The sequence below is a fragment of the Delftia sp. WY8 genome, assembly GCF_018437695.1.
In the GTDB taxonomy this organism is placed as follows: Bacteria; Pseudomonadota; Gammaproteobacteria; order Burkholderiales; family Burkholderiaceae_C; genus Comamonas; species Comamonas tsuruhatensis.
The window spans coordinates 5,885,152-5,940,375 of sequence record NZ_CP049795.1; the positions used below are offsets into that span (position 1 = coordinate 5,885,152).

Here is a 55,224-nt window from a genome sequence, read left to right on the forward strand (position 1 = left end):
TTCGTCACGCGCGCAGACCTCTCGAAAAAGCAGCTCAAGGAAGAGGTGGCGACCGTGCTTCCCGACTTGGCCGCCAAGGCTAGAGCAGAGAGAGAGCTTCAAGTGAAGATCGTTTCTGACAGCAATGATCCGTTCATAGATGAGCTTCCGAAGGCGCTTGAAGACTTTGATGAGTGGATAACTGTTGAAGACGAGGCTAAGCGAAAGCTGACCATCGCGCGGTTGCGCATCACTGAGCGACCTGGGAATCCTCTCGTAAGAACGCAAACGGTTAGCGATCTGGATTTTGCTACGAGACTGCTGATTCCGAAGAATGCCAGCGTTCTTTACGATACCACCACAACCAACTATGAGATCAGTTGGAGCATGAATGTCAGCGATTCTGCTGGCAAGGGATCAAAAGTCATATCTGGCAAGAAATCTGAGCAGAAAATTGAATGCTCCAACATCAGATATAAAAATGTGTTTGGCGGTGAAGGCGAAGTTGGGTTGATCCCAACGAGCATCCAAGGTGTCTGTAAAAGGAAGAGCGGCATAAACTTTGATGCCATCCGCTCTGAGGCTGTCAAGGAAATTGCGGGAGAAATCGTGCAGCTGCTGCGTAAGGACCAAAAGGTATCGGGTACTACGCGCGGTTAGTAGTCCTCAGTCCTATGTGATCTTTTCGTATTTCACAGCGTTATTGACAGGCCCAGCACCTTAAGTGCTGGGCCTTTTTATTGCCCGTTCTTTCCGGGCTGTCAGCCATCGCTGGCTGGGGTTTTCTGTTCTTGGCAACCCTGTTTGCCTCACCTGGTCGCCCGTCTACCGCGCTTTGGCAGGACTGGGCCGGGCAGGACTACCCGCGCAGAGCAGCGGCCCATGCCCGCTGGTGCTTGTGCCGGTCTGCCTGGCAGGTCGAGCAGACATCATCGGCGTGCAACTTGTGAAAGACCGGGGCTTGCCCGGTCGATGCCGTGGTGCCCGCCGAGTACTTCTCGGTAGGCGAATCTTAGCTCTAGGCTAATAACAAGGTCAATAGCCTAAAGCTAAATAATCTTCTCTGGCTATCGGAAGTAGCGACGATGCTCAACCATGGTTCCGATGATGGTTATCGCAGTTTCGTCTGAGCGCATGATTGGGTAGTCGTCGTTGAGTGGCACCAGCTCAAAGATCTCGTTGCCCAGCAGATCTACAGAGCGTAGACGGTACTTTTTGAACGTGGCCCCTTCACCTCCGTTGCGGGCAGCCACATATGAGCCTGGCTTGGGAGTGACCGCTGGATCGATTACGACACGGTCGCCTTCCTTGAAGTCTGGCTCCATAGAGTTGCCCTTCAGGGTGAGGGCAAAGGTTTCCTTGGAGTGTTTTCGGTCGGAAAAAAGCCACTCCTCAGCATCACCTGGCTGGAAGACGTTACATGTTTCGCGCCATCGGCCAGCCTGTATGTACGAAATCAGCGGGATTCGTTGCACTTCAGGCTCGGCTGGGGCCGTGTTTGGTGCTTCGTCGCCGCTCGTTTCCTCGTGGGTCAGGGGTTGGTCCATCCAGCCGTGTGGTTTTTTGGTGAGCGTTTCGATTTCCCGTGCTGTGGCGTTGCTCATCACGCGCGGTTTACCCGTCTTGGAGTTGGTCGAGGCATTGAGCCATTGACTGATCTGTGCGGGAGCTTTGCCGATGATCTCGGAGAGGTTCGCTTGGCTTCCTGCTTCTTTGATGAGGATGCTGAGCTTGTGCCGACGGGTGGCTTCAACTGGTTGCATAGGGCTAGTATTTAGCGGATGGCTAACATCGACAATGTGCAGGGGGCTAGCGCAAATGATTAGCTTCAGGCTAAAATTTGTTCATGAAGCTATCGGACTATCTCTCTGCGCAGGGCCGCGGCAGCAAGGCGCGGTTGGTTCGGGAAATTGGCGCCCACGCCTCGGACCTCTCTGATTGGCTCTGCGGGGCGCGTCCGATCCCGTTGCACCGCTGCACAGCCATTGAAGTTGCGACACAGGGCGTGGTCACCCGAAAGGATCTACGCCCTGATGACTGGCAGAGTCACTGGCCAGAACTGGCGCAGCACGCAACCCAGGTTGAGGAGGTGGCTCATGGCTGAACCCCTCAACCGTCCCGCGTTCATGGTGCTCTCTCGTGCCAATGGCGGTGTGCGCATGGAGCTGCGCAAGGGTCATCGCTCCGTGCGGCGCTCGTTCACTCCAGAAGAGGCGCAGTTGCTGATGTTCATGCTGGCGACCGCGCTGGCGGACTTTGATCAAGAACGCGCGCCAGATATCGCTAAACAGGCAGTTCTGTGCGAGATCGGCCGTTACGGCAAGAAGCAGCATGGCTGCCGTACCCCCGATTTGATGGAGAGGCAGTGATGCATGCCTACCTTTGGTTTTCCCTGGTGATCTGCGCTCTTTGTGTATGCGGTCGGGCTATCTGGCTGGCGCGCGGAGAGTTCCCTCGGCGCACGGCTGGCCAAGCTGTAGTGGATCTGATTTTTGATTTGGTGATGGCTGGCTGGGCTCTGGGTTTGCTGCTGCAAGGAGGTGCCCATGCTTGAAGAACTGCGCCGAGAACTGTTCCGATGCCAGGCGCGAGCGCTGTGGCTGCGCTCGCTGGCGGTGGCTGATCCGCTTCTCAGCGCGCGGCTGCAGGCAGAGTCCAGTCTTGCATTTCTTCGTGCAACGCAAGGCGAATGTCCTCTGGACTCATTGAGCGAACATCCCGAGGCAGCCAGTGATATTTCTGGATCCATTCCTCCAAGCTTGGGGAGGTCGCCAATGGCTGAGCCCATGTCCCCCGAAGAGCTCGCCGCAGCTTTGAAGACGGTCGGAAAATGGCGCGAGGGCCTGACATACAAACAATTCAGGACGCTTGAAAGCGCAGGCTTGATGTCGCTGCGGGCGTGGGGTCTGGGTTTGGCGGAGTTCGAAGCCATCGACCCTATTGATGGTGAGCTTGCCCCGCAGACGATGGATGACGCGTTCGCGCTTCTCCGGCGGTTGGTAGATCGCACTGACCTGAGCCCGATGGGGGTGGTGCATGCCTTTACAGCTGGCAGTCTGGCCGGCTCCATTCTGACTGCAGAGTTTCCTGCGTTGTTGGCACATCGAGTCGAGGGGCATGCCGCCTTCGCTGCAGGGCAGGAGGCAGCCCATGGCTGATCAAACCCTTCGTGTTGTGCTTGTTGGCCAGACAAGGCTGCTAGCCGACCTCGCGCTACTTGCTGAAGCGGCCAAAGGATCGCTTGAGGTCCGCGAGGCTCTTGTCTACTTTCTTCATGGAGCTGTCGAGACTGCGGGCGTCGATATCCAGTGTGGTTCCACAACCCTGGCAGGTGAGCTTCGGGTTGAGGCGAAGCTTCCCAATCGTCTCGCGTCGCTCGCGGCGGCACTTCGGGCAATTGATCGTGATGGCCTGTGAGTCCAAGAGTCCCATTTTGTCCGCCCTCCTTGGCGTAGTTGGTGGTGGTGTGAGAGCTTCCATCGTACCCAAGGCAGGGGCGGACACCTGTTTTCCCCCTCATGCCACCACTCTTGCAGAGATGCCCCGCAGCTGTGAAATCACTTCCGGCGGCGCACTCCCGGACTCCTGCATGCGCTGGCAGCACAGCTCGCTCCAGCGGGCCAGCGCGACTGCGCTGAAGCCGGCTCGGCCTTCGCCCTCCAAGACTTCGATCATCTGGCCCATGAACAGCTCCAGGGCCTGCGCCCATTGGGGGCTGCCGATGGTGTCTGCAGTGGGCGTTGCGGGTGTTGTGCTGTGGGTCATGTCGTTGGCTCGTAAGGGGTTGTGCTGATGAGTGCAACTTTCTCAGTTGGCATCGCCCCTGGCTATGTCGAAAGTGAGCCTCAAGCCGACATTGCCGCCGGCATGGACGTGCTCGACGCGGCTTATCTGATCGCGCAGACCAGCCAGGGCGGCATCAAGGCCCTGGCGGTGCGCATGGGCATCAACGCCGGCACGCTGCAGCACAAGCTCAACACCAACAACGACACCCACCACCTGACGCTGCGCGAATCCGTGCGGTTGCAGGTGGTGACGGGCAATGCAGCGGTGCTGCATGCAATGGCCAGCGAACTGGGCTTCGAGTGCCGGCGCACCCTGCCAGACCAGGCCGAGGGCGATCCGGTGGAGGCCTTCATGCATTTCCAGTCCGCCGTGGCCGAGGTCACGCGCGCCGCAGCTGATGCGCACCGGCAGCCGTCGCGCAATGCCGTGCGGCGCCTGGATCGTCAGGTGCAGGAACTCACGGTCATGGCGCAGTACCTGGCCCGCTCGGCACAGCAGCGCCTGGCTGCCACCCCTGGAGGTGGCAATGCGTATTGATATCAAGCCTGAGGGCGGTGATCGATACAAGCGTGCCCTTGCCGGCCTGGATGGTGGGCAGATTGCGCAGGCCACGGCCGAGGCCATCAACATGGGTGCGGGCCGGGTCAAGAATTCCATGCGCTCTGAAATGCAGAGCGTTTTTGACAGACCCACAGGCTACGTGCTGCAGTCCGTGCAGGTGGTCAAGAAGGCCACGGTCGGCGATCTCAATGCCCTGGTGGCGCCTACCTACATGGGTGGCAAGGGTGTGGACCCGCAGCAGATCCTCGCCGCGCAGGAGGACGGCGGGCGGCGCCGCGACAAGCGCAGCGAGAAGGCCCTGCGCACGGCAGGCATCCTGCCCATTGGCTACCAGACCGCGATCCCGGCCACTCCGTATCCGGGCAGTGATGACGGACGCGGGAACCTCAAAGGCTCGACCCTGGTACAGCTGATTGCCTACTTCCAGGCCTTCGGCGAGCAGGGCTACCGGGCCAACATGACCAAGGGGCGCATCCAGGCCTTGCACCAGCGCGGTGGCAAGGGCGCGCGCTTCATGGGGCCGGTGAAGGGCATCCGCTACATCGTGGCCTATGGCCGCCTGCGCGGCGGTGCACGGGCTACGGCACGCGGTGAGTACGACAGGCGTGCATCCAACCTGCCGCCCGGGATCTGGGCGGTGACCGGCACCGGCGGCGCGGATGTGCGGCCGGTGCTGATGTTCGTGCGCGGCGGCAACTACAAGCCCCGCATCAGCCTGGACGGGGTGCGCAAGCGCTCGGGCATCGATGAGCTGATTCCCCGCTGGGTCCGTGGCCGAGTCTACGACGCATTCAAGAAAGCCAGTCTGGGCTGACGGCCCGGCTGATATCAGGAGAGATAGACATGCAACACACCACCCATCAGGTGACCTCGCATGACACCAAGGCGGATTCGTTCTCCGCCATTGGCAATGCCACGCGGGTGCGCCTCAACGAGCGGCTGTACAGCAGCCTGGCCGAGGCCCACCGCCGGGGGCAGCCCGCCCTGAGCCGGCGCGAACTGCGGGACTTCCACAACGAGTGCACCGGCGAATGGTTGGAGATCTCCAGCGTGGCCAGCACGGTCAATGCGCTGGTGGCGGCCAAGCGCGTGGAAGAGGTGGCGGCGCGGGCCTGCTCCCTGCCGCCGCATCGCCTGGTCAAGCCTGTGCGCTGCCGCCTGCAGCAGGCGACGTTGACGGACTGAATTGATATCGAAGGTTGAGCAGGCATGAATCACTACCCCCACCACATCGGCGACTTCAACACCGCGACACGGCACTTGTCACGGCTGGAGCGTGCCATCTACCGTGACATGCGTGACATGTACTGTGACACCGAGGCAGCGTTGGACGGCTCCAGCTTCGATCTGCTGGCGCGGCGCCTGCTGTGCCGGTCGCCGGAAGAGATCGATGCCCTGCAGTTCGTGCTGGCCGAGTTTTTCACGCTGCTGCCCGATGGCCGATATCAGAACGACGAATGCGAGCAGATCGTGGCCCAGTTCCGCCAGCAGCAGGAGGGGCGAGAAGAGGTCAAGAGCAATGAGCACCTGAGGCAGAAGCGCAGCAGGGCTAGGCGAAGTGCTATCTTTTCTGCGCTTCGTGCTATCGGTGTCGTGCCCGCTGCCAAGGCCAAGGCGGCAGAGTTGATGGCCCTGTGCCGTCAGCATGGGATCGTCGTGACAGACACCAGTGTCACGCTCAATGGCACGGACTGGCTCGGTGGTGATACGGGTAATGTCACGCCGCGTCACGGTGATGTCACGGGTGGTGTCACGCCTCGTCACGGCGATGACACGGGTAACCAGAACCAGAACCAAAACCAATACATACCCCCCAACCCCCCTGCAGGGGGGGCGAACGGTGGATTGGCTATCGCCACGGCACTTGCAGGCAGCTTCCCGGAGCAGCGGCGCACCAGGTTGGTGGATGTGGCCGATGCCGTGGCCGATGCCATCGCCCGTGGCGACGTGACGGCCGAGGAACTGCTGGCTGCCGCTGAGCAGCAGCGTGGACTGCTGGCGGCGAAGGATGGCAAGGCCTGCCCCAGCCTGCTGCGCTGGGTGCGTGAGCAGCGTTGGAAAGACGTGGTGATGCTGGCATCTGCGGCAGGCGAGGGGCAGCAGCCCGACAACTGGGCGGACACGCGCAGCGGCGTCGAGGGTATGGCGGCCAGCCTGGGCATGCCAGGCTACGACGACTGGTGCGATGCGCGAGCGGGGCAGGGCCTGCGGCGAGCGTTCGCGGACTACGAGGCGGCAGTGCATGCGCTGCTGGCCGAGCGCCAGGGGGTGTCGGCATGACGGTGCGCACCCTCATCGGCGCGGGGGCGCCCCTCTCGATGTGCTCAAAAAATAGGCAGGGTCGCGGGTCCTTTTTGGCCCCCTTGGAAGCGGGTAATTCGAGCCGCGTGTGCGGACTGTTGCGCAACCTTCCTAAGGGGGTTAAGTGAAGGTCCTGCCTTACTTTAATGCTCCTATTTCGCAAGCAGAATTCGCTGCTTTGATCGGTGTCAGCGAGGCCCGCGTGAGCCAGCTGGTGAGCGAAGGCGTGATCGTCCGGGGCGATTCGGGCCACGAATGGCTGCTGGGATACTGCGAGCGCCTGCGTGACCAGGCGGCGGGCCGTGCATCGGCCGGTTTGGGCGGTCTGGACCTGGTCCAGGAGCGTGCGGCGCTGGCGCGCTCGCAGCGCGAGGCCCAGGACCTAAAAAACGCCGTCGCCCGTGGCGAATTCGCGCCCATCGGCGCCCTGGCGGACGTGCTGGGCCTGGCCAGCTCGGCCGTGGTGGACCGCATGGACCAGATCGAGGGCCAGCTGCGCAAGGCCTGCCCGGATCTGCCCGAGGATGCCCGTGTCACGGTGCTGCGCGTGCTGGCCGATGCCCGCAATGAATGGATTCGCGTCACGTCCAAGCTGATCGGCGAGCGCGTGGCGGCCATGGCCGAGGCGCCCGACGAGGATGAGCTGGACGAGGAGGCCGCATTTTGAGCGCACCCCTGTCGAGAGAGGCGATTTCAGCCATCCAGGCCGCCGCGCAGCTGGGCCTGTCCAGCCTGCGGGCCGACGCACCGCAAACACTGTCCGAATGGGCCGCCGACCACTTCCTGCTGGCCGGCGAATCCAGCCACCAGAAAGGCGGTTGGGTGGCCTGGCCGTTCCAGGTGGGCATTCTGGACTTCATGAGCGACGACCGCATCGAGGAGCTGGCCGTCAAGAAGTCCAAGCGCGTCGGCTACTCGAAGATGATCACCGCCTTCGTCTGCTACAACATCGCGCACCGTCGCCGCAAGCAGGCGCTGTGGCAGCCCACCGACGACGACCGTGACAGCTTCGTCAAGACCGAGATCGAGCCGCTGCTGGACAGCAAGGACGGCGTGCCATCGGTAATCGCTGCCCGCAAGCAGGGCAGCCGGGTCGAGGAGACCATCAAGTACAAGCCTTTCCGTGACAGCGTGCTGCACCTGTTGGGCGGCAAGGCGGCGCGGGCCTACCGCCGGATCACGGTGGCCGTGGCCATCCTGGACGAATGGACGGCGTTCGACCAGACCATCGGAGGCAGCAAGGACAAGTCCGCAGGCTCGCCCGGCACCTTGGCCAAGGGCCGGCTGGAAGGCGCTCCATACCCCAAGTTCATCGGCGGCAGCACGCCCGGCATCAAGGGCCTTTGCCACGTCAGCCGCGCCTGCGAGGATTCCGAGGACGAGGTCGATTACCTGATCGAGTGCCCGCGCTGCGAGGCCGAGCACCCGCTGACCTGGGGCGGCAAGGAGGCCATGCACGGCTTCAAGTGGGAGGCTGGCAAGCCTGAGACGGTGCGCCACATGTGCCCCCACTGCCGGGAGTCCATCAGCCAGGCTGAATATCTGCCCGGCGGCTGGCCGCTGACCGGCGCCTGGGTGTGCCGGCGTTCTGGCCGCCGCTTCGGTGCAGACCGCATCTGGCGCGGTGCCGATGGCACGCCCTGCAGGCCCCCGCGCACGCTGGGCGTGCACATCTGGGCCGCGTACAGCCCGCAGCGCACCTGGGCGTCCATCGTGGACGAGTTCGAGAAGGCCCACCGCGCCCTGCAGGAGGGTGATGCAGGCCCCATGACCTCGTTCACCAACGAGACGCTGGGCCAGGCCTGGGAACTGAAGGGGGAGGGCACTGACGACCATGTGCTGCAGGCCCGAGCCGAACCCTATGCCATCGGTACGGTGCCCGTCGGCGGCCTGGTGCTGACGGCTGGCGTGGACGTGCAGCGCACCTGGTGGCAGATCAACGTTTGGGCCTGGGCGCGCGGCATGGAAAGCTGGATCGTGGACCGCCACATCATCGAGGGCAACCCATCCAGCGAAGGCGACTGGGCGCCCGTGACGGCCTACCTGCAGCGCCGTTACCGCCAGGCCTGGCACGGCGGCAGCCTGGGCCTGAGCGCCATCAGCATCGATTCGTCCGACCAGACGCAGGCTGTCTACAACTATGTCCGCACGCACCAGCACATGCTGCCCAACCTGCGCGCCATCAAGGGCGACAACAACGACAACCGGCCCATCGTCGGGCCGGCCAGCATGCAGGACATGGACTGGCGCGGCCAGAAGATCAAGCAGGGCATCAAGCTCTGGCTGGTGGGCGTGGACAACGCGAAGGATCTGCTGCTGGGCCAGCTGGCGATCACGGACGCCGGACCGGGCTGCGTGCACTTCAGCGAGGACCTGCCGCGCGAGTTCTTCGAGCAGCTGACCGCAGAGCAGCGCATCCTGGCCAAGGTCCAGGGCCGCGAGGCCTACCGCTGGGTCAAGCGCCGCCAGCGCAATGAGGATCTGGACTGCCGCAACTACGCCATCCACGCGGCCATGGCCCAGGGCCTGCACAAGTACACCGATGCGCGCTGGTCGCAGGTCGAGCAGATGGTGCAGCCTGCGCGCGACCTTTTCAGCCCGCCTGAACTGCCACCCGCTGGCGCACTTCCGGCCACTGCGACTGCCACCGCTTCAGCACCGTCGCCTGCTCCTACCTCATCCCCTGCCCGTGCTCCGGACCCAGCGCCGCGCCGTGCAGCTCCCATTCGCCGAAACGGCGGCTTCTCCCGTTCCTGGTAGCCCTCATGACCTCCAAATCCAACACTACTCTGCCCCTCATGCAACCGGACGCGGCCAAGTCGCCCGCCACGCCAGAAGCGGATTTCGCACCAGACCTCGTGGACCGCATGTTCGACTATCTGGTCGAACTGTTACCCGAGCTGCGTGGCAGCCCCGCCATTGTTGAGCGTGTCCAGCAGCAGCTGCGCAGCGAGTTCGCCGGCCAGGATGCCTACATTCCCGCCCGGTCTTCCGTGGGCAAGGCAGAGGAACGCCGGCAGGTGCTGCGGCTGTGGAACGGGCGCAATGCCAAGGCTGTGGCGCGCACGCTGGGCATCAGTCGGGCAACGGTGTACCGGTACCTAGAAGCGAGTCGGCTGAATCCGTCTCAGGTTTCCGGGAAATGAGACAGTTGCCCCGGTAGCGTGCGGCGTATGAGCACGCTCCAAGACCTTCAGATGCGCCTCGCGCGCCTCAATGCTGCCATCCACAGTGGTGAGCGCACCATTACGACCGAGGATGGCGCCTCGGTCACCTATCGCAGCCTGGACGAGATGATGGGCGCGCGCCGGGATCTGCACACGCAGATTTCGGCCGTGGCCGGCACCGGCCAGCCACGCGCCCTGGTGGCGCGCTTTCGCTTCGCCGGCCTGCGGGACCGCTGACCATGCAGCGCCGTACCGTGGCCCGCAGGGCCTCCCCCACGCTGGTCGACCGTGTTGTCGGCTATTTCTCGCCCGCACAGGGCGTGCGCCGCCAAGTCGCCCGGGAAATGCTGGTGCGCGCCTACGAGGGCGCCAGCCGTGCCGATGGCTGGCGCGTCAAGCGCTCGGGGGCCAGCCCCACGGCAGACCACGCCGCCGATGCGCGCGAGCTGCGCATGCGTGCGCGCTCACTTGCGCAGAACGTGCCGAACATCGTGCGCGCCGTCAGCGCTGTGCTCGCCATGCGCGTGGGGCAGGGCATCGTGCCCGTGTGGGCCGACGAGGGCCTGGCCAAACGCTGGCGCGAATGGGTGCCCCATGCCGACTATGACGGCCTGCTGGACTTCTACGGCCTGCAGTACAAGGCCGAGCGCACGCGCGACGTGGATGGCGCCGTGCTCATCCGCAAGCACATCCAGCGCATGGGCTCCACGGTGCCGCTCAAGCTGCAGCTGTTGGAGATCGACTTTCTGGACGTGGAGCGCAACGGCGTTCTTGCCGGCGGGCGCGAGATCATCCGGGGCATCGAGTACGACAAGCGCGGCCAGCGCCTGGCCTACTACCTGTTCGACCGCCACCCCGGTGATTCCGGCATGTGGACCCTGGGCCGCAGCGGCACCAGCCAGCGTGTGCCGGCCGATGAAATCATCCACTTCTTCGACTCCGAGCGCCCCGGCCAGCAGGACGGCATCACGCGCCTGGCGCCCATCATCGCCAAGGTGCGCGACTTGCATACCTACGGTGATTCCGAGCTGCAGCGCAAGCAGCTGGAATCGCGCATGGGGGTGCTGGCCGAGATGGAAGGGGCCGGAGGCATGCCGCCGCCGTTGCCTGAAGAGGCTGGAGGGCAAAAGCCCGGCCTGATGGACCTGGGCGATCTTGCTGGCGGCGGCATCGTGGGCCTGCCGCCAGGCATGACCAATCCCACCTTCATCGAGCCGAAGGCCGTGCCGGGCTTTGGCGAATACATGAAAGGGGGTTGGAAGGAGGTGGCCGCAGGCTATCGCTGCCCCTACGAGCTGATGACGGGCGACCTGACGGAGGTGAATTTCAGCACCTCGCGCATGAGCATGAACCAGTTCCGGGCCGAGGTCGAATCCGAGCAGTGGCGCGTCACCGTGCCGCGACTGTGCGCGCCCATTGCGCGGTGGTTTGTGGCGGCCGTGGATCTGGTGGCCCCGGTGCCGGCAAACGTGGCTGCGCCGGATTGGAGCACGCCTCGCTGGGCCAGCCCGAACCCCGTGCAGGACGTGGCCAGCGACCTGAGCGCCGTCAAGGGCGGTATGCAGAGCATCAGCGAAGTCATCCGGCGCAGGGGCTATGACCCTGAGGCCGTTTTCAGCGAGCTGGAGGGCGACCTGGTGCAGCTGCGTGATCGCGGCATCTTGCCCCTGCTGGCTGCGCTGTGGGGCGCGCAGAACCCCATTGACTTAGTGGCCCAGATGGAGGGGCAGGGGCAGAAGTGAAATCGTCTCAGTTTTCCGGGATTTGAGACAGTCAAACCGGAAAACTGAGCGCCATGCCACAAGCCAACGCCCAATCTTCCGCGCCCCAGATCCACGATTTGCCGGTGCAGACGCGCGCCGCAAGCCTGGTCCCCGACACCTACAACGAGGCCGACAGCACGGTCGAGGTGGTCTGGACCACGGGCGCCAAGGTGCGCCGCTACGACTATTGGAACGACCGTCCCTACGACGAGGACCTGCAGATCAGCCCCGAAGCCGTGGACATGGCCCGTTTTGATGCCGGCACGGTCCAGGTGCTGGACGGCCACCGCAGCTACGGCGGCGTTGCCGCCATCCTTGGCATCGCTGTACGGGGCTGGATCGAAGGTGGCGAAGGCCGGGCCGTGATCCGGCTGAGCCAGCGCCCCGAGCTGGCCGGCATCGTGGCCGACATCCGCGCCGGGATCATCCGCGCCATCAGCTTCGGCTACAGCGTCCAGCGCTACGAAATCACCCGCGCCCAGGACCGCACGGACGGCATCAACGTCGATCTCTACCGCGCAGTCGCCTGGACCCCGCAGGAAATCTCTTTCGTCACAGTGCCTGCCGACCCCAACGCCGGCACGCGCAGCGCACCCACTTCCCAGGCCCCGTCCGGTGCAGCGCCCCAGGGCGGCATGCCGTGCGAGTTCTTTCAACGGGCAGCCGCCCAACCTACCACCCAGGAGCACCAACGTATGCCCCAAGCAAACCAAGCCGGTGAAGGCGGCCAGACCGCCAACACCACTCCGGCCGCGAACGTCGCGCAGAACCCGCAGAACCGTCAAGCCGAGGGTGGCCAGCAGCCCGCGCCCGTCGCAGTTTTCGACGGCCAGCGCGCCGCCGACATCGTTGCGCTGTGCCAGCGCCACAACCTGGCCGATCTGCAGGCCGACCTGCTGCGCAATCAGTCCACCATGGACCAGGCCCGCGCCGCCGTGCTGACGGCGCTGGACCAGCGCAGCCAGGCCAACGCCAGCGGACCCACAACCACCATCCGCACCGTGGGCGACGAGCACGAAACGCGCATGCGCGGCATCGAAAACGCGCTCATGCACCGCCTGGACCCTGGCGCGCAGCTGGACGACAACGGCCGCCAGTACCGCTCGCTGTCACTGGTGGAGATGGCGCGCGAGGTGGCCGAAGGCCTGGGCCAGAAGACACGCGGCATGAGCCGTGCCGAGATCGTCAACGTGGCGCTGCGCGTGCGCTCCGGCATGCTGGGCACGGGGGACTTTCCTGCGCTGCTGGGTGGCGTGGGCCAGCGCGTGCTGCGTGCGGCCTACGAGCAGGCGCCCAGCACCTACCAGTTGTGGGCGCGCCGCGCAGCCAACCTGCCTGACTTCCGAATCCGCCAGGTCATCGGCGTGGACGGCGATGTCGAGCTGAAGAAGCTCAACGAGCATGGCGAGTACACCTACGGCAACCTGTCCGAGGATGCCACGGGCTACCGCGCCTTCACGTTCGGCCGATCGCTCGCCATCACCCGCCAGATGATCGTCAATGACGACCTGGACGCGCTGACGCGCACCGGCACCCGCTTTGCCGATGCAGCACGCCGCCTGGAAAACCGCCTGGTTTATGACCAGATCCTGAAGAACCCGGCCATGTCGGATGGCGAGCCTCTGTTTGATGCCGCGCATCGCAACCTGCTGACCGGCGCAGGGTCCAAGTTCTCGCTGGAAGCGCTGTCCAGCCTGCGCACGCTGATGCGCAAGCAAAAGGGCCGTGACGAGGAGTCGCTGAACATCGCGCCGGCTTTCCTGCTGGTCCCCTCCGACCTGGAAACCCTGGCCTACCAGTTCACCAGCCCGAACTACCAGCCCACCAAGTCCGGCGACATCAACGAGTTCCGCACTGGCGGCCGCACCGCGCTGGAACCCATCGTGGAGCCGCTGCTGGATGACGTGTCCACCACCGCCTTCTACCTGGCGGCCCGCGGCGGCCAGATCGACACCGTCGAGTTCGCCTACGTGGACGGCTACGAGGGGCTGCGCACCGAGACCTTCTCCAGCGAAGACGTGGACGGCGTGAAGCTGCGCGCCAGCCTGGACTTTGCAGCCAAGAGCCTGGGCTGGCGTGGCCTGGCCAAGAGCAACGGCGCCTGAGCGCACCGCCATCCACACACACGTTTTCAGGAGATCAACCCATGAAAAACTATCAACAGCGCGGCCACGTCATCGAGGTCCTGGCAGCTGCCGCCGCAGTGGCTGCAGGCCAGCCCGTGGCCATCGGCGCCATTCTCGCCGTGGCCAATGGTCCGGCCCAGGTCGGCGAGCCCTACAACGCCGAGCGCGTGGGCGTCTTTGTCCTGCCCAAGGCGGCAGGCACTGCCTGGACGCAGGGCCAGCCCCTGCGCTGGGATGTCGAAACCGGCGCATTCGCAGTTGGAGGCGCGGCCACGGCCGGCGACGTGACGGGGGCGGCGTTCGCCTTCGAGGCGGCCGACAGCGCGGCCACGCAGGGCGCCGTCTGCCTGCCCGGCGTCATCGGCACGGTCGCGGCCTGAGCGGAGCAGGTCCGGGTATGACGTTCCTCCTCATCCCAGGCGCCGAGCGGGCAGGGCGCGTGCGCTCTGCCCAGCAGCGGCACCACGCCAATGCGGTGGCTGTCTGGCAGGGCGGCGAGCCCTTCGGCGTCATCCTGCGGCGCGGCCCGCGCGAGGCCTTGGGAATGGTGGGTGCCTACGTCCTGGCCTGTCGGCTGCCCGCTGACATGGTGCCTGGCATCGCCCAGGGCGAGCCCATCGAGATCGACCAGGTCAACTACCGGATCGCCGAGCCTCCCCAGCCCGACGAGTCCGGCTGGCTGCTGCTGCAGCTGGAGGTGGCCTGACATGGCGCAGCACATGCAGCAGCAGATCCTGGCCGCCTGGCGCGTGGATCTTGTTCTCGCGGCCACCCTGGCTGGAGACAGCGTCCGCGTCGAAGGTCGCAACGCATACCCGGTAAGTGCCCTGCCAGCCATTGATATCAGCGCGGCAGACGAAGGGATCGAGCCCCTCTCGGGCGGGCGCGGTGGCCTGGCCACGCTGCACCGGGAATTCCTGGTCGATGTCACCAGCATTGCCACAGGCGACCAGGCGCGCGAGCAGGCCATGGAGCTACATGCGCAGATCGAGGAGCGCATGGGGCCTGCTGCGGGCGGCGTGCTGGCCGGCCTGCTGATCGCGCCACCGCGTCTTCGGGGCATCCGTGGGCAGTGGGACGACGCCGCTACCCAACCCATCTACATCGTGCGCGGCATGTGGCTGTGCCGATACCTCACCGCCGAGGGCGCCCCGCGCGGCCCGGCATCCCATCCCTGAAAGGAAACGACCATGGCAGTCCAAAACGTTCGTACCTCGGCTGGCAGCAAGCTGCTGATTTGTGCCGCCCGGCCAGCATCCTACGATGCGGCCGGCTTCCAGGCCCTGGCCTTCAAAGAGATCGCAGAGATCACCGATCTGGCCGAACTGGGCCGGGAATACAACCAGGCCACGCATTCGCCGCTGGCAACCCGCCGCATCGTCAAGCGCAAAGGCAGCTTCAACGATGGCAGCCTGTCCGTGCCCATGGCCCGCGACATGAACGACGAGGGCCAGGTTCTGCTCAAGGCTGCATCGGTGTCCGACGACAGCTACAGCTACTGCATCCGCCTGCAGGACGGTTCGAGCCACTACTTCACGGCGCAGTGCATGAGCTTCAAGCTCAACGTGGGCAGCGTCGATTCCATCACGGCGCACACGGCACAGCTGGAAATCGACAACGACATCATCGAAGTCCCGGCCATCTCGTTCACCCTGGCCTACACGGCCGGCGCCAATGGCTCCATCGTCGGGGTCGCAAGCCAGACCGTGCTGCAGGGCGCCACGGGCAAGCCCGTGTTCGCTCAGGCTGCCGCCGGCTTCGACTTCGAGAAGTGGAGCGACAACAGCACGGAAAACCCGCGCTCCGATGCCAACGTGCTCGCCAACGTGGCAGTGCAGGCCAGCTTCATCCCCGAGTAATTCGCCGCCGCCTTGCCCGGCTGCGGCCGGGCGGCATGCCCCTCTGTCTTTCATTCATCGCCACCACCATGCTCAAGCTTTCCCAACTCCGCGTTGCCGACACCGCTGCCCTGCACCTGAAGGATGCCACCGGCGAACTCCTGTACTTCAAGGACCCCACCAAAGGCGCTGGTGCGGTGGAGCAGCCCGTGTTGATCCATGTGTACGGCCCCGGTTCGGAGCCCTACCGCAAGGCCCAGCTGGGCGCGCAGCGCCGCGTCATGGCGCTGGTCAAGAAGAACCGCCGCGCGCTGGAAGAGCGCACGCCCGAGGAGCGCACTGCCGACACCGCAGCGCTGCTGGCCGACATCACGCATTCCGTTGAAGGCCTGGACCTCGAAGGCCGCCCCGTGCGCGAGGGGATGCAGGCCCTGTACGCGGACCCTGCTGCCGGCTGGGTGGCTGACCAGGTCAACGCCTTTGCGGCGGACTGGGCAAATTTTTCCAAGAGTGCGCCGAAGGACTGAGCCTCTACGTGCGCACATGGGCGTGGCTCAACGCCCCGCTCAAGCCCCAGAACGGAAAAAAGACCCGGCAACAAGATGACGAACCCAGGATCACACGCATCGAGGAATTCGAGGCAGAAGGCCGTGAGCCTGACTTGCCTGACCCTGGACCGGCCGGCTATCTCCTCGAAGTGTTCTTCGACCTGGGTCCCTTCATCAAATCGGCCATGGGCAGCATGCCCATTGGCTATGAACAGTTGGTGGCTTGGCAGTCCATCCACGGCGTTCGGCTCAGCCCGTGGGAGGGTAAAACGCTGTGTGCACTTTCCCGCATTTGCATGGACGCCGTTGACGCAGCAAAGGACCCTGGCGCCCCACGGCCAGGCAGTGTTGATGAGTCGCCCGAGCAAGCCGAGGAGCGGCGCGAGCGTGTGTCCAGCGGTCTGGGCGACATGCTGCGCTCGTTCAGACGTGCACCGAAGTGACCTGCAGGGGGCGGCATGATCGGCTCCAGCAACATCAACTACCTGCGGTTCCTGATCACGGGTGACAGCTCGCAACTGCAGGCCGAGGTGGAGAAGTCCAAGCGCACCGTCACGGGCATGGTCGATGGCATGGCCGGCTCGCTGGGGCGCCTGGGCACGCTGCTCGGCGGCGTGTTTGCGGGCGTGTCCGTCACGGCGTTCGTCGGCAAGCTGGTGTCGGTGCAGCGCGAATTCGACGTGCTCAACAGCTCGCTGGTCACGTTCACGGGCAGTGCCCAGGCGGCTGGCCGGGAGATGGCCTGGATCAAGACCTTTGCCAAGGACACGCCCTATGGGCTGGCCCAGGCCACCGAGGCTTTCGTGAAGATGAAGGCCTTGGGCCTTGATCCCACCCAGGCCAAGCTCACCAGCTTCGGCAATACGGCCGCTGGCATGGGCAAGAGCCTCATGCAGATGATCGAGGCCGTGGCGGATGCGGCCACGGGCGAATTCGAGCGCCTGAAGGAATTCGGCATCAAGGCGTCCAAGCAGGGCGACATGGTGGCGTTCACCTTCCAGGGCGTCACGACCCGGGTGAAGAACTCGGCCAAGGACATCACCGACTACCTGGAGAACATCGGCAACACCGCCTTCGGCGGCGCCATGGAGCAGCGTGCCAAGACCCTGGACGGCGCCATTGCTGCCATGGGTGACTCCTGGGACGAACTATTCCGCACCATCAACGAGAGCGCGGGTTTTTCGGAGAAGGCTGCCGGGGGCGTGCGCCTGGTCACGGACGCCATCGATGGGCTCGGCAAGATGGTCGAGAACCACCAGGGCGTGGTGATGACCTTCCTGGGTGCTGCTGGCGGCGCGGCCGCAGCGGCGGGCCTGGTGGCCGTGGGCGGGGCCATCGGCGTGGTCAAGGGGGCCATCGTCACGCTGGCCGCCGTGCTGGCCGCGAATCCCGTGACGCTTGCGCTGCTGGGTGTTGGCGTGGTGGCTGGTGCCGGCGTGGCGGCGGTCAACATGTACGCCAAGACGGCTGCGGGCATCGAGGACGCGATTGCCACCTTGCGCGTCGAAAACGAGCGTTCCGAGGCGGCCATGGCGCGCGCCGTGGCGGGGGGCCGCACGGCTGGCGCGGACAACATCGCCAAGACCATCGAGGCACGCAAGGACCAGATTGCTAAGCTCCGTGCCGAGCTGGACATGCTCAACGCCAGCAGCAAGGGCGCTGGCGGCGGGCGTGGCTCCGTCAATCCGCCCACCGCTGCAGAGGCTGCCGCCAAGAAGGCCCAGGAAGATGCGGACGCTGAGCAGGCTCTGCTGGAGATCCGCCAGAAGCTCTACGGCGTCAACAAGGACTACCTGCCGCAGCTGCAAAAACTCAACGAGCTGCGCCAGGCCGGCCGCATCACAGAGACTGCCTATGTCGAGCTGGTCAGCAAGCTGGCCAAGGAAAATTACAAGGAAGATGAGTCGGCCAAGGCCCGTGCCAGCTCGGCCAAGCAGCTGCACACGGCCTATGGCAACCTGGTCGATTCCATCGAGGAAAAGATTGCCTCCCAGCGCCTGGAGATCTCCGGCGGGGAGAAGCTGGGCGAGGCCGACAAGCTGCGCATCAAGTACTCGCAGGACCTGCTAGGCTCGCTCAAGGGTCTCAATGCCGGCGAGCGCGCCAACATCGAAGCCAAGCTCAAGACCCTCAAGACGCTGGAGAAGGAAAACGAGGCCCGGCAGAAGGCCCTGAAGCTGGCCGAGGAGGAACGCAAGTACCGCCAGGAGTGGATGACCACACAGGGCAAGACAGTCGAGGAGCTGACGGCCAGCAACCAGGCGCTGCGCGATGAGATCGAGCTGATCGGCCTGAGCGCCGAGCAGCAGCGCGTGGTCATCGAGCAGCGACAGATGGCCATCATCCTGAGCAAGGAGCAGCAGCTGGCCGAGATGGAGCGCGCCGCCGCGCTCACCGGCACCATGACCATGGAGCACGCGCTGCTCCAGCAGGAAATCGAGCTGCTGCGCGAGCGTCTGGGCCTGACCTCGGTGAAGGCTTCGCGCGAAGCCTCAGCCGACGCGGCAAAGGCCAGCACCTCGGAGTGGCAGAAGGGTGTGGACCAGATCGGGCAGAGCCTGGCTGACCAGTTGATGCAGGGCGGCCAATCGTTCGGTCAATACCTGAAGAATCTGGCGCGCACGCTGGTGCTCAAACCGTTGATCCAGGCCACGGTCCAGATCGCTGGCGGTGCCCTGGGCAGTTTGTTTGGCGCCCCCGCTGCTGCTGGCCAGAGTGGTGGTGCAGGCATGGGCATGCTCAACAACCTCGGCGCGCTGGGTGCAGGTGCCCAGGCAATGTGGGGCTTCCTGCCGGGCGCCTCGGCTGCCAGCCTTGCTGGTGCCAATGCCGTTGGCATGGTTGGCGGTGATGCCCTCGGTGCCTTGATCGCAGGCAATGGCAGTTGGGCCGGTGTCGGCAGCAGCTTCGGCTCGCTGATGTCTGGCATTGGCGCTGCCATGCCCTGGATTGCGGGTGCCATCGCCATTTTCTCGCTGCTCAAGGGTGGCCTGTTTGGTTCGCGCGGTGCCAACCACGTTGGCGCGGCCTACAGCACCACGGGCGCGGGGAATGACAAGGCAGCCGAGATGCTGTTCGATCGTGCTGGCGGTGACTGGTATGACGATCTGACCAAGCGCCACAACGCCGATCTTGAGAAGCAACTGGGCACCACCGTTGATTCGCTGTCCGATGTCTATAAGCGTCTCGCGCGCTATGCCGGTGACAGTGCCAAGCAGATCGATATCGTCGCGGGCTTCGCATCCAATCCGAAGTACGGCGACGAGGATTCCTACGGCTATTTCAAGCTGATCGACAAGGTGACCGGCGAGGTCCTGAGCAGCTACACCAAGCGCGATGGCGCGCTTGGCACGGACCCCACCAAGGCCTATGCCCAGTTCATTGCCGACATGGGTGGATCGCTGATCGAGCAGCTGAAAAAGGCTGATATCCCCAGCTGGATGCGCAATGTCTTCGATGACATGGGCGAGGAGATCACGCTGGAGAGCTTCAACGCGGCCCTGCAGACTGTGGAGCTGACGGGTGCCGCCATCGAGGGCTGGACCCGCAACATCACCAACTTCGGCAAGCTGGGCGACGAAGCCATTGCCAAGCTTATCAAGAGCGCCGGCGGCATCCAGGACCTGATCACAGGCATGGATGCGTTCTACACCAGCTTCTACAGCGAGCGGGAGCGCATCGAGAACGCCGCCAAGGCCGTGGACAAGGCGCTGGCCGACCTCAAGATCGACATCGATCCCCGCATGGGTCAGGACGCCAAGGCCAAGTTCCGCAAGCTCATCGAGGACGCCATGGCGGCCGGTGATGTGGAGCTGCTGGCCAAGCTCATCCCGCTGGCCCAGGAATTCGGCGCCGTGGCCGATGCTGCAGGTCAGGTGCTGGACACGCTCAAGAACGATCGCCGGCAGCTGGAAGCCGAGTACCTGCGCGCCACGGGCCAGACCGACAAATACCGTGAGGCCCTGCGCAAACTGGCCACCGAGGGCATGAGCGAAGCTGAGCGCGCCGCCTGGGACTACAACCAGGCGCTGCGCGAAGAGATTGCGCGCCTGGACCAGCGCACGGACCTGGAGCGCAAGCTGCTGGAAGTGCAGGGCAACACGGCCGAGTTGCGCCGCCGCGAGCTGGCTGCACTTGACCCGGGCAATCGCGCCCTGCAGGAACGCATCTGGGCTATCGAGGACGAAAAAACTGCCCAGGCCACTGCATACGACCTGTTCCGCCGTGCGGTAGATCGTGACCGTGAAGCGCTGCAGCAGCGCGTTTCTGTGGTGCAGGAAACCATCAACGCCATTGCCTCTTCGGTGGACGTGCTCAAGAGCGCGGCCGAGGAACTTTACGGCACCGTTGATTCCACGGCGCAGCTCGCTGCCGCGCAGGGCATGGTCTACATCGAGCAGGCTCTGGATGGCGTGAGGTCGGGGCGCAAGCTCTCCGATTACTCCGACATTGGCGGGGCCGTTCAGGCGACCCGGGCCGGTCTCGCCTCCGGCGTCTATGCCACCGATTTCGAGCGCCGTCGTGATGCGCTGGTGTGGGCTGGCAAGTTCGCCGAGCTTGGAGATCTCGGGGAATCGCAGCTGAGCATTGAGGAGCGCTCCCTCAAGGCATTGCAGTCGCAAATTGAAAGCCTGGACGCCTTGACCAGACGCGCTGATGAACTGGTCAATGGCACCAGCATGCTCACAGGCACGGTGCAGGGCTACTTCGAGAAACTGTTGGCCACGCTCAACAAGACGGGCGGCGCAACTACCCCCGTCACCAAGCCCGGGACGGGTGGTGCAGTTCTTGGCCCTGGCGGAGGAGGGTCAAGCGAGGCTGAGGAATCCAAGTACTCGCGGCCTCGGGCTGATGGCTCTGGTGGGACCTGGTATGAGCCAGTCGTGGACCAGGGGGCGATTGGTAAGTTGGAAAGCTTGTTCGACAAGTACCACAGCTATGACGGCACGGGTGACCTGACCGGGCTGATGCGCGACATGAAAAAGGCTGGCGCAACGCTGTCCGACATGGAAGCGCTGTCGGGGCTGTATGCCCGGGACTGGGCGGAAGTCGAGCGTATCACCGGTATCAAGCTGCCTGCTTTCGCCAGCGGCGGCATGCACGCGGGCGGTCTGCGTCTGGTGGGCGAGCGCGGCTGGGAGGTCGAGGCCACAGGCCCGGCGCGCTACTGGAACCAGCAGCAGCTCGGCCAGGCCATGCGCGGGGGCGGTGAGAGCGCCGACAGCGCAGCGCTGATTGCCGCGCTGCTGGCCGAGGTCAGCGCCCTGCGCGGCGAGGTGGCGGGCCTGCGTGCGCCTGCCGAGGCCACAGCGCGCAACACGGCGCCAATGCCCGAGATGGCCGAACAGTTCGACCGTGTCACCAACGGCGGCAACGCCATGCGCGGGAAGGCAATCGCATGAACATCCTTGTGCCCAAGACCATCACGCCGGAAATGTTCATGGCCGGCACCACTATTCCCGAGGTCGATGTGACCGTTGGCGAAGTGGCCTGGGCCACTGGCGTGGATGCTGCCGTGGGCCTGCGCCGTGTGTGGAAGGGCTACACCTACGAATGCGTGAAGGCCGTGGCCGGTGCGCCTGCCAACACCTACGAGCCTGGCACGCCCAATGCCGCCACATTCTGGGAGCGTGACGAAGGCGCGCCCACCAACCGCATGGCGCCGTTCGACAAATATCTGTTCACCAAAGCGCGCCGGGCCACATCGCTGACCTATGTGCTGCGGCCTGGTTTTGTCAACGGACTGGCCTTGTACGGCCTGGAGGCCGACAAGCTGACGATCACGGTCAAGGCGGATGGCGTAGACCTGATGCCGCCTGTCAATGCGCAGCTTTGGGAGCAGGCATTTGGCGAGTGGGAATACCTCTTCGGCGACCTGCAGCGCGGCACCTACTTTGTGCTCAAGGACTTGCCCATCCATCCGGGCATCGAGATCTCCATCACCGTGGCGCGCAACAACGCCGGGGTGGATGCGGCCGTGGGGTTTATCAGCGTGGGCAACTGGAAGCAGCTCCTACTGCCTGGCCGCGAGCGCATGGGCGGCGCGCAGTACGGCGTAGAAGCCAGCACCCGCGACTACTCCTATGTCGATGACCGCAAGGACGGAACTTACACCGAAGTGCAGGGGCGGCTGGCCACCAACATCAATCTGAGTTGCGTGATCGACGCTGTACAGGCGCCTGCAGCCAAGACGCTGCTGGACCAGATCCTGGGCAAGGCCGTGGCCATCGAGGTCAGCGACCTGCCGCGCTACGGGCACCTGGCGACCGTGGGCAAGGTCACCGGCACCGTGCGCTCAACCGATTGGACTTCGGCCCAGGTGGACCTGCAAATCAAAGGCAACGTATGACCGACATCGTCAACATCCCAGACCTGCTGCCCATCTCGCAGTATCCCGCGCTTGGAAGCGCCAATTTCAATCAGGAGGCGTACAACTACGCCACCAGCGTCCCGCCCGCTGTGGCGCGCATGCGGGAGGTTGCCGTGGCCTGCAGAACCTGTGCCATAGCAGCTCGGGAGCAAGCTGATGCGGCGATGAGCTATCGCAATCAGGCGGCAAATTCCGCTGCAGCGGCCGAGGCTGCGAAAGCAATTTCGCAGGCTGCGGCCTCGTCGGCAGAGACGGCCAAGAATCAGGCGCAGAGCGCTGCGGCATCTGCTGCCTCCAGCGCGCAGGCTGTTGACCAGTACATGCTCGGTCCAAAAACAGTCCCGCCCATTACGGACAACCAGGGCGGGGCCATCAAGCTGGGCGCGATGTATATCAACGTGGGCAGCGATACTACTCTCAATAACCGTTGGTACTGGTGGGGTGGCAATGTCCTGAGGTGGGTGCCTGGCGTTGGGGATTTGCCCGCGACTTTCATGCCGAGGGGTGGTGGAGTTTTTACGGGGCATATTGAAGTGCCGTCGGGCGCGACGGGCAACCAAGCGCCGCGCGCAAGTGAAGTAGTGAGCCGAAAGATCACCTATGCCGGCATTGGCACAAACATGAACGCCCTACCGCTCATTAATGGAGCTTGGTCGGGGCGGGACTGGGTTAACGCTCCCTCTGCAGAATCTCCGTGGTGGTATGTCGAGCAAATCGTCCACGAGGAAAACTATGTCACACAGACAGCTTTGGGACTGACTGACGCCACGCCGAAATACTTCCGTATTCAGGTTGGTGGTGTCTGGCAGCAGTGGCGGCGCATGCTTGATGCAATCGACCTACGAGAAAAAGTCTTCGCATCGAGTACCGGGGCTGGGCCTGGTGATGCAAAGCTGTATTTCCTCGATCCGTCAAAGGGCTCCATTCATCAGCTGACAGTGCAGTACAACACGTACTTTACGGGTGCATTGCGTGGAATAGGCGATCAGTTAACACTGCGTCTGAAATTCTCGGGCGGAGCATGGCCAATAAGCTTCAACACTAATTTCCGATTCCCAGCAGGGACTGTATTTCCTACTTACGTAGCTGGGCAAACTTTGACACTGACCTTCGTTAATACAGAAGGTTCTTTTATTGACGCATTTATTGTGGGGGTCCACAACCCATGATGGCAAGATGGCTAATGTCTTCAGGTCGCGGATTTAATCTCGTTATCTCAGCCGATCTGTACCGCCCAAACCTGCGATCCATTGCAGATGCTGCTGGCTATGATGGTGTTTCGGAAGCGATTATCACCGTTGCAACTGGAGTTGTTATTGCTGGAGCAGCCACGGGCACTTGGCCCGCGGGGAGATTTGCGCTCGTTAATAACGGGATGATAGGTGGTGAACCAAATGGTGGAACTGCCTTAAACGTGACGTCCCAGATAAAGATAACGAACAACGGGACGATGGCCGGAGGTGGCGGATATGGTGGTAGCGGTGAGGGTGCTACTTATTATCAGGGCTCTGGAGGTGGGCCTACATTCAGCGCTGAAGGAGGGCAGGGTGGTGCAGGAGCAGGGTATTTTTGGAACGCGACGACCCAAAAATTAAATCTTGCATCGTATCAGGCAGGAACTAATGGTCAATACAAGATGTATGGCGGTGCGGTAAGTGGCGGGCAAAAGCCCGGATGGATACAGGCGGGTAATGGAGGCTCTGGTGGGGCTCTCGGGGAAATCGGAGGTGGCGGCTCCCCTCACATAGCAGGTGGAGACTGCACTCTGCAATCTACTTTCGGACGTTCGTCGGGTGGGGAGGCAGGGTGTTACGTGCTTGGTAATGCAAATGTGACATGGCTTGCAACCGGAACACGGTGGGGTCGAGTAGTCTAAACAAGGAGATTCGGATGGAATACAGGATAGACAGAGAAACAGGTGAATACCCGCTGAGTGTTTCTGAAATATGGCGCCGACACCCAAATACGATGATGGCCCATCATCTGGAGCGTTACGCACTCATCGAGTTGGCTGAAATGCCTGTATACGACGAGGCCACGCACAAGCCCGTCGAAATCGAGCCTGTCGAGATCAATGGCGTGTGGCGGCAGCAGTGGTCTGTTGTGCCGCTGAACGCGGAGGAGTTGGCCGATCTGCGGCGACAGGACGAAGAAGCTGCAGCCGCGCTGATCCCGAGGTCCTGCACGCGCCGTCAGGGCAGGCTTGCTCTTCTGGCGTTCGGCCTTGATGACGACGCTGAGGCCGCCATCGCTGCGATTACGGATCCCTTGCAAAAACGCGAGGCCCAGATTGAGTACGAGTCTGACACCTGGGAGCGGTCTAACCCGTTCCTGCAGCAGCTCTGGATACAGCTCGGAGGCACGCCGGAATCGCTCGATGAGGCCTTCACGCTCGCCGCAACGCTCTAGGAGGGCCAATGCAAGACGATTTCGGAAATGCAATTAACCCCAACACGGCGCGCACCATCACCGCCCGGCTCGATGAGGGCGATGCGCGCATGACGCGCATTGAAGCAGACCTGCGCGCGAACACCGAGGCCACGGAAAAGGTACGTGTCAACACGGCTGAAATGGTGGAGTTTTTCGCTGCCGCGCAGGGCGCTTTCAAGGTCCTGAACTGGATCGGCAAGGTGGCAAAGCCCATCACATACATCGTGATGATGGCCAGTGCTGGCTTGGCTTTCTGGAAGGCGCTGACCATTGGCGGAGGTGGCCGATGAACGAGACTTTGCGCAATCGTCTTTTGGCCACGGCAGCGGGCTTGGCTGTCACTGCGGCTGGCGGTTATGTCGCCACTCAGGAGGTCGGGCCCAGCCCCGCTGTGACGCTGGCCCGCGAGATCGGGCTGCACTACGAAAGCAGCGCCCGACACATCGGCACGCCGTACATCGACAGGCTGGGCAAGGGGCAGCCGCTGACCGTCTGCGCGGGCGTCACCGGCCCCGAGGTGGTGGCAGGGCGCTACTACACGCCGGAGGACTGCGAGCGCCTAGAGCGTCCCAAGTACCGCGAGGCTGAGCGCCAGGCACAACGCGCCCTGCGTAACTGGGACAGCTACAACGTGTGGGTGCAGGCCAGCTTTATCGACATGGCCTACAACGTGCCCTCGGCGCTCGCCCCTGACACCACGGTCATGCGGCTGGCCAACGCCGGGCAGCTCAATGCGGCATGCCAGCAGATGCCGCGTTGGGTCTACGGCACTGTGAACGGCGTGCCCACGCGGCTGCCTGGCCTTGTTGATCGCCGCGATGCCACCCGCGAGCTGTGCGCGCAGTGGGGTAGGGATGGGCATTTCAGTGCTGGACTACTGGTGAGGGCTTCGCAATGATCAGCCCTCTCTCAACTCACTTGACCGCCGCCATTGCGGCCCTTGCCATAGGTGCTGGCGGCGCTTGGTGGACCCAGGGCCAACGCTACGGCCTGGAGCTGGAGCAGTTGCGCCACCAGCAGACCAGCGCCGAACTGGACAGTACACAGCAAGCCGTGCGCGACATGGCCGGATTTCAGAAAGGACTGACCGATGCACTCGCAACCTTCCAAATCACGGGCCAGCGTAACCAGGCGGCACAGCAGGATCTTGATCGCAGTCTGCGCGAGCTGCGCACTGCTACTGCAGGCATGCGGGGCGACTTTGCCGGCCTCCCGGAGCGCATCGCTGGAGCTGCCCAGCCTGCCCTTGCTCAGTACTCCTCAACCTGCACAGCCGTACTCCAAGAGTTGGCAGATCGAGGTGGACGTATGGCAGAGCGCGGTGCAGAGCTCGCGCGAGCGGCTGATGGCCACGCCGCTGACGCCGCGCTGATGCAAGACGCGTGGCCGAAGTTGTCGCGCTGACTGGCCTACATTCCTGAGAAGGCCACGGTGGTAGGCTGTTTACGGCCAGAACCCGTCGGCCGTTCGAATTACTTTAATGACTGCTTCCTCGTGTGAATTTAGCCGGCCCAAGTAATTACTATGTCAATAATTCCGTGAATGCATATTCCTGAAATGGTGTTATTAATTTAAGGCTTCATTCCTTTTCGTACTAGCTTCTGCTTCTGGGAGTGGCGACGCCCCAGTTAAATACTGCTTTACCTACTTCAAGCCATTTGTCAGAATTTGCGGATGTTTTCATTCGTTCATATTGTTTTTGAATGCTATTTTTCTTGCAAAAATCTAGGAACTTCTCTGCCACTTTTTCCCCCAGAGATTCAATCAAGAAACATTCGCAATCATTTTCACAGCCATTTCCACAATTATGCAATGGTGGGTTTATAGAATTTATGAATTCTCTCCAAAATCTTGCTTTTTCTTGATTGCCGTGATGTGTAGATGCCCAAGCGAATTTGGTGCCCATTTTTAGATCGCAAAAAAGTAAAGCCATCGGTTGATCTGCGATCCTTGATTTAATCTTTTCAAACCGCTCATGCAAATCAACAGATCCACGATCGTCGAAGATCGCATCTTCAACGAGATTAATAGGAAGTATGTTCTCCAGTTCACGAGCTGGTACATCAAGGTGATCGGCAACCCATATGCGCTCTTCTGCTAATGACCTACAATTCTTGCTTGTTTCGTTCGACTCTGCAGTTGGATAGTCGCGATCTGTATCTGTTATAGAGAAGCAAAAACTCTCTTTTCTGTCAATAAAACGCTTAAAGGCAGGGTATATTTGATTTCCGCCGCCACCGAAGGGTGTCAGATTTGTAATAAGCCCATTAAGCTTGATATGTTTTTTATAATGTTCCGCCGCAATCAAGTAAATATCAGCATCAGATAAATTTTCTGTCAATAGAGAGCATGTTACAACTGGATTTTCTTCTAGAATTCTTAATGGTAGCTCCCAAAAACCTTCGTCGTCATAGTGCAGAATTCGATTAGATCCAACAATTAATATTTTTAAAACCAAAAAGTCTCTAAGAGACGAATATTCGGATAACCTGTTTTTAACCCTCAGACATACTGATTTTGCAGCAGAACTCAATTCTTGATTCATCATCCAATCAAGGGTTCTTTTTTTTGCAAATAATGAGTTTTTCCCATGAAAAACCGACAGTGCAATTGCTTCCAATCCTGCGCACTGCGATTCATTAAGAATTGGATATAAATCAACCAGCGATTCATCAACTTCAAGCCACATTATTTTCCCCAGGCTCAAAGAAGCCAAATGGCCAATTTTTTAAAACACCGTCATTGTCGAATGTTGATATGCGGATGCTGGTAGATTTATCTTCTACTTCACTTGGTTCAAATAACAAAATAGTCACATCGTCAGGAGACAAAACCTTTTCCTCCACAAGACGTCCAAGCCTATTGACTAAGTGTTGACTATGTGTCTCCACAATCAAAGAAGTATTTCCTTTCCGACCATTAGCTTGCTTAACGGCAGAAGCAAAAACATCAGCTAGTCTAGCTTGATATTCTGGGTGCAAATGAAGCTCTGGCTGTTCGATAACAACCGCAGAGGATGATGCTAAATCTCTATGTCTACCATTAATTGCCCAAAGTTGTGCAGCAATTGGAAGAACTTGCGAAATGCCAAATCCCATATCGGTAATATTGAACGGTTCGTCATCATTCTCCGCTCTAGCCATTACTTTTATTTGCTCGCCTTCTCTTTGTGGGAAAACATCAATTTTTAAGCTTCTCGATATCCAATCTCTAAAGCTCAGTTGAGCTTTGTGGCTCAAGCTATCTAGAAAAACTGGTAAATTTCTTCCTTCAGAATCAATTTCATGCACTGCCAAATCTTGCTTACGATAATATCGCTCCGCGGTTGCGCGTAAAGGTTTTAGATACCGTACCGAAGAAAAATACTTTTTTAATGCAGCATCTATTTTTTCGATTATCTCTGGAAACACACCTGCTACAAGCGCGCTTTGAAAGCTGCGCGAGTATTCATCTTTACTATGGTCACTGTAGTAGGCCAAGTCACGCCAAGAATTTGGACCATCTATTTGGCTAACAGATTTTGCAACTTCCTTTACGGATCCAAGTCTTATTTGAGAAGCAATTCTTCTTATGGTGTTATGACTGACATTTCCATGTACCCAATGGATAACGCTATTAACTATCTTTGATTTCCAAGGATTTCTGGCGACTACGTAAAAAGATTCTTGCTCACCGTTCTCATGATTTTTCTGCTCCAATTTTCCAAAAAATATATTTGGAAGCACATCACCTTGCCAATGGAAAGCGCTATAACCAGAAGGAAGAGTGCATTTTTTCCCATTAATAAAAATTGAATCAACTTTTATTAAGTCGCTATCGGAAGAGAATTTAATTTCAAAATTAAAATCCTCTATTGAGATGAAAATTGATTTGGGGTAAGCATTATTTTCGCCTTCAGTTAGAACCAATGTAATATTGGCTTCATTTACAAGATAATCAAGCTTGTTATCCTCATTAAGCCAGAAATCAGGTCTATCTTTTTTTTCATTTACATGATCATTGCTGTCAAGTTTTATACTGAATTCAAAAGATATTTCTTTTTCGCCTCGATGAACAGCTTGAGATAGTGATCCAAAATCAACGTAGTCTCCAAACCATAAAATTGGTGATTTTTTTCTTCTTTCTACACTCTGTCTAATTAAAGGGAATATTCTCGCAAATGTGCTTTTCCCAACGCTATTTCTACCAATTAGCACAGTAATAGGGGATATCGGTACTGGAGGAATATTCTTCAAGCTTCTTAAGTTCTTTATACCTAAGCTTTTTAAAATTGCCATAGCCACTCCAAGACGTGTTTCTTCTTGATACATATTACACCACGGGCGCTCTACTGCAAATTTTTTCCGTAGTGGTACTTCAAGCCTTGATTGTGTATTCGTAGACGCCACCAAGTTCATTGATGCCACTAGACCCCCAGAGGAACTATGAAGCTGTCCACCCACAGTACTAGATGGTGTGTCTGATTTCACGATCTGTGCTGTCTCAGTGTGGGCCTCAACATCAAAGTTGCTGCGCTAGAAGCTCGTCTTTTGAACATGCCCTGCAGCAAACGCCGACGGCGGAGGGCGGTCACCGTGGCCACGCCCATCCTGCCGACCACGCTGAGCCTTTCAGGCAACGTCGTGTCGTTCAGCACAAGGCGGCACGTTCCCGGTGACGATCACCAATAACGGCGCAGCACCTGCGCTCAATGTGCAGGCCAGCATTCCCGGAGGCAGCGATATCACGGTGGCTTTCACCACCTGCGCCGCTTCGCTGGCCCATTGCACCATCAAGCTGGAGGCTGCAGTGCAGGAAGGGCCGTCCCAGGCCGCCCTCCAGGGGGACAACACCAACACGGTAAGCATGTCGGTCACGGTGACGAGCACACCGACATCGAAGTCAGCGCCCACCACATCAACGGTAATTGCGGTGCGATGGGTGTGTCTGGGCCCGGGCTTCACGCTCACTGCAGGCCCCGCTGAGCCGCTTCCCATCGGCACCACTGTGACTGTCACAGGGATGGGAATAGCTAACATCGGCGTATTGAACGTGACAGGCGGGACGGCCTCCGTGTCGGTGCTACCGGGGGCATCACGCCTAATCACCCTAACTGCGGCATTGCCGGCTGGAGCCACGATTGTCTTCAGGACAACGCTGTCCAACAGCGTCGCGTTCACCCTCAATCGCGTGGCATCGCTGCCCGACGGCTATACAGCCACGGGAGCAAAGGCTGCAGGCAGCGTGTCTTCCACCCTAATCCTCTGCACCGCGACCTGAGTCCAGGCTTCTCAGGGTCCGCCTGGAAAGGCCGAATCTTTGGTTTTTTTGCGGGGTCCGCCCGGGTGCACAGTTGCGCAACACGCTTGCCATCCGGTGCGGGTCCTCCTCAATGGCCTCGGGCTCCAGGCTGGCATAGCCCAGCACCAGTCCGGCGCATTGGTGACGCCGGCAGGCATCGCCTGCCGAGTACAGCGGCGAGATGGACCGTACGCCCGCGCCCTGCACCCAGCCCGGGCGCACCAGCGAGGCCTCGTCGCGCTAGTGCGCCGGCAGCACCCAGGCCACCAAATGAGACTCTAGGCCAAGCCTTCGACCTCCACTGCGCCAGGCAGGTGCTGCTCCAGCGCCTGCACCAGGCGCGCAGACGGTGAGCCAGTTGACCTGGCCGGGCTCTAAGCGAATGGATGGACACAGAGACGGGCGAGTTAGTGCCCAACTGCACCATCATCACCCAGCAGGCGGACGGGGCATCCAGTACTGTCGATGATGCACAGACCGGCAAAGGAGAAGAGGTGAGTGGTGATGCTGGAGCCCGCCGACTGCGATGCCTGGCTGCATGGCACGGCCATCCAGGCTGATTGCACTGATCAAGCTGCCGCCGTTGGGTGTGATCAGATCGGGTGCGGAGAAGCCCGATGAGCAGGCGCTGCTGCGGTATAGCAACTGTCAAAGCTGAAGGCCGAAGGGTAGGGCGTTGGTCCGCCCTAGGCGATGTTGATTTTCCAGGGCGAATGCAGGCGCCACAGAACGCAAAAAGCCCCCTCAGTAGCCATCACGGCACCGAGGGGGCTTTGTCTTTTTGCGGCTTCTGGTTAGAAGACCCTGAATTTGGTTAGAAGAAAGGGGCTAGCCCTTTCGAGCTAACCCCTTGATTCATTGGTCGGAGCGGCGGGATTCGAACTCGCGACCCTCTGCTCCCAAAGCAGATGCGCTACCAGGCTGCGCTACGCTCCGACTAAAACACTATTGTAGCGTCAAAAAAATGGGTATTTTCGCAATGTGCGAATTTTCTGTTCAACGCGATCCAGGGCCGGGGCCACGGTTGGCCAGGTGGCGGAAGGTGATGCGGCCCTTGGTGAGGTCGTAGGGCGACATCTCCAGCGATACCTTGTCGCCAGCCAGGATGCGGATATGGTGCTTGCGCATCTTGCCGCCGGTGTAGGCGATCAGCTGGTGTCCGTTTTCCAGCGTCACACGAAAGCGAGAGTCAGGCAGGACTTCCGTGACGGAGCCTTGCATTTCAATCAGTTCTTCTTTGGCCATGTGTTCAATCTCTTAGGTCTGGGTCGGTTGCGGCACTCATTTGTCGGAACCACGAAAACCTTGCCTGGCCCACAGAACATGGGGTACGTGGTCAGGCTGAAAAGGCTGTGGATGTTCTGCGCAAAAGGCGCAGACCGGACAGAGGACCAGGTCACAACGGTGTCGCAAAGACGAAGCCCGGCAACACCTAAACTTCCTGATTCTACAGTGTTGTATTCGTCGCCGTGCGTGCGGTGTTCAAAGCGGCCATCGTACGCAAAACACAGGTCGGATTCGTGCTGGGACGGCGAGGCTTTTGTCATCCGCGTGTGATGAGATGGCCTCGAAAAACGTGTGCGAGGCTTTGGGGCGGTCCGGCCAGGGTTGAAGGCCGCGGTAGCCGAGGAGGGGCGATGGTCGCGGGTTGGCTAGAATCCGCCCACAGCTTCTATTACTTTTATAGCAAAACCTCGATGTCTGATCGACTTGCCGTTCTCTCCCAGTATCTTTTGCCCAAGCAGGCGCTGACTGCCGTCATGGGGCGCCTGGCCCAGGCGCGTGCGGGTGACCTGACCACGGCAGTCATCCGTCGCTTCATTGCACGCTATGGCGTGAACATGTCGGAGGCGGCCGATTCCGATCCTGCGGCCTATGCCAGCTTCAACGAGTTCTTCACGCGGGCGCTCAAGCCCGGTGTGCGGCCGCTGGCTTCGGCTGACTGGGTCTGTCCGGTGGATGGCGCCATCAGCCAGATCGGCGCCATCGAGGGCGAGCAGATCTTCCAGGCCAAGGGGCACAGCTACAGCGCCACGGCGCTGGTCGGCGGCGATGCACAGCTGGCGCGGCAGTTCGACAACGGGCATTTCGCCACCATTTACCTGAGCCCGCGCGACTACCACCGCATCCACATGCCCTGTGCCGGCCGGTTGCGTCGGATGATTTATGTGCCCGGCGAACTGTTCTCGGTCAATCCGGTCACGGCGCGCGGCGTGCCGGGCCTGTTTGCGCGCAACGAGCGCGTGGTCTGCGTCTTCGATACGGACCACGGTCCCATGGTGCTGGTGCTGGTGGGGGCCACCATCGTGGGCAGCATGGGAACGGTGTGGCACGGCATCGTCAATCCGCCGCGGCCCGGCCGCATCCAGGACTGGCGCTACGATGACCAGTCCATCGTCCTGGGCCAGGGCGAGGAAATGGGGCGCTTCCAGCTGGGCTCCACCGTCGTCATGCTGTTTCCCGCATCGGCAGGGCTGCGCTTCAACGCGCAGTGGACACATGCCGCGCCCGTGCGCCTGGGCCAGAAGATGGCCGGGCGCGGCGAGGCCTGAGTCTCGAAGGATCGTCGATGAAAAACCGGGCCCAGGCCCGGTTTTCTGTCAAAGAATCCAGCTCAGGGCTTCAGGGCGCCGCTGTGTGGTGAACATCGAGGGTGCGATGCTCAGCCGCTCTGGCCTGACGGGGTCTTCATGGCCGACCAGATAGACCATCAGTTCACGGCGGCGCAGTATGACGTGGCTGACCTTCTCGGCCTTCCCGTTCTGTGTGACCTGCGTGCCCGGGCGGAACAGCGGCATCTGGAAGGTGAAGCTGCGCGGATCGGCCGGTGGCGCGACGGCAGTGCTGGGAGGGGCTTCTAGAGTGGCAACCATAGGCTTGATGTGCATGAGTGGACGCTGCCCACCTTATCGGCACTGCCGCGCCGAACTGTAGGGTCGCCGGGCGGCGACCACCAAGCTCAGGCGTCCGGATGGGAAACGCCGAGGATGGCGTGCAGCCGTGCGCTGGTCGTCGTGTACTGCAGCAGCGGTTTTTCGCCCTGCAGGTACTCGGCGGCGGCAAAGGCCGCCATGGTGGCTTCATGGAAGCCGCACAGAATCAGCTTGTGCTTGCCCGGGTAGCTGACGATGTCGCCGATCGCATAGATGCCTGGCGCATCGGTGGCCTGGGTTGCAGGGTTCACCAGCAGCTGCTTGCGCTCCATGGCCAGGCCCCATTCGGCGACCGGGCCCAGGCGGGGGGAGATGCCCAGGCAGACGACCAGTTGCTGCGCCGCCAGTTCATGCTCCTGCCCTTCGCCATCCATCCACTGCACGGCACGCAGCAGGCCTGAGTCGGCATGCAGTTGCGTGATCTGGCCGATCACCACGCGGATGGCGCCGCTGTCGCGCAGCTCCTGCAGGCGCTCCAGCAACGGCGCCGAAGCCTGGAAGGCGTCGCGGCGGTAGAGCAGGCAGGTGGTCTGGGCCTTGTCGGCGCAGGCAATGGCCGCGGCCACGGCCTCTTCGTCGCCACCGTGGACGATGGCGGTCTGGCCGCGCACCATGTCCAGATCGGCGGGATGGTAGTGGAGCTGGCCTGCAGCCAGCAGCTCCACGCCGGGCACCTTCAGCGCCTTGGGCACAAAGGCGCCCACGCCAGCCGCAATGAAGACGCTGCGCGCATGCAGTTCAAGGCCTTGCGAGGTCTGCGCCAGCCAGCGGCCATCGTCCATGCGCTGCAGCTGGGCGACCTGCTGGGAAAGGTGCAGTTGCGCGTCCATGGGCGCGACCTGCCGCTGCAGCAACTGGACCAGTTCATGGCCCGTGCACACCGGAATGCCGGGAATGTCGTAGATGGGCTTGTCGCCGTACAGCTGCGCGCACTGCCCGCCCACATGGGGCAGGGCATCGACGACATGGCAGCGGATGCCTTGCAGCCCCAGCTGGAACACCTGGAACAGGCCCGCCGGGCCTGCGCCTATGACGAGGGCATCGGTCTGGATCGGTTGCGCGCCGGAGGTGTCTTGCATGGGCTGCGCGGCTTCAGCGTTCGAGCTGGTCCAGCTTGCCGGGCTTGCCGTTCCAGTCGTCGGCGTCGGGCAGCGAGGCCTTGCGCTTGGTGATGCTCTTCCAGCCCTTTTCCAGCGACAGCTCGGCATTGAGCTTGATGAAGGCGAGCTGGTCGGCGGGGACGTCTTCCTCGGCAAAGATGGCATTGGCCGGGCATTCGGGAATGCACACGGCGCAATCGATGCACTCGTCAGGATCGATCACGAGGAAGTTGGGGCCTTCGCGGAAGCAGTCCACGGGGCAGACATCCACACAATCTGTGTATTTGCACTTGATGCAGTTTTCGGTGACGACGTGAGTCATGGGAGTCTTTTATTTGCGGTGTGAATGTCGGTATCAACCCGGGATTCTAGAATTTTTCGGAACACGGTCCTGCACATGCAAGAGATTCTGGCGCGGACTGCTGCGGTTTTCTGAAAGCCCACGAGCCGGCATGTGCCGGCTCGCGAAGCGGGACTGTCCAGTTGCTCAATCCAGCAGTGCAGCGCCTGCGGTAGCGTGGCTGGCCGTGTCCACGAGGATCAGCGCACCCAGCTGGCGGGCCTGGGCGAAGGGCGCCGCGGGAATGCTTTCCTGCAGCAGCAGCTCCACGCGGCCGATGGCGTTGGGCTCCAGCTGGGTGGCCTCTTCCTGGGCCAGCGTGTGGATGTTCAGGCGGTGCACCACGCGGCGGGCCTTGGCCTTGATCCAGCGGTGGCCGTGCAGCGCCAGGTAGGTGCGGCCGGGGACCAGCGGCTGCTCGTCCATCCAGGCCACGGTGGCGGTCAGCTCGCGCTGGCTGGGCCATGCCGGCTGTGTCCCGGGGGCATCGAAGTCGTCGTCTGCCACTGCTGCCGCAGCCACCGGGGCGGCGACGATCCAGTCGCCGCGCGAGACATCGACCTCGCGGTCCAGCGTGATGCCGGCCGACAGGCCCGCGTCGATGGAGCCGGGAACGCGGGCATGGTCCAGCACCTGGGCAATCACGGCCTGCTGGCCGCTGGGCAGGATCTGCACGGCGTCGCCCACGCGTGCGCGGCCTGCGGCCACGCGGCCCCAGAACACGCGGCGGCCCTGGCTGGTATCGGCCGAGGACGAGAATTTCTCCACCCACTGCACGGGGAAGGCCAGCGCCAGGCCGGTGTCGGTCGGCGTGTTGGGCAACTGCTCCAGCAGTTGCAGCAGGCTGGGACCGTCGTAGCCGGCCCAGCCGGGCTCGGCGTTGACCACATTGAAGCCCTTGAGGGCCGATACGGGCACGGTGGCCGCGGAGGCGATGCCGGCCTCGGCCGTGAAGCGCTGCAGCGCGCCACGGATGTGGACGAAGGCCAGTTGCGGGTCTTCGACGGCGTCGAGCTTGTTGACGGCAAACACCAGCGAATGCACGCGCAGCAGGTGGGCCAGCAGGCTGTGGCGGCGCGTCTGCGGCAGCAGGGTGAGCTGCGGGTTCTTCCAGTCGAGCTTGGTGGCATCGACCAGCACCACGGCGGCGTCGGCGCTGCTGGCGGCGGTGACCATGTTGCGCGTGTACTGCTCATGGCCCGGCGCGTCGCCGATGATGAACTTGCGGCTTTCGGTTGCGAAGTAGCGGTAGGCCACGTCGATGGTGATGCCCTGCTCGCGCTCGGCCGACAGGCCGTCGGTCAGCAGCGCCAGGTCGGTCTCGCCGCTCTTGGTGACGCCGGCGAGCTGGTCCTGGAGCACGGCACGCGTGTCCACCAGCAGGCGGCCGATCAGCGTGCTCTTGCCGTCGTCGACGGAGCCGCAGGTGATGAAGCGCAGGGCCGAGGCGTTGGAGGCCTCGGTGGCGGGGGAATCCGCAACGGCTGCGCCGGCGGCAATGCTTGCGGTGGTCATCAGAAATATCCGTCCTTCTTGCGCTTTTCCATGGAGGCTTCGCTGGTCTTGTCGTCCATGCGCGTGGCGCCGCGCTCGCTGACATCGGCGGCCAGGGTTTCGAGCACGATGTCGGCCGCCGTGGCGGCATCGCTTTCCACGGGGCAGGTGCAGGTGATGTCGCCCACGGTGCGAAAGCGCACGTCGCGCACCACGACTTCCTCGCCGTCACGCGGCGGTGTGAGTTCGGTCACGGGCACCAGCAGGCCGCGGCGTTCCACCACTTCGCGCTTGTGCGTGTAGTAGATGCTGGGCAGGGCGATCTGCTCGCGCTCGATGTATTGCCACACGTCGAGTTCGGTCCAGTTGCTGATGGGGAACACGCGGAAGTGCTCGCCGGGGGCCAGACGCGTGTTGAACAGCGTCCACAGTTCGGGGCGCTGTGCCTTGGGCTGCCATTGGCCGAAGCTGTCGCGGTGGCTGAAGATGCGTTCCTTGGCGCGGGCCTTTTCCTCGTCGCGGCGCGCGCCGCCGATCAGGGCGTCGAAGCGGAATTCATCGATGGCCTCCAGCAGCGTCACCGACTGGTGCACGTTGCGGCTTTCGCCCGGATGGGCCAGGCGCACGGTGCCGCGTGCCATGGAGTCCTCGACGCTGCGCACGATGAGTTCGGCGCCGAGCTCCTTGGCGCGCAGGTCGCGGAAATCGGTCACTTCCGGGAAGTTGTGGCCGGTGTCGATCATCAGCAACGGGTAGGGGATGCGGCCCTTGCCGAAGGCCTTTTCGGCGCAGCGCAGCATGACCAGCGAGTCCTTGCCGCCCGAAAACAGCAGGGCGGGGCGCTCGAAGGCGGCGGCCACTTCGCGCAGCACGAAGATGGTTTCCTCTTCAAGGGCGTCGAGGTGGCGGTTGCTGAGATGGCTCAGCACGGAGGTGTCCACACGGGCGTTCATTTCTTGGTTTCCAATCAAATCGGTGTCAAACGCTGTCGTTTCACTTCTTGGCGTGCAGCCCGCATTCCTTGGCCGCTTCATCCTCCCACCACCAGCGGCCGGCGCGGAAGTCTTCGCCAAGGCTGACGGCGCGCGTGCAGGGTGCGCAGCCGATGCTGGGATAGAACTGGTCGTGCAGCGGGTTGTAGTCCACGCCATGGCTGGCGATGTAGTGCCAGACATCGCCCTGGGTCCAGTCGGTCAGCGGGTTGAACTTGGTCAGGCCCTTGGTCTCGACCTCGCTGCGGTCCACGGCGGGCACGTCGGCGCGGGCATTGGACTGCTCGCGGCGCAGGCCCGTGATCCAGGCGCTCTTGCCGGCCAGCGCACGCGCCAGCGGCTCCATCTTGCGCACGCCGCAGCAGGCCTTGCGCAGCTCGATGCTGCGGTACATGGCGTCCTGGCCGTTGTCGCGGATGAAGTGGATCACCGATTCGAGCTGCGGCCGGTAGACCTTGACGCTCAGGCCGGGCAGCGACTGGGTGCGCTCCAGCAGGGCCAGGGTCTCGGTGTGCAGCGCGCCGGTGTCCAGCACGAAGACGGGGATGTCCAGGCCCAGGCGGTGGATGATGTCGGTGATCACCACATCCTCGGCGCCCAGGCTGGAGGCCTGCGTCACGGCCTCGGCGCCCAGCGCCGCTGCCTCGCGCAGCAAGGCCTCGGTGGCGGCCAGCTTGTCGGCAAAGCCGCTGCTGGCACGGCCGTTGACCTCGGTGGCCTTGGCCGATGCCTGTCGCGACAGAAAGCTTTGCGCACCCATGTCAGGCCGCCTTGACGAAGTGGGGCTCGGGATGGACGGCATCGCCCTGGTAGAAGCCGTGGAAGCGGTCCAGCTGGCGCTGGGCATCGGAGATGTCCACGCCTTCGCGCAGCACGGCCACGTCGAAGCCGCAGCGCTGCATCTGCACCAGCTGGTCGATCAGCACGTCGCCCGTGGCGCGGATTTCTCCCTGGAAGCCCAGGCGCTTGCGCAGCAGGCGGGCCTGGCTGAAGGCGCGGCCGTCGGTGAACTTGGGAAAGTGCAGGTCGATGCGCTGCACGCCGGTCAGGTCCAGCGTGAAGGGGTCGGCGTCATTGGCCGGGGCGATGACAGTCTGCTGGCCTTCGGCCGGGCTTTGGTGCTCGTGGGCGGCGATGATTTTCATGGGGATCTCCTGCGGCTCTCACCTGGGGTCAGGCGGCCGCTTCCTCGGTGTGCTTGGCGGGGTGGCGGGCTGCATTGCCGGCGGCCTTGAACGGTTCGATGCCCACGCGGCGCACGGTGGCGATGAAGGTCTCGAAACGGCCGCCTTCGCTTTGGCGCTGTTCGCGGTAGGTGGCCAGCAGGGCCTCGATCACGCCGGGCACTTCGGCGGCGCTGAACGAGGGGCCGATGATCTTGCCGGGCGTGGCCGGGCCGGACAGGTGGGAGCCGTCGGCGCCGCCCAGCGTGATCTGGTACCACTCCTTGCCGTCCTTGTCCACGCCCAGGATGCCGATGTGGCCGCTGTGGTGGTGGCCGCAGCTGTTGATGCAGCCGCTGATATGCAGGTCGATCTCGCCCAGGTCCCAAAGCTCGTCCAGGTCCTGGTAGCGCTCGGTGATGGCCTCGGCAATGGGCAGGGAGCGTGCATTGGCCAGCGAGCAGAAGTCGCCGCCGGGGCAGGCGATCATGTCGGTCAGCAGGCCGATGTTGGGCTTGGCCAGGCCCAGGGCCTTGGCCGCCTTGTACAGCTGGGGCAGCTGGTCGCGGCGCACCCAGGGCAGCAGCAGGTTCTGCTCGTGGGTGACGCGCATCTCGCCGGCCGAGAACTGATCGGCCAGCGCGGCGGCGGCATCCATCTGGTCGGCCGTGGCGTCGCCGGGCGCGTAGCCCAGGCGCTTGAACGACAGCAGCACGGCGCGCAGTTGCGGGTGGCGGTGCGGGCGCACGTTGCTGATCAGCCAGCGGCCGAAGTCCTTGTCTTCCTCGGCGGCCGTGCGCAGCAGGGCCAGGGTCTCGGCCTCGGCATTGGCGGGCGACAGGTCCAGCTCGGGCTCGCGGAAATTGGCGGCCACGCGGTCGTACTCGGCTTGCGTGATGGTGTGGGGGCCACCCTCGACCTCGACGATCTGGCGGAATTCCTCATCGACCTGGTCGATGAAGTTCTGGCCCTCGGACTTCACGAGGATCTTGATGCGCGCCTTCCAGGCGTTGTCGCGGCGGCCGTAGCGGTTGTAGACGCGGATCACGGCTTCCAGGTAGTTCATCAGCTGGTTCCAGGGCAGGAACTCGCGCAGCACCGGGCTGATGGTGGGCGTGCGGCCCATGCCGCCGCCCACGCGCACCTTGAAGCCCAGCTCGCCAGCCTCGTTCTTGAGCAACTGCAGGCCCACGTCGTACCAGCCCAGCGCGGCGCGGTCTTCCTCGGCGCCGCTGATGGAGACCTTGAACTTGCGCGGCAGGAAGCTGAACTCGGGGTGCAGCGTGCTCCACTGGCGCAGGATTTCGGTGAAGGGGCGGGGGTCGGCGATCTCGTCGATGGCAATGCCCGCCAGCGCGTCGCTGTTGATGTTGCGGATGCAGTTGCCGCTGGTCTGGATGCCGTGCAGGTTCACGCTGGCCAGCAGGTCCATCACGTCGGCGGCCTTGGACAGCGGAATCCAGTTGTACTGCACGTTGGTGCGCGTGGTGAAGTGGCCGTAGCCGAACTTCAGGTCGGAGCCGATGCGGCGGCCGTCGTGCAGGGGAATGTCGCCCAGCTTGGCCTGGGTGTCGCGGGCCTCGGCCAGCAGGGCGGCGTCGGGCTGGTCGTACTCGCGGGCCACGCGGGCCAGCACGCGCAGCTGGGCGCTGGACAGCTCGCCATAGGGAACGGCCACGCGCAGCATGGGCGCGTAGCGCTGCACATACCAGCCGTTTTGCAGGCGCAGGGGCTTGAACTCATCCTCCGAGAGCTTGCCGGCCTGCCAGCGTTCGAGCTGGTCACGGAACTGCTCGGCGCGCAGGCGGATGAACTGTTTGTCGAATTCGGTGTATTGGTACATGGCGCTTCGGATGTGGGGTCTTCGACTGCCGCCAGTGGCGGCGGTGCAGGGGCTCATCGCGTGGCACCGAGGCACTTGCGGGACACGCGCACAGAACCCTGCATGGAGGGGAATGTAAGCAATGGCCTTATAGAAGCAAACGATTGTTTTGTCCTGCAAGTATGTGGATATGGATATAAGTGAATGGCAGCAGACTTTGCGGGGCTGGGCATGCCAAACGCATGAGTGGCCGATATGCTTTCCGGCCAGAGGGAGGATTTCAGAATGCGAAACCGCTTGGTTGCCATCGGGCTGTCCTTGGCATTGGCAACTGCTGCTCAGTCGCAGGCCCAGCAGCCGGCACAGCCGCCGTCTCCGTTGTCAGCAACGCACACAGCTGACGCGCCTGAACCCGACGAATCCGCACGGGAATCAGCCTGGGATGCGTATCTGCACCGCGTGGCGGCGCAGTTGGCCGGTTCCGGCAGCGGGCGCGATCTGGCCTTTGCGGCCATCCTGATCAATCTGTCGCCCCGCGACAAAAGCGCTGTCAGCCAGGCCGAGGGCTGGCGCCAGGACGCGCTGGAGCGGGCAGGGCAGGATGCGCTGGCCTATCAACTGCTGGCCTCCAAGGCCCCTGAGGACGAAGGCGAAGTGCGCTCCGAGGCTGCCCGCCGCTGGCTGGCGCTGGAGCCCAGCAATTTCTCTGCGCTGATGCAGCAGGCGCTGGGACCGCAGGAACTGCTGGTTGCAGCGCGCGAAAGCCGCTACGCGGACCTGCACATGTATGACGGCGTGCGCTGGATGCAGTCCGCTTTGCTGCGCCATCCGCCCACGGCACAGGAGCTGCAGGCGCTGGGTGGCAGTCCGAACTACCGGCTCGAGGAAGGCGCGGTGATCACTGCAATAGGTATCTGGACAGCCTTTCCCTTGACGGGCTACAAGGCGCTGCTGGATACCTGCAAACCCGAAGCGATGGGCAAAACCCCGGCGCGCGAGGCCGACTGCCTGCATGTAGCCCACCTGCTGACGCAGCGCTCATCGACCGTGCTGGACGAGGGCTTTGGGCTGGCGATTCAACGCCGGCTGGCCAAAACCCCGACCGAGCGCGCCGCGGCCCAGGCCCGGCGCCGCCAGTTGGAGTGGCTGATGCAAGCGTCCGCCCCGCTCGGCATGCAGGACGGAGGAACCCGGTTTGCCCGGCTGCTGGCCGATCCTTCCATCCACAGCGAGCAGCAATTGCTGCAGCGCTTGCTCAAGGATGCAGGCCGGCCCTTGACGCCGCCGCCGTGTTGGAAGTGGCGCCCGCCCAGACCTTAGGGATTGCCGGCAGCCGCGCCGCCACCGCCGCCTCGCTCACCCCATAGAGCGCAGCCAGCGCGGCCGGTGTCGCCACCTGCGCCGCCGCACCGCAGGCCTGCAGGCCGCCGCGGCCCAGCAGGGCGATGCGGTCGGCCACCTGCAGCGCATGCTCGGGCTGGTGGGTGGACAGCAGCACGGCCATGCCGCGTGCACGCAGCGCGGCAATCTGGTCCAGCACGCGGATCTGGTTGCCGAAGTCCAGGCTGGCCGTGGGCTCGTCCATGACCAGCAGCGCGGGCTCCTGGGCCAGGGCGCGTGCGATCAGCACCAGCTGGCGCTCGCCGCCGCTCAGCTCGGTATAGGGGCGCAGCGCCAAATGGGCGATGCCCAACTGCTCCAGGCAGCCCAGCGCCAGGGCACGGTCGGCACTTGAAGGCCGGGCCAGCGCAGGCAGGCGCGCGGCACGGCCCATGAGCACCATGTCCAGCGCTTCGAAGCCGAAGACGCCGGCCTGAGCCTGGGGCACATAGCCCACGCGCCGCGCAAACTCGGCACGCGGCCAGCTGTGCACGGGCTGGCCCTGCACGCGCACCTCTCCGGCCAGCGGCGCCAGCAGGCCCAGCACGGTGCGGAACAGCGTGGTCTTGCCGCAGCCGTTGGGGCCCAGCAGGCACAGCACCTCGCCTGCGGCAATGGCCAAGTCCAGCCCCTGGCTGACGCGCCGGCGCCCATGGCCCGTGGCCAGGGCCAGCGTCTGCAGCACGGGCGCCGTCGGCATTTCAGTCATTGCGGCCCGTGCGCGACAGCAGGTAGAGGAAGAAAGGCGCGCCGACCAGGGCCGTGAGAATGCCCAGCGGCAGCTCGATGCGTGCCGCACTGCGCGCCAGGGTGTCGGCCGCCACCACGAAGCCCGCGCCCAGCAGCGCCGAGGCCGGCAGCAGGCGCACGAAATTGGGGCCGACCAGCAGGCGCGCCACATGCGGCACCACCAGCCCCACCCAGCCGACGATGCCGGCCAGCGATACGGCCGCCGCCGTGCCCAGCGTGGCACAGGCCACCAGCAGCAGGCGCAGGCGTGCCACGGGCACGCCCAGGGCCAGCGCCTCCTCGTCAGGCAGGCCCAGCAGGTTGATGCGCCAGCGCAGCAGCATCAGGGGCAGCAGGGCGCACAGCATCACGGGTGCCGTGGCACCCAGCTCGGGCAGGGTCACGGCGCTCAGGCCGCCCATGAGCCAGAAGGTGATGGATGGCAGCTGCGTATTGGGGTCGGCCAGCGTCTTGACCAGGGCGATGCCCGCGCCCAGCAGCGCGCCCAGCGCAATGCCGGCCAGCACCAGGACCAGCACCGGGTCATGGCGGCGCACGCTGGTGCTGATGGCCACCACCACGGCCACGGCGGCCAGCCCGCCACCAAAGGCCAGGGCCTGCACGGCCGCCATGGACCAGCCCAGGAAGATGCCCAGCACCGCGCCCAGGCCGGCACCGGCCGAGACGCCCAGGATGTCGGGCGAGACCAGCGGGTTGCGGAACATGCCCTGGTAGGCCGCGCCTGCCGCCGCCAGCGTGGCGCCCACGGCCAGGCCTGCGGCGATGCGCGGCAGGCGGATGTTCCAGAGCACGGTCTCGGCGCTGGCGGACAAGGGCGAGGCAGTGCCCGTGGCGCGCGCCAGCAGCGACTGCCACAGCTGCTGCGGCGCGATGGAGAACTGACCCGCCGCCAGCGCCCCCAGCAGCACGGCGGCCAGCAAGGCTAGTGCGAGCACCCACCCCATGCGGCGGCCTGTGGCAGGCATCAACGCGCAGTCTCCATCAGCCTGCCCAGCGCTGTGGGCGACAGGTCGGCACCGTAGAACAGGCGGTAGAAGTCGCGCACCTCGCGTTCCAACGGCGGCAGTCCCTGCAGGGCCGGCGCCTGCGGGTGGAGCTTTTCCAGCAGCCAGCGCACACCGATCAGCCGGTTGACGCCGGGCGGACCATCCAGCCAGCCGAAGGGCCAGACCGGCGCGCAGTGCACGCGGCCCGAGCGCACGGCGGCTACGCCGCGCCACAGCGGGTCCTGGCGCATGCGCTCGGCAAGGCCGGGTTCCTGCGTGACGATGACCTGCGGGTCCCAGGCCAGGATCTGCTCCATGGACACGCGCGTGAGCCCGCCACGCCCTGCATCGGCGGCCACATTGCACCCGCCCGCATATTCGACGGCTTCCACATTGATGGAGCCCGCCAGCCCTGTCTCCAAGCCGTTGGCGCTGCGCGCGAAATACACGCGCGGGCGCTCGGCCGGTGCCATGCCCTGGGTGGAACGCTGCGCCAGCGCCGCCACGGCATCGGCATGGCGGGCCAGGGTTTCGCCACGTGCGGCCTCGCCCAGCAGGGCGCCGACCTCGCGCAACTGGCGTGCGTGGTCGGCCAGCGAGCCCTGGATCAGCGCGCAGGGCAGGCCGGTCTGGCGCGCCAGCCGCTCGGTGGCCGAGATATAGGTGGCATCGGCCGTGCCGGCGTCCAGCACCAGGTCGGGCTGCAGCTTCAGCAGCGACTCCAGCGGCATGGTGCTGCCGCGCCCGGACAGGCGGCCCAGATGCGGCAGCGCCTGCAGTGTGGGCCCCAGATAGGCGCGCGAGACATCGTCCAGCTGCTGGGGCCAGCCCAGCAGCTTGTGCGGTGCCAGCGTGGCCACCAGCACGCCTGCAGGCGGGCCGGCGGCAAACACCCGGCGCAGTTTGGTCGCGTCCGGTATCTGGCCTATGCGCGCGGCAATGGTCGTGGTCTGGGCATGGCCGGGAACAAGAGCCGATGAGGCCAGCGCCGCCATGGCCTGGCCCAGCCAGCGGCGGCGGGTGAACAGAAGATCGGTCATGAAAGTCAGGGGATGGGGCTGGCGCAGCCACGGCGCTCAAGCTGTGCCTGGCACCATTGCTCTATCTGCACCTCATCGGCTGCCAGCTCGGCATGCAGGCTGCCGGTGTACCTGCGCCAGTCTTCAAGATGGCGGGCCGCGACGGCCGTGAGCACGGGCGTGCCGGCCTCGACAAAGGCCGCGAATTCGGCGGCAAAGCCTTGCCCCGAGGCCTCGACGATGCCGAAGCGGTTGATCACCACCAGATCCACGCCATCGTCCAGCGCCTGGCGCAGCACGGCGCTGGCCTGGGCCAGGGCCTGGGGGTTGAGACTGCAGGCGCGCGAGGCGCAGCCCAGGTCCTGGGACAGCTCGAATTGGCGGTCACTGCGCAGGTCGAACAGCTGCATACGCTTGTTGCCGTTGGCATAGCGGTCCTGGCGATGCACCAGACCGCCCACCCGCCAGCCCGCGCCTTGCAGGCGGCGTGCCACGCGTTCGAGCAGCAGCTCCATTGCATGCTCGTCGTCGGGATGGACCAGGGCGGCCAGGGGCAGGGTGGTGAAGGGCGGGTTCATGGCATGCAGGTTGATGCGTATCAATGGGGCTGTTGTACTCCTGCCCGACCCCGGTGTCGTTGACCATGGGCAGCTTGGCTGGACCCGGAGCGCAGGCAGGCGTGGGCGGGCGCTTCGCGCCAGGTCCGCTCCTCAGAAGCGATAGCCCAGGTTGACATACCAGCTGCGGCCCGGCATGGGCAGGCCGTCATCGAACTGGTGCCACTTGTCGCCGATATTGGCCACGCCAAAGTCCACGGTGATGTCGCTGCGCGGCTTGTAGCGTGCGCGCAGGTTGGCAATGCCGTAGCCGGGCAGCTTGAGCGTCTGCAGCTGGCCGCTGCCCGACACCGGAACGTAGCGGCCCTTCTCGGTCTCGACCTCGGCATTGAATTCCCACTGCGCCAGCGGACGCCACTGAACGCCGGCCAGCAGGCGGTGGCGTGGCGTGTGGGTCAGCGTGATGCTGGAGTCGCTGGTGTTGCGGCGGTTCAGGTAGGTGTAGCCGGCGTTCACGCCCCATTGCGCGGACAGTTGCTGGGCCAGGGACAGCTCCATGCCGATGTTGCGCGTGCGCCCCACGTTCTGCGCCTGGTTGCAGGTGGTGCCGCCGCATTCGGCAGAGGCCAGGACCACGGTCTGGATCTGGTTGCGCACGCGGCTGTAGAAGAGCGCGGCCTGGCCCTGGCCGCCCTGCCAGGGCGAGCCGCTGACGCCCAGCTCCAGGTGGTTGGCCGTCTCGGGCTGCAGGTCGGGGTTGGCCAGGGCCGTGCCCATGCGTGCCGAGTAGCGGTCCTTGATGGTGGGAAAGCGCGTCTTGTGCGAGGCGATGAAATACGCCTCGCTGCCGCCGCCCAGCGCATAGCCGAGCTTGGCCACGCCATTGGTGGCGCTGGCCGAGCCCGTGGGCCACTGGTAGGCCTCGCGCGCATTGCGCTGGTCGTGGCTGAGCGCCAGGTTCAGGCTCCAGCGCTCGGCCAGGGAGATCGTGTCCTCGACCACCAGCGAGCGCGTCACGTCGCGGTAGTGCTTGCTGGGGTCCTTGGCCGAGGCGGCATCGGTGTGCTCGTCGATCTTGTAGTGCGCGCCCAGGCGCAGCGCATGGCCCTTGAAACTGTAGTTGGCCCACTCGATGCTGGCGCCCTGGCTCACGTCCTTGTAGCTGCTGGTGGGGTCATGGCGCGTGTAGCTCGCGTCCGTGTACATGTCCAGGCCGTTTTGGTAGGTGTCGTGGTAGATGCGCGTCTTGAGCAGGTTGTCGGCATTGATGCGCGTGGTGCTCAGGAAGTACACGCTGTCCTTGTCCCAATAGGGCCAGCGTCAGTAGCGGATGACGTTCTTGCCCGTGGCGCTGCCGGTATACACGGGGTTGCCCTTCTTGCCTTCCTGGCGCACATAGCCCAGCGCGTATTCGTCCGTGGCATTGGGCGTGAGGCCCAGCTTGAACGACAGCCGCCTGTCCGTGCGGTAGGCGTTGTCGCGGTAGTTGCCCGTGTCGGTGGGCTGCTTCTTGAAGTCCTTGAAGCCCTTGGGCAGCGGAAAACTGTCCGCGTCCAGGTAGGAGGCGCCAAGCTGGTAGTACCAGGTGCCCAGGTTGCCGCCCAGGTTCACGGCGGCCTTGCGTTCGCCGCCTGCGCCTGCGCCGATGCGCGCATCGCCCTCGAAGGATTTGACCGGCTTGCGCGTGACCAGGTTGATGGCGCCGCCCAGCGTATTGGGGCCATACATCAGCGAGGCGCCAGCCTTGGCCACGCGGATCTCGGACAGGTCGAACGTGGTGAAGCGGCCGAAGTCCACATAGCCGTCATAGGGCACGTACAGCGGCACGCCATCCACGAAGACCGGCACCTGGCGCGGATCGAAGCCGCGCAGGTAGATCATTTCCTCGTTGCGATTGTTGCGCGACAGCGTGGCGCCCGGCAGCAGGCGCACGGCGTCGGCCACGGTGTCTGCATTGCGCCGGCGCATCTCGGCGGCGTCCGTTCGTTGTTCATCGTTAGATATGGCGCCGCGCTCTTCACGATCATCGCGCACATCGACCGTGCCCAGCTGGAAGGTCTGCGAAGACTGTGCTGCGGACGTGCCCGATTGGGCTTGTGCCTGGGTGCTGGCGGCCAGTCCCGCAAGCAGCAGGGCGTGGGCCAGCGTGGATTGCAGGCGGAAGGCAGGGGAGGAGGCTGGGGCGCTGTAGCGGGGTTGGAGGGGCACGATTTTCGGTTGTTGTGTGGGTGGACGCGGAGCGGCTGGTTGTTTCCTTTTGAAAACAGGTTCCGGATTCTAGCGATATGCACTAACAAACATAACGAGTGACAAAAAACCGTCTGCGGGAAGACTCGGGTTTTCTTTCAGGCCGTTGTGTGAATGCCGGGCCGTTCAGCGGCCGGGCGGTTCAGCGGCTCAGCGCCTGCGGCCCAGGCGTTCGCTGGCCAGGGCAGCCGCCAGCCTGGCATCCAGGGGCAGCGGTTCGTCGTGCAGGCGTGCTGCCAGCAGCTCGCCGCACAGCAGCGACAGCGTGAGCCCGCGCGAGCCCATGGCCGTCAGCGCCCACAGGCCAGGAGCCTGATCGGACACCGGTCCGACCACGGGCAGCCGGTCTGGCGAGGCCACGCGCACGGCGCCCCAGGTGGCGCGCGGTGGCGCGTCGAAGAAGCCTTGCAGGCCCTGGTAGGCACGTGGCAGCAGCTGCGCCAGCTTGGCGCCATTGGCTGCATGGGCAGCGGCCTGGTCTCCGGGGCTGGGCGGCAGCGCGGTCTGGTCGCGCTCGAAGGTCGATCCCATGACCCAGCCTGGCCCGGCTGCATCGCCGGGCAGCGGCATGGCAGGCACCAGGTTGCCATGGCCGTTGACGGGAAAGGGCGGCATGGCCTGTGCGCTGGCCGGGGTGTGCACATCCCAGCTGACCTGGCCGCGAATGGGCTGCAGCGGCCAGGCGGCCTGCGCACCCAGGCTGTGCTCCAGCAGCGCATTGGTTGCGGGGCCCAGTGCGAGAACGACCAGTTCAGCCTCGGCCAGCAGATTGCCCTGTGCATCCAGGGCCTGCCAGACGGGCGCGCCACCGGCTGTGTCGGTGCGTGCAAGACGCGCCACGCAGGCGCGGCCCTGCCAGCGCACGCCCGGCAGCGCCAGTTGCGCCTGCACCAGCCGCGCCGGGCGTACCCAGCCAGCTTGCGCATGCCAGCAGGCCGGGGCGTCGGCGGGCAGGCCGGCCGCCGAGAGTTGATCGGCGCTTGCGGGCCGGCTCCAGTGGTCGCCCGGGCCGGGGGATTGCCAGTCGCGCGGCAGCCGCGGGGCGGCCTCTACGCCGTGCTCCAGCACGCCGGTATCGCACCAGTCCGTGCCCGGTTGCAGCAGGCCCTGGCCGGAGAGCATTTGCAGCTGCGCCAGGGTCAGGCGTGCGCCGTCGCGGCTCAGGCGGGACAGCAGGCTGTCATCGGGCGAGACATGGGGGCAGAACAGGCCCGCGGGCAGGGCCGAGGCGCCCGCTGCAGGCGCGTCGGCAGCATCCAGCACGGTGACCTGCCAGCCACGGCGCGACAGGCTGGCGGCGGCGGCCGCACCGGCGATGCCTGCACCCAGCACCATGCAGCGCCGTGGGGTGATGGGTTCCTGCGGCTGTGCACCCGGCCCGCGCGGCCCGCGCGGTTGCCAGGCCGGGTCGAAGACGGCATGCAGGTTGTGGCGCTTGGGTGGGACGCCATCGACCTTGCGCACCTGAAAGCCGTGCTGTGCCAGGCCATCGCGCACCGTGCGCGCCACGCACCAGGTGGACAGCTGCGTGCCGCGCCGGCAATGGCGCGCCAGCGCGCGCAGGGTATCGGCGCTCCAGAGGTCGGGGTTGAGTTCCGGCGTGAAGCCGTCCAGGTAGATGCTGTCGGCCGTGAGCTGCTGGCGCCGCAGCATGGCCTGGGCATCGCCGATGTACAGCGTCAGCAGCACGCGCCCCTGCTCGAAGGCGAGGCGGTGCACGCCGGGCAGCAGGCCCTGGAACCGGGTGGCCAGCTCCTCGGCCAGCAGGCGCAATCCTGGCTCGCGCGGCATGGCCTGGCGCATGGCGTCGGCGCTGACGGGAAAGGCTTCGGCCGAGACGAAATGCAGCAGCCTCGGGCGCCGGGGATCGGTCTTCCAGGCTTCCCAGGCCACGAGGAAATTCAGCCCGAACCCGAAACCGGTCTCCAGGATGCGCCATTGCGGCGCATCGGCCCAGGCCGCCGGCAGGCCGCAGCCGCCCAGAAAGACGTGGCGGGCCTGGTCCAGGCCGCCGAGTTCGCTGTGGTAGCGGTCGCCGAAGCGCGGGCTGTAGGGCGTGCCATCGGGCAGCCAGTCAATGCGTTCGGACATGGGCAAGGGGCAGAACTACTCCTCCCAGCGCTGCTGGTAGGAGAACACGGGCAGGCGCCACTTGAAGCGGATGGCGGCCAGGCGCAGCGTGAGTCCGCCGGCAAAGCAGACGACGGTGCTGAGGTTGGAGCCCACGTCCAGCGTGCGCAGCCCCAGGAACAGCAGGCACACGGCCAGGGACACGCTGGCGTACAGCTCGCGCCGGAAGACGACCGGCACCTGGTTGCACAGCACGTCGCGCAGAATGCCGCCGCTGATGCCGGTCAGCATGCCCGACATCACCACCACCACGGGCGGGTAGCCCAGCTCCAGCGCCACGTTGCAGCCGATCAGCGAGAAGGCGATCAGCCCCATGGCGTCCAGCAGCAGAAAGACCTGCTTGAGATGGTGCATGTGGCGCGCCACGACGATCGTCAGCAGCCCGGCCGAGATGACCAGGTAGACATATTCAGGGTGCTGCGTCCAGCCGATGGGGTAGTGGCCCAGCACCATGTCGCGGATGGTGCCGCCGCCCAGCGCGGTGACGAAGGCGATCACGGCCACGCCGAAGATGTCCATGTTGCGCCGGCCCGCCGCCAGCGCGCCCGACATGGCTTCGGCCGTGATGGCCACGAGGTAGATCACCAGCATGACGGTGAACTGCGATGCCTGGAACGATTCCAGCAGGGAGACGGATGGAAGCACGGAAAACCTCGGATGAAGACCGGCCCGCGCCGCAGGGTGTGCGGCCACTGCGCCGTCCAGCGCAAGAAGGCGGGCATTGTAGGCGGTCTCTGGGCGGCGGCCGTTTGCGGCACCGCAAATGAAACCGCCCCCGGCGCGGTGCGACGGGGGCGGTGAAAGGGCACGAAGCGGCTCAGGCCGTAGGAGGCACGTAGCCGGCCGCCGCATCGGCGCCGCCGCCGAAGAAGTGGTTTTCCATCTGGCGGGCCAGGTACTGGCGGGCGCGTGCGTCGGCCAGGTTCAGGCGGTTTTCGTTGACCAGCATCGTCTGGTGCTTGAGCCAGTCGGCCCAGGCCTGCTTGCTCACGCCTTCAAAAATGCGCTTGCCCAGCTCGCCGGGGTAGGGCGGGAAATCCAGGCCTTCAGCGTCAACGCCAAGCTTGATGCAGTGAACGGTACGTGCCATGGGGAATTGAGTCCTTGTCTTGCAGAGATTCAGATGTTTTGGGAATAACAAACTGAAATCTTATTGGTTTGAGTTTTAAGAGTTGGCTTTGAGAATGCTTTCCACGGCACCAGACCGTCGTCTCCACTCTCTACCGACACTCCAATGAAAATTCGCCGCCACTTTATCAAGTTTCCTGTCGCCGCCGGCCTGATCGCGGGCTTGACCCTGTCGGCTCTGCCGGCGTTGGCCCAGTCGGTGCAACTGCTCAATGTCTCCTACGATCCGACGCGCGAGCTGTACGTGGAATACAACCAGGCCTTCGCCAAGCACTGGAAGGCCAAGAGCGGCCAGGACGTGAGCGTCAAGCAGTCGCATGGCGGCTCGGGCAAGCAGGCGCGTTCGATCATCGACGGCATCGACGCCGACGTGGCCACGCTGGCGCTGGCCGGCGACATCGACGCCCTGGTCAAGAACGGCAACCTGCTCAAGGCCGACTGGCAAAAGCGCCTGCCGCACAACTCGGCGCCCTACAGCTCCACCATCGTCTTCCTGGTGAAGAAGGGCAATCCCAAGAACCTCAAGGACTGGGACGACCTGGTCAAGCCCGGCGTGCAGGTGATCACGCCCAACCCCAAGACCAGCGGCGGTGCGCGCTGGAACTACCTGGCCGCCTGGGAATTCGCCAAGCGCAAGTACGGCGGCGACGCACAGGCCAAGGACTTCATCGGCAAGCTGTTCAAGAACGTGCCCGTGCTGGACACGGGCGCGCGCGGCGCCACCATCACCTTCGTGCAGCGCGGCGTGGGCGATGTGCTGCTGGCCTGGGAGAACGAGGCCTTCCTGGCGCTCAAGGAGTTCGGTCCCGACAAGTTCCAGATCGTCGTGCCTTCGCTGTCCATCCTGGCCGAGCCTTCGGTGGCCGTGGTCGACAAGGTCGTGGACAAGAAGGGCACGCGCGCCGTGGCAGAGGAGTACCTGAAGTACCTGTACTCCGAGGAAGGCCAGCGCATCGCCGGCCGCAACTACTACCGTCCCACCGATGCCAAGGTCAAGGCCGAGTTCGCGGACAAGTTCCCCAAGCTGGAGCTGGTCACCATCGACCAGGCGTTTGGCGGCTGGGCCAAGGCCGACAAGGACCACTTTGCCGACGGCGGCAGCTTCGACCAGATCTACACCAAGAAGTGAGTGCGGCGCGCCGGCCCGGCCGGCGCCCACCCACTGAATTCACCCGCTTTCCCAGACCCCTGCCAACCCCCACGATCCGCCATGTCCATCTTGCTGACTTCCCGCCACTCTTTGCAGGCCCCGCGCCGCACGGCGCAGGCAGGCGTGGTGGCATCCAGCTCTTTTCCTCGCTTCGAGACCATGGCCTTCGCCAGCCGGCGATGTAGCACCTGACGACTCCGTGCGGCGCGCCTGCAGGCCTGGCCCTGCAGTCGGCTGCCCCTTGCTCCGCCTTCCCTTTTTTTGTTTTCTGGCTGCATGCCGCGCGCATGCATGGGCAGCGCTTTGCCTGCGCCACGCACCACGCACCACGCACCACGCACCACGCACCACGCACCACGCACCACGCACCACGCACCACTCTTCCAAGGATGTCCGTCATGGTCTCGTTTGATTCTTTCCCCCGACACACAGCCAACTGGCGCCGACGCCAGCTGCTGGGCGCGGGCCTTGCCGCAGCAGCCGCCACGTTGGGCGGCCCGGCCCTGGCCCAGGACAAGGCGGGTGACCGCGTGCTGCGCGTGGGCCACCAAAAGGGCTGGCTGTCCATCCTGAAGAGCCGGGGCACGCTGGAAAAGCGGCTGGCGCCGTTGGGCGTATCCGTGCGCTGGATCGAGTTCAACGCCGGCCCCGTGCAGCTGGAGGCGCTGAACGTGGGCTCCATCGACTTCGGCGATGTGGGCGAGGCCCCGCCCATCTTTGCGCAGGCCGCAGGCGCACCCCTGGTCTATGCGGGCGCCACCGTGCCGCGCCCCGGGCTGGAGGCGGTGATCGTGCCCAAGGACTCGCCCATCCGCAGCGTGCAGGACCTCAAGGGCAAGCGCGTGGCCTACAACAAGGGCTCGAACGTGCAGTACTTCCTGGTCAAGCTGCTGGAAAAGCATGGCTTGAAGTACGGCGATGTGCAGTCCGTCTTCCTGGCGCCGGCCGATGCGCGCGCCGCCTTCGAGCGCGGCTCCGTCGATGCCTGGCTGATCTGGGACCCCTTCCTGGCTGCCGCGCAAAAGACGCTGGACGCCCGCCTGCTGGCCGATGCCACGGGCGTGGTCAACAACCGCGCCTACTACTTCACCTCGCGCGATTTCGCCACGCGCAATGCCGATGTGCTGCGCATTGCCATCGAAGAGGTCGATGGGATTGACCGCTGGGCCTCGAAGAACCAGACGGCCGCTGCCGCCGAGCTGTCCAGCATCCTGGGGCTGGACAAGTCCATCACCGAGCTGTACCTGAGCCGTGCCCGCTTCGGCACCTCGTCCGTGACGCGCGAGATCCTGGCCGAGCAGCAGCAGATCGCCGACACCTTCTTCGAGCTCAAGCTCATCCCCCGCAAGCTCAACCTGCTGCATGCCGCGCCGGTGGACCTGATCGCGTCGCGCCCCTGAGCCCACTGCAAGGAGTCCGCACCATGAATGCCAATTCCAAGAAGCCCCGCCTGGACCGCGTGCGCCGCCAGGCCCTGCAACTGCTGGGCACTACCGCCTTCAGCTGGAGCCTGGCCGGCCAGTACGCACGCGCCGAGACGCCGGCCGCCGTGGCCGGGCCCGAGCAGTTGCGCATCGGCTACCAGAAGTCGGCCGTCAACCTGGTCATCCTCAAGCAGCAGGGCGTGCTGGAAAAGCGCTTTGCGGGCACCAAGGTCAGCTGGCTGGAGTTCCCGGCCGGCCCCCAGCTGCTGGAGGCCCTGGCCGCAGGCAGCCTGGATTTCGGCCTGACCGGCGATTCGCCCCCGGTCTTTGCCCAGGCCGCGGGCCGCGACCTGCTGTACGTGGGCGCCGAGCCGCCCAAGCCCGAGAGCTCGGCCATCCTCGTGCCGTCTGACTCGCCGCTGCGCGCCCTGGCCGACCTCAAGGGCCGGCGCGTGGCGCTGCAAAAAGGCTCCAGCGCCCATTACCTGCTGGTGCGTGCGCTGGACAAGGCGGGCCTGGCCTGGAACGAGATCCAGCCCGTGTACCTGGCCCCGGCCGATGCGCGCGCCGCCTTCGAGCGCAAGAGCGTGGACGCCTGGGCCATCTGGGACCCGTTCTACGCGGCCACCGAGCTGGCGATTCGCCCGCGCGTGCTGGCCAATGGCGAAGGCCTGTCGGGCAACGCCTCGTTCTACCTGGCCGCGCGCGGCCTGGTGGAGCACCATCCGCAGGTGCTGCGCGCGCTGTTCGATGAGCTCACGCGCGCCGATCGCCTGGCCCAGAGCGCACGCCAGGAGGCCGTGGCCCTGGTGGCCGGCTTCAGCGGCCTGGATGCGGCGGTGGTCAGCCGCTTCATTGCGCGCCGGCCCAGCTCCCCCGTGGGCCTGCTGGCTGCGCAGACCGTGGTGGACCAGCAGCGCGTGGCCGATGCATTTTTTCGGCTGGGCCTGATTCCGCGCCAGGTGCAGGTGGCCGACATCGTCTGGCGGCCCTCGGCGGCCGAGTACGCGCGGCTGGCCGAGCCTGCGGCGGCACGGCCTTCTTCCGCCCTTTGATTCCCTTCCTCGATTCCGTCCCCTGACTGGAGCAGCGCATGCAGGTTTTCTGGTTCATTCCCACCCACGGCGACAGCCGCTACCTCGGCACGGCCGAGGGCGCCCGCCCGCTCAGCCACGACTATGTCAAGCAGGTCGCCATCGCGGCCGACAGCCTGGGCTACGAGGGCGTGCTGATTCCCACGGGCCGCTCCTGCGAGGACCCCTGGGTCGTCGCCTCCAGCCTGATTCCGGTCACTAGGCGCCTGAAGTTCCTGGTCGCCGTGCGGCCCGGCCTGCACCAGCCCAGCCTGGCGGCGCGCATGGCGGCCTCGTTCGACCGCCTGTCGGGCGGGCGGCTGCTGATCAACCTGGTCACGGGCGGCGACCGCGCCGAGCTGGAGGGCGACGGCGTCTTCCTCGACCATGCGCAGCGCTACGAGCAATCGGCCGAGTTCATCCGCATCTGGCGCGAGATCCTTGAGCGCAGCCATGAGGGCGGCACGCTCGACTACGAAGGTCAACACCTCTCGGTCAAGGGCGCCAAGCTGTTGTTCCCGCCGCTGCAAAAGCCGTATCCGCCCGTGTACTTCGGCGGTTCGTCCGAGGCCGCGCACGACCTGGCCGCCGAGCAGGTCGATGCCTACCTGACCTGGGGCGAGCCCCCGGCCGAGGTGGCCAAGAAGATTGCCGATGTGCGCGAGAAGGCGGCGCGCCATGGCCGCAGCGTGAAGTTCGGCATCCGCCTGCACGTCATCGTGCGCGAGACCGAGGACGAGGCCTGGGCCGATGCCGATCGCCTGATCAGCCGCCTCAAGGACGAGACCGTGGTCCAGGCCCAGGCCGCCTTCGCGCGCATGGACTCGGAAGGCCAGCGCCGCATGGCCGCCCTGCATGCCGGTGGCAGCCGCCGCACGCGGGCCGAGCTGGAGATCAGCCCCAACCTCTGGGCCGGCGTGGGCCTGGTGCGCGGCGGCGCGGGCACGGCCCTGGTGGGCGATGCGCAGACCGTGGCCGACCGCATCAAGGAGTACGCGGACCTGGGTATAGACACCTTCGTGCTGTCCGGCTATCCGCACCTGGAAGAGGCCTACCGCTTTGCCGAGCTGGTCTTCCCGCTGCTGCCGCTGTCCGTGCGCGACAGGCTGGCTGGCGGCGTGGGCGGGCCGCTGGGCGAGACCGTTGCCAACCTGTACTCGCCGCGCGCGTCGCAAAGCTGAGGGAGTCACGCATGTCCGATGCACGTACCGTTACTGCGCTGCCGGCCTCCTCGGCCCCCCCGGCCGGCGATGCCTGGTCGCCGCTGCTGCGCTTTGCGGCCGGCGTGGGCCGCCGCCTGGTGCCCTGGCTGGTGCCGCTGGCGCTGATCGCCGTCTGGCAGGCCGCCTCGGCGTGGGGCTGGCTGTCCACGCGGGTGCTGCCCGCT

The 55,224-nt window shown here is 64.2% G+C and carries 57 protein-coding genes, 1 tRNA gene and 1 pseudogene (2 of these 59 cut by a window edge); 37 read left to right on the top strand and 22 right to left on the bottom strand.

From position 1 onward, the window contains the following. Nucleotides 1-639: the end of a hypothetical protein gene (locus G4D77_RS26880; RefSeq protein ID WP_213757772.1), read on the top strand. 693 nt of this gene lie to the left of the window's left edge; the window shows 639 of its 1,332 coding nt (coding positions 694-1,332); its start codon lies beyond the left edge, outside the window; its stop codon occupies nucleotides 637-639. Nucleotides 640-1,046: 407 nt separating this feature from the next. On the opposite strand, the gene G4D77_RS26885 is transcribed toward G4D77_RS26880, so the two are convergent. Then, nucleotides 1,047-1,742, bottom strand: a complete 696-nt coding sequence (locus G4D77_RS26885) for a S24 family peptidase (protein WP_250134235.1) — start codon at nucleotides 1,740-1,742, stop codon at nucleotides 1,047-1,049. 83 nt (nucleotides 1,743-1,825) lie between these two features. Between G4D77_RS26885 and G4D77_RS26890 the strand changes: the two genes are divergently transcribed. The 4 genes from G4D77_RS26890 (at nucleotide 1,826) to G4D77_RS26905 (ending at nucleotide 3,396) form a co-directional block, all read left to right on the top strand. Continuing rightward, nucleotides 1,826-2,083, top strand: a complete 258-nt coding sequence (locus G4D77_RS26890; protein WP_213757773.1) for a transcriptional regulator — start codon at nucleotides 1,826-1,828, stop codon at nucleotides 2,081-2,083. Beyond that, nucleotides 2,076-2,348, top strand: coding sequence for a hypothetical protein (locus tag G4D77_RS26895; protein WP_213757774.1), 273 nt, complete (start codon nucleotides 2,076-2,078; stop codon nucleotides 2,346-2,348). The genes G4D77_RS26890 and G4D77_RS26895 overlap by 8 nt, the downstream gene beginning before the upstream one ends. Before the next feature lie 177 nt (nucleotides 2,349-2,525). Continuing rightward, on the top strand, nucleotides 2,526-3,137 hold the full coding sequence (locus G4D77_RS26900; protein WP_213757775.1) for a hypothetical protein: 612 nt from the start codon (nucleotides 2,526-2,528) through the stop codon (nucleotides 3,135-3,137). Beyond that, nucleotides 3,130-3,396 carry a hypothetical protein gene (locus G4D77_RS26905; protein ID WP_213757776.1) on the top strand — a complete coding sequence of 89 codons (267 nt, stop codon included), beginning with the start codon at nucleotides 3,130-3,132 and terminating at the stop codon, nucleotides 3,394-3,396. Before G4D77_RS26900 ends, G4D77_RS26905 begins: the two co-directional genes overlap by 8 nt. 99 nt (nucleotides 3,397-3,495) lie before the next feature. Here G4D77_RS26905 and G4D77_RS26910 read toward each other — a convergent pair whose 3' ends face one another. Next, the gene (locus G4D77_RS26910) at nucleotides 3,496-3,744 is read right to left on the bottom strand and encodes a hypothetical protein (protein WP_213757777.1); all 249 of its coding nucleotides are present in this window, start codon (nucleotides 3,742-3,744) and stop codon (nucleotides 3,496-3,498) included. 27 nt (nucleotides 3,745-3,771) lie between these two features. On the opposite strand from G4D77_RS26910, the gene G4D77_RS26915 reads away from it, so the two are divergent. The 24 genes from G4D77_RS26915 (at nucleotide 3,772) to G4D77_RS27025 (ending at nucleotide 26,273) form a co-directional block, all read left to right on the top strand. Continuing rightward, nucleotides 3,772-4,302, top strand: a complete 531-nt coding sequence (locus G4D77_RS26915) for a phage regulatory CII family protein (protein ID WP_199136431.1) — start codon at nucleotides 3,772-3,774, stop codon at nucleotides 4,300-4,302. Continuing rightward, the gene (locus G4D77_RS26920; protein ID WP_213757778.1) at nucleotides 4,292-5,140 is read left to right on the top strand and encodes a hypothetical protein; all 849 of its coding nucleotides are present in this window, start codon (nucleotides 4,292-4,294) and stop codon (nucleotides 5,138-5,140) included. The genes G4D77_RS26915 and G4D77_RS26920 overlap by 11 nt, the downstream gene beginning before the upstream one ends. A 29-nt stretch (nucleotides 5,141-5,169) precedes the next feature. Then, nucleotides 5,170-5,511, top strand: a complete 342-nt coding sequence (locus G4D77_RS26925; RefSeq protein ID WP_034395242.1) for a hypothetical protein — start codon at nucleotides 5,170-5,172, stop codon at nucleotides 5,509-5,511. A 24-nt stretch (nucleotides 5,512-5,535) separates the two neighbouring features. Beyond that, a complete protein-coding gene (locus tag G4D77_RS26930) occupies nucleotides 5,536-6,606 on the top strand; it encodes a YdaU family protein (protein ID WP_213757779.1) in 1,071 nt (356 codons plus the stop codon). 199 nt (nucleotides 6,607-6,805) lie between these two features. After that, nucleotides 6,806-7,294: a hypothetical protein gene (locus G4D77_RS26935; protein WP_213757780.1), complete on the top strand. Its 489-nt coding sequence runs from the start codon at nucleotides 6,806-6,808 to the stop codon at nucleotides 7,292-7,294. Continuing rightward, entirely contained in the window at nucleotides 7,291-9,387 is a 2,097-nt protein-coding gene (locus G4D77_RS26940; protein WP_213757781.1) for a phage terminase large subunit family protein, read from the top strand. Before G4D77_RS26935 ends, G4D77_RS26940 begins: the two co-directional genes overlap by 4 nt. Before the next feature lie 5 nt (nucleotides 9,388-9,392). Next, nucleotides 9,393-9,773: a Mor transcription activator family protein gene (locus G4D77_RS26945; protein ID WP_213757782.1), complete on the top strand. Its 381-nt coding sequence runs from the start codon at nucleotides 9,393-9,395 to the stop codon at nucleotides 9,771-9,773. Between the two features lie 27 nt (nucleotides 9,774-9,800). Then, nucleotides 9,801-10,031, top strand: a complete 231-nt coding sequence (locus tag G4D77_RS26950) for a phage head-tail joining protein (RefSeq protein WP_034395255.1) — start codon at nucleotides 9,801-9,803, stop codon at nucleotides 10,029-10,031. 2 nt (nucleotides 10,032-10,033) lie between these two features. Beyond that, a complete protein-coding gene (locus G4D77_RS26955) occupies nucleotides 10,034-11,536 on the top strand; it encodes a phage portal protein (protein ID WP_213757783.1) in 1,503 nt (500 codons plus the stop codon). A gap of 53 nt (nucleotides 11,537-11,589) precedes the next feature. Then, nucleotides 11,590-13,662: a prohead protease/major capsid protein fusion protein gene (locus tag G4D77_RS26960; RefSeq protein WP_213757784.1), complete on the top strand. Its 2,073-nt coding sequence runs from the start codon at nucleotides 11,590-11,592 to the stop codon at nucleotides 13,660-13,662. A gap of 41 nt (nucleotides 13,663-13,703) precedes the next feature. Beyond that, nucleotides 13,704-14,063, top strand: coding sequence for a DUF2190 family protein (locus G4D77_RS26965; RefSeq protein ID WP_034395262.1), 360 nt, complete (start codon nucleotides 13,704-13,706; stop codon nucleotides 14,061-14,063). 17 nt (nucleotides 14,064-14,080) lie between these two features. Then, nucleotides 14,081-14,389 carry a head-tail joining protein gene (locus G4D77_RS26970; RefSeq protein WP_213757785.1) on the top strand — a complete coding sequence of 103 codons (309 nt, stop codon included), beginning with the start codon at nucleotides 14,081-14,083 and terminating at the stop codon, nucleotides 14,387-14,389. 1 nt (nucleotide 14,390) lies between these two features. Next, the gene (locus G4D77_RS26975) at nucleotides 14,391-14,861 is read left to right on the top strand and encodes a hypothetical protein (RefSeq protein ID WP_213757786.1); all 471 of its coding nucleotides are present in this window, start codon (nucleotides 14,391-14,393) and stop codon (nucleotides 14,859-14,861) included. Between the two features lie 12 nt (nucleotides 14,862-14,873). Beyond that, entirely contained in the window at nucleotides 14,874-15,542 is a 669-nt protein-coding gene (locus tag G4D77_RS26980) for an InlB B-repeat-containing protein (protein WP_012206478.1), read from the top strand. Nucleotides 15,543-15,610: 68 nt separating this feature from the next. Beyond that, nucleotides 15,611-16,048, top strand: a complete 438-nt coding sequence (locus tag G4D77_RS26985) for a hypothetical protein (protein WP_250134236.1) — start codon at nucleotides 15,611-15,613, stop codon at nucleotides 16,046-16,048. Nucleotides 16,049-16,056: 8 nt separating this feature from the next. Continuing rightward, entirely contained in the window at nucleotides 16,057-16,512 is a 456-nt protein-coding gene (locus G4D77_RS26990) for a hypothetical protein (RefSeq protein ID WP_213757788.1), read from the top strand. Nucleotides 16,513-16,527: 15 nt separating this feature from the next. Beyond that, nucleotides 16,528-21,471 (top strand): tape measure protein, encoded by a 4,944-nt coding sequence (locus tag G4D77_RS26995; protein WP_213757789.1) that lies wholly within the window; start codon nucleotides 16,528-16,530, stop codon nucleotides 21,469-21,471. Next, nucleotides 21,468-22,418, top strand: a complete 951-nt coding sequence (locus G4D77_RS27000) for a hypothetical protein (RefSeq protein ID WP_213757790.1) — start codon at nucleotides 21,468-21,470, stop codon at nucleotides 22,416-22,418. The genes G4D77_RS26995 and G4D77_RS27000 overlap by 4 nt, the downstream gene beginning before the upstream one ends. Beyond that, complete coding sequence (locus G4D77_RS27005) at nucleotides 22,415-23,608, top strand: hypothetical protein (RefSeq protein ID WP_213757791.1); 1,194 nt, start codon at nucleotides 22,415-22,417, stop codon at nucleotides 23,606-23,608. Before G4D77_RS27000 ends, G4D77_RS27005 begins: the two co-directional genes overlap by 4 nt. Nucleotides 23,609-23,622: 14 nt before the next feature. After that, complete coding sequence (locus tag G4D77_RS31100) at nucleotides 23,623-24,315, top strand: hypothetical protein (RefSeq protein WP_502762149.1); 693 nt, start codon at nucleotides 23,623-23,625, stop codon at nucleotides 24,313-24,315. A 14-nt stretch (nucleotides 24,316-24,329) separates the two neighbouring features. Beyond that, on the top strand, nucleotides 24,330-24,848 hold the full coding sequence (locus tag G4D77_RS30930; protein WP_250134237.1) for a hypothetical protein: 519 nt from the start codon (nucleotides 24,330-24,332) through the stop codon (nucleotides 24,846-24,848). Nucleotides 24,849-24,856: 8 nt separating this feature from the next. After that, on the top strand, nucleotides 24,857-25,159 hold the full coding sequence (locus G4D77_RS27015; protein ID WP_213757792.1) for a hypothetical protein: 303 nt from the start codon (nucleotides 24,857-24,859) through the stop codon (nucleotides 25,157-25,159). Then, nucleotides 25,156-25,767, top strand: coding sequence for a lysozyme (locus G4D77_RS27020; protein ID WP_213757793.1), 612 nt, complete (start codon nucleotides 25,156-25,158; stop codon nucleotides 25,765-25,767). The genes G4D77_RS27015 and G4D77_RS27020 overlap by 4 nt, the downstream gene beginning before the upstream one ends. Beyond that, nucleotides 25,764-26,273: a hypothetical protein gene (locus G4D77_RS27025; protein WP_213757794.1), complete on the top strand. Its 510-nt coding sequence runs from the start codon at nucleotides 25,764-25,766 to the stop codon at nucleotides 26,271-26,273. Before G4D77_RS27020 ends, G4D77_RS27025 begins: the two co-directional genes overlap by 4 nt. A gap of 190 nt (nucleotides 26,274-26,463) precedes the next feature. On the opposite strand, the gene G4D77_RS27030 is transcribed toward G4D77_RS27025, so the two are convergent. Both G4D77_RS27030 and G4D77_RS27035 read right to left on the bottom strand, forming a co-directional pair. Then, entirely contained in the window at nucleotides 26,464-27,558 is a 1,095-nt protein-coding gene (locus tag G4D77_RS27030; protein ID WP_213757795.1) for a hypothetical protein, read from the bottom strand. Next, nucleotides 27,548-29,338 carry a DUF3696 domain-containing protein gene (locus tag G4D77_RS27035; RefSeq protein WP_213757796.1) on the bottom strand — a complete coding sequence of 597 codons (1,791 nt, stop codon included), beginning with the start codon at nucleotides 29,336-29,338 and terminating at the stop codon, nucleotides 27,548-27,550. Before G4D77_RS27035 ends, G4D77_RS27030 begins: the two co-directional genes overlap by 11 nt. 184 nt (nucleotides 29,339-29,522) lie before the next feature. On the opposite strand from G4D77_RS27035, the gene G4D77_RS27040 reads away from it, so the two are divergent. Then, on the top strand, nucleotides 29,523-30,128 hold the full coding sequence (locus G4D77_RS27040) for a hypothetical protein (RefSeq protein WP_213757797.1): 606 nt from the start codon (nucleotides 29,523-29,525) through the stop codon (nucleotides 30,126-30,128). Nucleotides 30,129-31,008: 880 nt separating this feature from the next. Here G4D77_RS27040 and G4D77_RS27045 read toward each other — a convergent pair. Continuing rightward, nucleotides 31,009-31,085 (bottom strand) — tRNA-Pro (locus G4D77_RS27045). Nucleotides 31,086-31,145: 60 nt separating this feature from the next. After that, nucleotides 31,146-31,394, bottom strand: a complete 249-nt coding sequence (gene infA / locus G4D77_RS27050; RefSeq protein ID WP_012206460.1) for a translation initiation factor IF-1 — start codon at nucleotides 31,392-31,394, stop codon at nucleotides 31,146-31,148. 452 nt (nucleotides 31,395-31,846) lie between these two features. Between infA and asd the strand changes: the two genes are divergently transcribed. Then, complete coding sequence (asd, locus tag G4D77_RS27055; protein WP_154833983.1) at nucleotides 31,847-32,701, top strand: archaetidylserine decarboxylase; 855 nt, start codon at nucleotides 31,847-31,849, stop codon at nucleotides 32,699-32,701. Between the two features lie 48 nt (nucleotides 32,702-32,749). Here the strand turns inward: asd and G4D77_RS27060 are convergent, their stop codons facing one another. From G4D77_RS27060 to G4D77_RS27095, 8 genes are all read right to left on the bottom strand, one after another. Beyond that, the gene (locus tag G4D77_RS27060; RefSeq protein WP_227468472.1) at nucleotides 32,750-33,022 is read right to left on the bottom strand and encodes a hypothetical protein; all 273 of its coding nucleotides are present in this window, start codon (nucleotides 33,020-33,022) and stop codon (nucleotides 32,750-32,752) included. Between the two features lie 86 nt (nucleotides 33,023-33,108). Next, nucleotides 33,109-34,161: an NAD(P)/FAD-dependent oxidoreductase gene (locus G4D77_RS27065; protein ID WP_154833984.1), complete on the bottom strand. Its 1,053-nt coding sequence runs from the start codon at nucleotides 34,159-34,161 to the stop codon at nucleotides 33,109-33,111. A gap of 13 nt (nucleotides 34,162-34,174) precedes the next feature. After that, nucleotides 34,175-34,504 (bottom strand): ferredoxin FdxA, encoded by a 330-nt coding sequence (gene fdxA / locus G4D77_RS27070; RefSeq protein ID WP_012206456.1) that lies wholly within the window; start codon nucleotides 34,502-34,504, stop codon nucleotides 34,175-34,177. Nucleotides 34,505-34,669: 165 nt separating this feature from the next. Continuing rightward, entirely contained in the window at nucleotides 34,670-36,037 is a 1,368-nt protein-coding gene (locus G4D77_RS27075; protein ID WP_016453316.1) for a sulfate adenylyltransferase subunit 1, read from the bottom strand. Further along, entirely contained in the window at nucleotides 36,037-36,969 is a 933-nt protein-coding gene (cysD, locus tag G4D77_RS27080; protein WP_016448348.1) for a sulfate adenylyltransferase subunit CysD, read from the bottom strand. The genes G4D77_RS27075 and cysD overlap by 1 nt, the downstream gene beginning before the upstream one ends. 40 nt (nucleotides 36,970-37,009) lie before the next feature. Then, nucleotides 37,010-37,768: a phosphoadenylyl-sulfate reductase gene (locus tag G4D77_RS27085; protein ID WP_013801647.1), complete on the bottom strand. Its 759-nt coding sequence runs from the start codon at nucleotides 37,766-37,768 to the stop codon at nucleotides 37,010-37,012. A 1-nt stretch (nucleotide 37,769) separates the two neighbouring features. After that, on the bottom strand, nucleotides 37,770-38,153 hold the full coding sequence (locus tag G4D77_RS27090) for a DUF934 domain-containing protein (RefSeq protein WP_016448346.1): 384 nt from the start codon (nucleotides 38,151-38,153) through the stop codon (nucleotides 37,770-37,772). 28 nt (nucleotides 38,154-38,181) lie between these two features. Then, nucleotides 38,182-40,014 carry a nitrite/sulfite reductase gene (locus G4D77_RS27095; protein ID WP_154833985.1) on the bottom strand — a complete coding sequence of 611 codons (1,833 nt, stop codon included), beginning with the start codon at nucleotides 40,012-40,014 and terminating at the stop codon, nucleotides 38,182-38,184. A gap of 264 nt (nucleotides 40,015-40,278) precedes the next feature. Here G4D77_RS27095 and G4D77_RS27100 point away from each other — a divergent pair, with 264 nt between their 5' ends. After that, nucleotides 40,279-41,313: a hypothetical protein gene (locus G4D77_RS27100; RefSeq protein WP_154833986.1), complete on the top strand. Its 1,035-nt coding sequence runs from the start codon at nucleotides 40,279-40,281 to the stop codon at nucleotides 41,311-41,313. Here G4D77_RS27100 and G4D77_RS27105 read toward each other — a convergent pair. The 8 genes and pseudogenes from G4D77_RS27105 to G4D77_RS27140 form a co-directional block, all read right to left on the bottom strand. Next, a complete protein-coding gene (locus G4D77_RS27105) occupies nucleotides 41,249-42,082 on the bottom strand; it encodes an ABC transporter ATP-binding protein (protein ID WP_154833987.1) in 834 nt (277 codons plus the stop codon). The genes G4D77_RS27100 and G4D77_RS27105 overlap by 65 nt on opposite strands. Next, the gene (locus G4D77_RS27110; protein WP_154833988.1) at nucleotides 42,075-43,088 is read right to left on the bottom strand and encodes a FecCD family ABC transporter permease; all 1,014 of its coding nucleotides are present in this window, start codon (nucleotides 43,086-43,088) and stop codon (nucleotides 42,075-42,077) included. The genes G4D77_RS27105 and G4D77_RS27110 overlap by 8 nt, the downstream gene beginning before the upstream one ends. Next, nucleotides 43,088-44,149, bottom strand: coding sequence for an iron ABC transporter substrate-binding protein (locus G4D77_RS27115; protein WP_154833989.1), 1,062 nt, complete (start codon nucleotides 44,147-44,149; stop codon nucleotides 43,088-43,090). The genes G4D77_RS27110 and G4D77_RS27115 overlap by 1 nt, the downstream gene beginning before the upstream one ends. Nucleotides 44,150-44,154: 5 nt before the next feature. After that, nucleotides 44,155-44,706, bottom strand: a complete 552-nt coding sequence (locus tag G4D77_RS27120; RefSeq protein WP_016448340.1) for a DUF2478 domain-containing protein — start codon at nucleotides 44,704-44,706, stop codon at nucleotides 44,155-44,157. 132 nt (nucleotides 44,707-44,838) lie between these two features. Beyond that, nucleotides 44,839-46,893, bottom strand: a pseudogene (locus G4D77_RS27125) (TonB-dependent receptor plug domain-containing protein). A gap of 189 nt (nucleotides 46,894-47,082) precedes the next feature. Next, nucleotides 47,083-49,023 (bottom strand): bifunctional tRNA (5-methylaminomethyl-2-thiouridine)(34)-methyltransferase MnmC2/FAD-dependent 5-carboxymethylaminomethyl-2-thiouridine(34) oxidoreductase MnmC1, encoded by a 1,941-nt coding sequence (gene mnmC / locus G4D77_RS27130; RefSeq protein WP_154833990.1) that lies wholly within the window; start codon nucleotides 49,021-49,023, stop codon nucleotides 47,083-47,085. Between the two features lie 15 nt (nucleotides 49,024-49,038). Then, nucleotides 49,039-49,707 (bottom strand): trimeric intracellular cation channel family protein, encoded by a 669-nt coding sequence (locus tag G4D77_RS27135; protein ID WP_016453307.1) that lies wholly within the window; start codon nucleotides 49,705-49,707, stop codon nucleotides 49,039-49,041. A gap of 172 nt (nucleotides 49,708-49,879) precedes the next feature. Beyond that, nucleotides 49,880-50,152 carry an oxidative damage protection protein gene (locus tag G4D77_RS27140; protein ID WP_012206441.1) on the bottom strand — a complete coding sequence of 91 codons (273 nt, stop codon included), beginning with the start codon at nucleotides 50,150-50,152 and terminating at the stop codon, nucleotides 49,880-49,882. Between the two features lie 144 nt (nucleotides 50,153-50,296). Between G4D77_RS27140 and G4D77_RS27145 the strand changes: the two genes are divergently transcribed. The 5 genes from G4D77_RS27145 to ssuC form a co-directional block, all read left to right on the top strand. After that, nucleotides 50,297-51,319, top strand: a complete 1,023-nt coding sequence (locus tag G4D77_RS27145) for a sulfate ABC transporter substrate-binding protein (RefSeq protein ID WP_012206440.1) — start codon at nucleotides 50,297-50,299, stop codon at nucleotides 51,317-51,319. A gap of 419 nt (nucleotides 51,320-51,738) precedes the next feature. After that, nucleotides 51,739-52,740, top strand: a complete 1,002-nt coding sequence (locus tag G4D77_RS27150; RefSeq protein WP_193615968.1) for a sulfonate ABC transporter substrate-binding protein — start codon at nucleotides 51,739-51,741, stop codon at nucleotides 52,738-52,740. Nucleotides 52,741-52,763: 23 nt separating this feature from the next. Next, entirely contained in the window at nucleotides 52,764-53,819 is a 1,056-nt protein-coding gene (locus G4D77_RS27155) for an aliphatic sulfonate ABC transporter substrate-binding protein (RefSeq protein ID WP_154833991.1), read from the top strand. Between the two features lie 38 nt (nucleotides 53,820-53,857). Continuing rightward, nucleotides 53,858-55,018, top strand: coding sequence for an FMNH2-dependent alkanesulfonate monooxygenase (gene ssuD, locus G4D77_RS27160; RefSeq protein ID WP_133072954.1), 1,161 nt, complete (start codon nucleotides 53,858-53,860; stop codon nucleotides 55,016-55,018). Nucleotides 55,019-55,029: 11 nt separating this feature from the next. Continuing rightward, nucleotides 55,030-55,224, top strand: the 5' end (the start) of a protein-coding gene (gene ssuC / locus G4D77_RS27165) for an aliphatic sulfonate ABC transporter permease SsuC (protein ID WP_012206436.1). The gene runs 657 nt beyond the window's last position; the window shows 195 of its 852 coding nt (coding positions 1-195); its start codon is at nucleotides 55,030-55,032; its stop codon lies beyond the right edge, outside the window.

Bases quoted from the DNA above. Each gene is read 5' to 3' on its own strand.
- ssuD (WP_133072954.1), top strand. From the start codon at position 53,858: ATGCAGGTTTTCTGGTTCATTCCCACCCACGGCGACAGCCGCTACCTC.
- G4D77_RS30930 (WP_250134237.1), top strand. From the start codon at position 24,330: ATGGAATACAGGATAGACAGAGAAACAGGTGAATACCCGCTGAGTGTT.
- G4D77_RS27060 (WP_227468472.1), bottom strand. From the start codon at position 33,022: ATGGTTGCCACTCTAGAAGCCCCTCCCAGCACTGCCGTCGCGCCACCG.
- G4D77_RS27090 (WP_016448346.1), bottom strand. From the start codon at position 38,153: ATGAAAATCATCGCCGCCCACGAGCACCAAAGCCCGGCCGAAGGCCAG.
- G4D77_RS27075 (WP_016453316.1), bottom strand. From the start codon at position 36,037: ATGACCACCGCAAGCATTGCCGCCGGCGCAGCCGTTGCGGATTCCCCC.
- cysD (WP_016448348.1), bottom strand. From the start codon at position 36,969: ATGAACGCCCGTGTGGACACCTCCGTGCTGAGCCATCTCAGCAACCGC.
- G4D77_RS27000 (WP_213757790.1), top strand. From the start codon at position 21,468: ATGAACATCCTTGTGCCCAAGACCATCACGCCGGAAATGTTCATGGCC.
- G4D77_RS27115 (WP_154833989.1), bottom strand. From the start codon at position 44,149: ATGACCGATCTTCTGTTCACCCGCCGCCGCTGGCTGGGCCAGGCCATG.
- G4D77_RS27140 (WP_012206441.1), bottom strand. From the start codon at position 50,152: ATGGCACGTACCGTTCACTGCATCAAGCTTGGCGTTGACGCTGAAGGC.
- G4D77_RS27120 (WP_016448340.1), bottom strand. From the start codon at position 44,706: ATGAACCCGCCCTTCACCACCCTGCCCCTGGCCGCCCTGGTCCATCCC.
- G4D77_RS27145 (WP_012206440.1), top strand. From the start codon at position 50,297: ATGAAAATTCGCCGCCACTTTATCAAGTTTCCTGTCGCCGCCGGCCTG.
- G4D77_RS26920 (WP_213757778.1), top strand. From the start codon at position 4,292: ATGCGTATTGATATCAAGCCTGAGGGCGGTGATCGATACAAGCGTGCC.
- G4D77_RS27025 (WP_213757794.1), top strand. From the start codon at position 25,764: ATGATCAGCCCTCTCTCAACTCACTTGACCGCCGCCATTGCGGCCCTT.
- G4D77_RS27105 (WP_154833987.1), bottom strand. From the start codon at position 42,082: ATGACTGAAATGCCGACGGCGCCCGTGCTGCAGACGCTGGCCCTGGCC.
- G4D77_RS26985 (WP_250134236.1), top strand. From the start codon at position 15,611: ATGCTCAAGCTTTCCCAACTCCGCGTTGCCGACACCGCTGCCCTGCAC.
- G4D77_RS26980 (WP_012206478.1), top strand. From the start codon at position 14,874: ATGGCAGTCCAAAACGTTCGTACCTCGGCTGGCAGCAAGCTGCTGATT.
- G4D77_RS27015 (WP_213757792.1), top strand. From the start codon at position 24,857: ATGCAAGACGATTTCGGAAATGCAATTAACCCCAACACGGCGCGCACC.
- G4D77_RS26895 (WP_213757774.1), top strand. From the start codon at position 2,076: ATGGCTGAACCCCTCAACCGTCCCGCGTTCATGGTGCTCTCTCGTGCC.
- G4D77_RS26975 (WP_213757786.1), top strand. From the start codon at position 14,391: ATGGCGCAGCACATGCAGCAGCAGATCCTGGCCGCCTGGCGCGTGGAT.
- G4D77_RS27065 (WP_154833984.1), bottom strand. From the start codon at position 34,161: ATGCAAGACACCTCCGGCGCGCAACCGATCCAGACCGATGCCCTCGTC.
- G4D77_RS27095 (WP_154833985.1), bottom strand. From the start codon at position 40,014: ATGTACCAATACACCGAATTCGACAAACAGTTCATCCGCCTGCGCGCC.
- G4D77_RS26955 (WP_213757783.1), top strand. From the start codon at position 10,034: ATGCAGCGCCGTACCGTGGCCCGCAGGGCCTCCCCCACGCTGGTCGAC.
- G4D77_RS26915 (WP_199136431.1), top strand. From the start codon at position 3,772: ATGAGTGCAACTTTCTCAGTTGGCATCGCCCCTGGCTATGTCGAAAGT.
- G4D77_RS26930 (WP_213757779.1), top strand. From the start codon at position 5,536: ATGAATCACTACCCCCACCACATCGGCGACTTCAACACCGCGACACGG.
- G4D77_RS27085 (WP_013801647.1), bottom strand. From the start codon at position 37,768: ATGGGTGCGCAAAGCTTTCTGTCGCGACAGGCATCGGCCAAGGCCACC.
- G4D77_RS27100 (WP_154833986.1), top strand. From the start codon at position 40,279: ATGCGAAACCGCTTGGTTGCCATCGGGCTGTCCTTGGCATTGGCAACT.
- infA (WP_012206460.1), bottom strand. From the start codon at position 31,394: ATGGCCAAAGAAGAACTGATTGAAATGCAAGGCTCCGTCACGGAAGTC.
- G4D77_RS26905 (WP_213757776.1), top strand. From the start codon at position 3,130: ATGGCTGATCAAACCCTTCGTGTTGTGCTTGTTGGCCAGACAAGGCTG.
- fdxA (WP_012206456.1), bottom strand. From the start codon at position 34,504: ATGACTCACGTCGTCACCGAAAACTGCATCAAGTGCAAATACACAGAT.
- G4D77_RS27005 (WP_213757791.1), top strand. From the start codon at position 22,415: ATGACCGACATCGTCAACATCCCAGACCTGCTGCCCATCTCGCAGTAT.
- G4D77_RS26890 (WP_213757773.1), top strand. From the start codon at position 1,826: ATGAAGCTATCGGACTATCTCTCTGCGCAGGGCCGCGGCAGCAAGGCG.
- G4D77_RS26945 (WP_213757782.1), top strand. From the start codon at position 9,393: ATGACCTCCAAATCCAACACTACTCTGCCCCTCATGCAACCGGACGCG.
- G4D77_RS31100 (WP_502762149.1), top strand. From the start codon at position 23,623: ATGTCTTCAGGTCGCGGATTTAATCTCGTTATCTCAGCCGATCTGTAC.
- G4D77_RS26995 (WP_213757789.1), top strand. From the start codon at position 16,528: ATGATCGGCTCCAGCAACATCAACTACCTGCGGTTCCTGATCACGGGT.
- G4D77_RS26950 (WP_034395255.1), top strand. From the start codon at position 9,801: ATGAGCACGCTCCAAGACCTTCAGATGCGCCTCGCGCGCCTCAATGCT.
- G4D77_RS27020 (WP_213757793.1), top strand. From the start codon at position 25,156: ATGAACGAGACTTTGCGCAATCGTCTTTTGGCCACGGCAGCGGGCTTG.
- G4D77_RS26925 (WP_034395242.1), top strand. From the start codon at position 5,170: ATGCAACACACCACCCATCAGGTGACCTCGCATGACACCAAGGCGGAT.
- G4D77_RS26960 (WP_213757784.1), top strand. From the start codon at position 11,590: ATGCCACAAGCCAACGCCCAATCTTCCGCGCCCCAGATCCACGATTTG.
- G4D77_RS26900 (WP_213757775.1), top strand. From the start codon at position 2,526: ATGCTTGAAGAACTGCGCCGAGAACTGTTCCGATGCCAGGCGCGAGCG.
- G4D77_RS26965 (WP_034395262.1), top strand. From the start codon at position 13,704: ATGAAAAACTATCAACAGCGCGGCCACGTCATCGAGGTCCTGGCAGCT.
- G4D77_RS27150 (WP_193615968.1), top strand. From the start codon at position 51,739: ATGGTCTCGTTTGATTCTTTCCCCCGACACACAGCCAACTGGCGCCGA.
- mnmC (WP_154833990.1), bottom strand. From the start codon at position 49,023: ATGTCCGAACGCATTGACTGGCTGCCCGATGGCACGCCCTACAGCCCG.
- G4D77_RS26970 (WP_213757785.1), top strand. From the start codon at position 14,081: ATGACGTTCCTCCTCATCCCAGGCGCCGAGCGGGCAGGGCGCGTGCGC.
- G4D77_RS26885 (WP_250134235.1), bottom strand. From the start codon at position 1,742: ATGCAACCAGTTGAAGCCACCCGTCGGCACAAGCTCAGCATCCTCATC.
- G4D77_RS27110 (WP_154833988.1), bottom strand. From the start codon at position 43,088: ATGCCTGCCACAGGCCGCCGCATGGGGTGGGTGCTCGCACTAGCCTTG.
- asd (WP_154833983.1), top strand. From the start codon at position 31,847: ATGTCTGATCGACTTGCCGTTCTCTCCCAGTATCTTTTGCCCAAGCAG.
- G4D77_RS27030 (WP_213757795.1), bottom strand. From the start codon at position 27,558: ATGTGGCTTGAAGTTGATGAATCGCTGGTTGATTTATATCCAATTCTT.
- G4D77_RS26910 (WP_213757777.1), bottom strand. From the start codon at position 3,744: ATGACCCACAGCACAACACCCGCAACGCCCACTGCAGACACCATCGGC.
- G4D77_RS27155 (WP_154833991.1), top strand. From the start codon at position 52,764: ATGAATGCCAATTCCAAGAAGCCCCGCCTGGACCGCGTGCGCCGCCAG.